This window comes from Methylobacterium sp. J-048, from assembly GCF_022829515.1.
Classification (GTDB): domain Bacteria; phylum Pseudomonadota; class Alphaproteobacteria; order Rhizobiales; family Beijerinckiaceae; genus Methylobacterium.
In genome coordinates this window covers 55,999-112,792 of the sequence record NZ_JAKSYL010000287.1, presented here as the reverse complement: position 1 = coordinate 112,792, position 56,794 = coordinate 55,999, and the positions used below count along the sequence as shown (strand labels likewise).

Here is a 56,794-nt window from a genome sequence, read left to right as displayed (position 1 = left end):
GTGCGCCCGGAGGATCGGCTCGATTCCGAGCTGCGCCACGACCATCCGGACCAAGCCGCCGCCCTGTTCACGGGTAAGGCCGAGCGCGACCCGGACCAGGGTACCGAAACCCAAAGCCAGGGCTTCGCCGCCCTGATGAGCCGCATCGACGGCCTCAACCGGACCTTGGACGAGGAGCGGCGCCTCGCCCAGGAGGCCGAGGCCCGGCGCCTGGCCGAGATCGAGACCCGGATCGAGCGCGCCCTGAAGGCGGCGCCGGTCCAGCAGGTGACCGAGCGCCTCGGCGATATCGAGCGCCGGATGTCGCAGCTCGGCGAGCAATTCGCCTCCGGGCGCCCCGCCGGCCGTCGTGGGCGCCCGGACGTGGTCGAGATCCGCAACGCCGTCCAGGATATCCGCCAGCGCCAGCGCGAATTGTCGGAGGGCGTCGGCGAGCGCGCGCTCACGAGCGGCCAGTCCGACGGTGGCGTCGTGGCCAGCATGCGCATGGACCTCGCCCGCCGCCTGGAGGCCCGGGTCGAGGAGATGGCGGGACCGTCCGCCGCCGTATCGGAGTTGCAGCGCGAGACGGTGCGGCTGCGCGAGGCGATCAACCAGCTGGCGACCAGCCGGGATGTCGGCGCCCTGGAGCAGGCGGTGACCTCGCTCGCCCACGGCATCGAGCGGGCGCAGGTTGGCACCGATCTCGCCGCCATCGCCGCCCCGATCGAGCAGGTCCGGGCGCAGGTCGAGCGCCTGGCCGAGGAGGTCGCCGAGAACGTCCATGCCCGCGTCGCCGACGACGTCCGCCGCCTAGCCGAGCGCCTCGACAGCGTCGCCGCCACCGGACAGGCCGATTCGGACGGCCACACCCTGGCCGGCCTGTTCGCCGAGCTCGAGGAGATTCGCCGCCTGATCGGCGCCCTGGCCGGTCCGGAGCGCATCCAGGGTCTGGCGAGCAGCCTCCAGGCCATGAGCGCCCAGATCGCGCAGCTGCAGCGGACCGGCACCGATGCGAGCCTGCGCCCGCTGCTCGAGGAGATCCGCAGCGACGTCCGCACCGGTGCGCCGACGGCCATCGCCGAGCAGATCCAGACGCTGGCCGACAAGGTCGATGGCCTCTACACCCGCGACCAGCGCTACGACCGCGCCGGCGGGCCGGATTCGGCTCCCTCCGGCGATATGGCCTCGATCCACGCGATGCTGCGCAGCCTTGCCGACAAGGTCGATCAGGTCGGCAGCCGCTCCGAGCACGAGGGCCTCGACGCCCTGGAGAAGCAGGTCGTCTCGCTGGCGGGCCGCCTCGATGCGCCCCGCGGCGGCGACCCGGCTCTGGCCGGCCTCGGGCGGACCATGGACGACCTGCTGCAGCAGGTCGCGGCCCTGCGCGAATCGGCGCCGAGCGAGGCCGCGGTCGAGCGTGCCGCGCGCAACGCCGTGGCCCAGACCCTGAAGGGATCGGCCATCCCCAGCCCGGATCTCGGAGAGATCGGGCTGCTGCGGGCGAGCCTCGCCGACATGCAGGCGCGCCAGATCGCGTCGGACCAGCGCCTCGGCGCCACCCTGGAGGGCGTGCAATCCGCCCTCGAACGCCTGGTCAACCGGCTCGGCCCGGCCGAATCAGCGACGGCACGGGCGCCGTCCCTCGACGAGCGCCTGATGACCTCGACGAGCGCCGAGATCCCGCTCGCCGCCGCGGGCGGCAGAGGCGCCGCGCACCGCGACACCGTATCCGACGCCTCGCGCCTGGCCGACGACCTGCTGGAGCCCGGCAGCGGACGGCCGGGACGTGAGCCGCGCGTCGCCACGGCCCGCCGTGCGACGCGGGACCGTTCGCCGGTCCCGGAGGCCGGCGAGACCGACATCAAGACCAGCTTCATCGCGGCGGCACGGCGTGCCGCCCAGGCCGCCCAGGCGGAACTCGCTGCGGAAGCGCCGGCCGAGCGTCGGGACCTGCGCGCCCAAAAGGGTGAGAGCGAGCCGGCGGCGTCCGGGGAAAGCCGGTTCGATCGCCTGCGGGCCGAGATCAACCGCCGCCGCCGGCCGCTGCTGCTCGGGCTCGCCGCCATCGTGCTGGCGCTCGGCGCGCTCCAGGCGATCAGCATGCGTGCGTCCGACGAGGCGCCGCGCGCGGTCCAGACCACCCAAGTGGCCCCGCCCCGCACCGAGCCTGCGCGCGAACCCCGCCAAGAGGCCGCCGCCGAGGCTCCGGCGCCCAAGGCGCCGATCGCCGATCCGCTGACCACGCAGGCCCTGCCGAGCCCCCCGCCCGCCGACTCACGCCCGGCGACCGCCAAGGCGGCGGTGCCGCAGGTCTCCGGCATGAACACGATGCAGGCCGAACTCGGGACCCTCCCGCCGATCCTGGCCAAGGTGAAACAGGCGGCTCTGGACGGCGATGGGGCGGCGATCTGGGATCTGGCGACCCGGGAAGCCGATGGCCGCGGCATGCCGCGCGACCTCGCCATGGCCGCGAAACTCTTCGAGAAACTGGCTGCCGCCGGCTACGCGCCGGCCCAGTACAAGCTCGCCGGCCATTACGAGAAGGGCTCGGGGGTTGTCCGCGACCTCGACAAGGCGAAGCTCTGGTACGGCCGCGCCGCCGAGCAGGGCCATGCCCGCTCGATGCACAACCTGGCGGTGCTCTATGCCGAGAATCCTGCCGCCAACGGCAAGCCGGATTTCGCTTCCGCGGCGTCGTGGTTCCGGCAGGGCGCCGAGTTCGGCGTCCGCGACAGCCAGTACAATCTGGCGGTTCTCTACGCCCGGGGCCTCGGCCTGACCCAGGATCTGGTGCAATCCTATGCCTGGTTCTCGGCCGCCGCGGGGCAGGGCGACGACGACGCGGCCAAGAAGCGCGACGACGTGGCGAACAAGCTGAGCGCCGCCGACCTCGCCAGCGCCAAGAGTCTCGCCGCGACGTTCAAGCCGCGCAAGATCGATCCGGCGGTCAACGAGCCCCCCGCCGCGAAGGACGGCATCACGGCACCGATGTCGCTGCTTGGCGCGCCCACCCCGAATCCGACCAGCTTCACCGCCCCCTCCCGCAAGTCGTAGGGTCGGGGACGCCAAGCGCTTCGGCCCGGAGGCCGGCCGGTTCCGTTCGGGACGATGCTGTGTTTTGCCGCCCCGATGCCAGCTTGACCGCTCTGCCGCGATGCGGGAACGCTTTCTCCGGGCGGTACCCGTCCACGTTGAAAGAGGCGTAGCCGCTGCCCCCGCGGCGGCTCGGAGATTGGATGGCGCACCGGAACTCGGTCCCGATCAGTGCGCTCGTGCTCGGCGTGGCCGGCCTCATCCCGTTCCTGGGCTTCGCAGCGCTGGCGGTCTCAGGCTCGGACGGTGGCTTGAGCAGCATCGGCCTGTCGCCGCGGACGATCCTGTCGGCCTATGGGGCGGTGATCGCGTCGTTTCTGGGCGGCATCCGCTGGGGCGCGGCCGCGGCCCGCAATTCCGGGAACGGCGATTACGTCATCGCGATCGTCCCGTCCCTGGTCGCCTGGGCGGCGATGGCTGCGCCCGCTCCCTGGGACCTGCGCATCCTCGGCACCCTGGTCCTGGCCTGGGGCCTGATCGATCAGGACCTGCCGCGCCGCGGCCTCGTACCGCTCTGGCTCGGCCGTCTGCGGCTGGTCCTGTCCGGCGTCGCCGGCGCCGCCCTGCTGGTTTCGGCCTGAACCGCACAGAGCCGCTGCAGTTTCCGGCCGGATCCGGCGGCCGATTTCTTTGCCCTGGTGTTGCGTTACGCGTCGCCTGTCCCGTTCGGGCTATGAGGGTCGCCCATTTTCGACGCAAGAGCGCAAAGGTCGGGGACCCGCGTGTCTCCCGCCCCCGCAGAAGCTACCGGACTCACACTTCTCTCGCCGAACGCCAAAATTCTGAAAGAAAGGCGCTTTTCCCCTCCCCCTTGCGGGGTGGGGGCAGGGGTGGGGGTGGTCCAGAAGGTACCGCTGCGCTCGATCCTGCACCACCCCCACCTCCAACTCCTCCCCGCAAGGGGGAGGAGAGCGCGTCTCGGCAAGGAATGCGTGAATATCGTAGGAATGAGGGGGAGGATTGGAGGGGGGTTCGAGTTTTCGAGGCAGCCTCCGAAACGCGGCGGCTTATTGTACCGGCACCAGGCGCATCAAAACTTCATCGACGTATCGACCAGCCATTTTCAGTGCTCGATGCTCCAGCCCATAGCTTTCAAAGCCAGCACTCTTGTAGAGACCCATCGCAGAGGCGTTGGATGCCCCGACCGCCAAGGTGATTTCCTCCACCAGAGTGGCGGCGTGCTCGATCACCCGGGCCACCAGCGCTGATCCGAGGCCCCTGCCGCGAGCTTCGGGTCGGACGTACATGCCCCACAGCACACCCTTGTGTCGGGTCTTGATCGCCTCCGGGATGTATAGCCCGGCGATACCGTCGAGAGCGTGCTGACCGTTTCGGCGTATGCCGAAGACGATGCCGCTTTCCATGCGGCGCCCACAATCTTCGAGACTATGGCGCACCTCCTCTTCGTAGGATGCGCCGAACGCTTCAGGATGCCTGCGCAGACCGTCCAGCCTGAGCTCGTGAAAATCGGCCGCGTCCGCAACGCCAAGGCGCAGGACAGCAAGAGGCGCGCCGGTCATGCCGCCAGTGTCCTCGCTCGCGCCGCCGCCAGCACCGCGTCGGCCGGGACGTTCACCCACGTGTCCCCATCGGGCGCCGGTCTCGCCCCAAGCCAATCCCCGACGATCCGGTAGCCAAGCGTGTAGCCGAGCCAGCGCGGGTAGAGCCCGCAACGCCCGAAGAACCAAGCGCCGTGATCGTAATCCGTGCCCGCGAGAGCGGCCGCATCCGGCCGGTTGGTTGCCAGCACGGCGTCGGAGACGGCGGATTCCCACGGCTCGGGCGGCGTGCCGAACAGGTGGCGCACGAATTTGCCGGCCAGGCCTTCGCTGACCAGGGCTTCGCCGAGCGTCGCGCCGTAGCCCGGGCCGGCCATGCGCAGACAATGATGAACCTCGTGCACCACCGTCCTGCGAATGTCCCCATTGCTTAGGGACGTCACGAAGTTCGAGTTGTCGGGATCGAGGGTGAGCGAGAGCAGGCTCGGCCGATAGGCGCGCCCCGCTGTGCCGGTCTCGGGGATTGTCTCGCCAGGGCGGCGGTCCACGAGGATGTCGAGGGATGGCAGCGGCAGCACACCTGCGACTGCGTCGCGGGCGAGCGCGATTTCCGCCGTAACGGCGTCCCGCCACGGGCGCAGATCGCCCGAGGCCTCAAGCCAATGCATGGTCCAGGACATCGTCAGAATTCGTCAGTCTTTGCTGTCCAACCGCAATGTATCGACAGGCAACCTCCGATCAAAGCCGAGCCAAAACCTTCGTCTGCGACTCCTGAAGACTCTTCCAAAGCGAAACGCCCTTCGACCAGGACGGCATGTCCTCGATGCGGATCGATGTGCCATCCTGGGCGTAGGCTTTTGCCTTATCGAGTTCGCCCCAGGCTTTGACGAAGTGGTTGACGACGAGGTCGTCGGTCTCGACGCTCGACGCAGCCCGTCCCTGGTGCCGCTCTTTCGCCAGGCCCTGATACTGGACCTGCGCCGCGGCGCGCTTCTGCGCCCAGTCCAGGGAGGCTTTTTCCTCCGGGCCGGCGCCGTCCAGCACGGTGATCGTCGCCTTGGCGGCCGCCGCCGCATCGGTGCCGCGGGGATTGGCGGTGCGGGACGCGCGCGCCGCGATGGACGCCACCTCGGATTTGGCCGCCTTCACCTCGATCGCGGAGAACAGGCCGCCGTGATTGGTGGCGATGGCGTAGAGCGCGCGGCGGTCCAGCGTCTGAATGCGGATGGTACCGTGCCAATCCTGGTCGGTGGTGGCGGCATCGGCCACCTTGCCGAGCTTCTGATAGCCGGCATCCAGAAACTTCCGGGCATCGACGGCGACCTGCGAGAAGGATTTCTTGTCCGCGTCCGTCGTGCTGGTCGCCTGCGTAGAGGTCGTCCGGGCGCGCCGGTCCAACGTTGAATGCGTGGAGGTTTTCGTCGTCTCCGCATGCGGATGATAGGAGCTGCCGACGTATTTCAGGAACGCTGAAAACACGATGATTCTCCTGTGAGCAATTTTTGACTAATAATAAGCCGAACCCAAGTATAATTCTAAATTTACTTGCGTAATGAGCTGCCGATTTAATAATTTTCAAAACAACATGCCGAGGTGGCCATCCGAAAATCTGTCATCATCGAGACATGACGTGGCGTCGGTGTCAAGAAAAACGCCCCGCCGTCATTGCGAGCTCGGCGAAGCAATTCAGGGAAACGCTCGGTTCGGGGATCGCGCGCCCGCCCGGGTTGCTTCGCTGCGCTTGCGATGACGGCGTGAGGCCCCCGCAAACGGCGCGGATGCTCAGGCCAGAGCGGACCGGCGCCCTCCCAAAAATCGCCACGGGCGGATCCGGTCGGCGATGCAGGCCAAGGTCGCCAGACCTAGGATCAGGCCAAGCGGGAAACCCGTGAGCCCCGCGCCCTCGCGCAGCAGCGCGAACAGGGGCGTCGCGAGCAGCAGCCCGCGCTCGTGGCGGCGCAGGCCGCCGGTGCGGCGGGCTTCGAGCACCAGCAGCAGCGTCGCCGGGACCAGGGGCACGAGGTCGTAGACCGGCAGGTAGGGCGACAGCAGCGGCGCGGCGGCGAGCAGGGCGGCGGCGCGCAGGGCGGGCTCGGCCGGCTTGGTCCAGGCGCGGAGGGCCAGCCCGAGCGCGAGGGCGGCCACCACCGCCTGGAGCGCCCAGGCGACAGCGATCGGGCCGCCAAGCAGGCGCACGGCCCCGAACGCGCTGGCGTTGAGCTCGAGCCCGGCCGCCGCCTTCTGCAGGATGATCCGGTTGGTCTCACCCAACGTCCCAAGGAAACCGAGCCAGGGCGCGGTGCCGAACAGGGCCAGCGAGGCGCCGCACAGGGCGAGCGCGGTCGCCAGGCAGGAGGCCAGGCAGGTTCGTCGACCGGTGATCAGCAGGAGCAGCGGCGCCAGGGCGGCGAAATGCGGCTTGTAGGCCAGCAGGCCGAAGCACAGCCCGGCGAGCCAGGGGCGGCGATCGACCAGCAGCGCCCCGACGGTCATGAGCGCGGCCGTGAACAGGCCGTTCTGCCCGTAGGACAGGTTGCAGAACACCAGCGGGTGGGCGAGCGCGATCCAGGCCGCGTCGCTCCGGCCGGATGCGAACCACATCGCCCCGGCGAAGACGCCCAGAGACAGGACGGTCCAGAGCCAGAAGGCCGGAAGCGGCTCCAGGGTCGCGAAGGCGGCTGCCGGCATCAGGAAGACCGGCGGGTAGTGCCAGGCGAAGCGGCACTCCGGCCCGAACGCGGCCTTCAGGTTCTCGAGATGGACCGGCAGGTCGTAGGGCTCGCCGCCCCTTCCTTCCAGCGCGGCCCGGCCGGCCACCCAGATCTGGCTGAAATCGTTGCCCAGCATGTCGCCATACCAGTTCCGGCGCGGCTCCGGGCCGGTGCCGAACACCACGAACACGATGGCCAGCGTCAACGGCACCAGCACCCAGGCGGCGCGCTTGCCGAAGGCGAACAGCCGGGCATCGCTGCCGGCGAGATCCTTCAGGTCGGCCCAGAGGGCGGTCCCGCGCGACACCGGCGCGGCGATCGTGAGGGGCGCGGACATGGCGGCTTTCGGCGGCGTTCGAGGAGTTCAGCCTAGGCGAGGCCGGTTCCGGCGTCGTTAACGACGGGGTTTGCCCAACGGCCCGGCTTGTGCGAGACGAGCGCGGCTGCGACATTCGCGCCGTCAACGGGGGCGGCGATGACGATGCGAGCGGACGAGGCCTCCCCCGCCCCGCGCGTCCTGATCTACAGCCACGACACGTTCGGGCTCGGCCACCTGCGGCGCTCGCGGGCGATCGCCAACGCCATCGTGGCCTGCAACCGCGGCGCCCGGGCGATGATCATCTCAGGCTCGCCGGTGGTCGACCGCTACGCCTTCGCGCCCGGGGTCTACACCGTGCGGCTGCCGCCGGTGACCAAGTTCGCCGACGGCAACTATGCCAGCTTGGACGGCACCACGCCGCTCGCCCGCACGGTGGAGCAGCGCGCGGCGATCATCGCCCGGACCGACACCAGCTTCGCCCCCGACCTGATCCTGGTCGACAAGGAGCCCGCGGGCTTCCACGGCGAGCTGATGCCGGTGCTGGAATCCGCCTCCGCCCGGGGTACGCGGCTGGTGCTCGGCCTGCGCGACGTGCTCGACGATGCCGACCGCCTCGTACCCGAATGGGAGCGCAAGGGCGCCGCCGAGATCATGGCGCGGTTCTACGACGAGATCTGGGTCTACGGCCTCAGCCGCATCCACGAGCCCCTGGCGGCCCTGCCGATGGAGCCCGAGATGGCCGCCCGGATCGCCGAGCGGCTGATCTACACCGGCTATCTGCGCCGGGAAGTGCCGGAGATGCGCGCCGGCCGCGAGGAGCCGGCCATCGCCCGGGGCCCGTTCGTGCTGGTCACGCCCGGCGGCGGCGGCGACGGCGCCGCGCTGATCGACTGGGTGATCGCCGCCTACGAGACCGATCCCGGCATCCCCCTGCCCTCCCTGATCGCCTTCGGACCGTTCCTCGACGACGCCACCCGGGACGGGTTCACGGCCCGGATCGACCGGCTCGGCGGAAAGATCGCGGCGATCACCTTCGACAGCCAGATCGAGTTCCTGATGCGCAAGGCCGCCGGGGTCGTGGCGATGGGCGGTTACAACACCTTCTGCGAGATCCTGTCGTTCGATCTGCGGGCGATCCTGGTGCCGCGCACCGAGCCGCGCCGGGAGCAGGCGATCCGGGCGCTGGCGGCCGAGCAGCTCGGCCTCGCCCGGGTTCTGCTGGAGGCCGACGGACGCGCGCCCGCCCGCATGGCTGCGGCTTTGCGCGCGCTGCCGGACCAGAGCGCGCCGTCGCGGGTGCTGGTCCCGGGCCTGCTCGACGGGCTCGACGCGGTCGCACGCCGGGTCCGGGCGCTGGCCGGCCCGGGGATTCTGGGCGCCCGGGCGCGGGCCTTCTCGTGACGGAGAAACGCATCGCGGTGGTGCTGAAGGGCTATCCGCGCCTGTCCGAGACCTTCATCGCCCAGGAGCTGCTGGCCCTGGAGCGGCGCGGCCTGCCCCTGGAGATCTGGTCCCTGCGCCGCCCCACCGACCGCGCCCGCCACCCGATGCACGCGGCGATCCAGGCGCCCGCCGCCTACCTGCCCGAATACCTGCACGACGCGCCCCTGCGGGTGCTGCGCGGCCTCGGCGCCGCCCTGACGCGGCCGCGCCTGCCGGCCCTGCTCGCCCTGTTCGTCCGCGATCTGTTTCGCGACCCCTCGGCCTCGCGCCTGCGCCGGCTGGGGCAGGCGCTGGTCCTCGCGCGAGAACTGCCGGCCGCGGTCAGCCATATCCACGTGCATTTCCTGCACACGCCGGCCAGCGTCGCCCGCTACGCCGCGCTGCTGACCGGGCGGCGCTGGAGCTTTTCCGCCCACGCCAAAGACATCTGGACGACGCCCGCCTGGGAACTCACGGAAAAACTGCGCGACGCGGCCTGGGGTGTGACCTGCACCCGCGACGGGCTCGCCCGCCTCGAAGCCCTGGCGCCGGGCCGGACGCGGCTCGCCTATCACGGCCTCGACCTCGCGCGCTTCCCCGCCCCGCCACCGATCCGCGAGCCCCGCGACGGGACCGATCCGGGCGCGCCGCTGCGGCTCGTCTGCGTCGGCCGGCTGGTCGCCAAGAAGGGCCATGACGACCTGATCGACGCCCTCGCCGCCCTGCCCCCCGGCCTGCACTGGCGCCTCGACCTGATCGGTGGCGGCGAGCTGCGCGGCGCCCTTGAAGCGCGAACCCGCGAGCGGGGTCTTTCGAAAAAGATCGCGTTCCGGGGCGCCCTAGCGCAGCCGGCGGTGGTCGCGGCGATGCGGGAGGCCGACCTGTTCGTGCTGCCGACCAAGCCCGCCCCGGGCGGCGATCGGGACGGGCTGCCCAACGTGCTGATGGAGGCCACGAGCCAGGCGCTGCCGATCCTGGCGACCGCCTTCGCGGGCACGCCGGAATTCATCACAGACGGCACTCACGGCACGCTGGTCGCCCCCGGCGATCCGGCAGCCCTCGCCGCCGCCCTCGCCCGCCTCGCCGCCGATCCGGCCCTGCGTCTGCGCCTCGGTGCTGCGGCGCGGGTGCGACTGGTGCAGGATTTCTCGGAAGCGTCGGCCGTTGACCTGATCGCCGAGGCCCTGTGTCTCTCGGCAGGTCTCGCCCGATCAGCAAAAAACGCGGAACCGGAGCTGGCCGCATGCGCGTCCTGATCGCGGTCACGCATCTCCTCGGCGCCGGCCATCTGACCCGGGCCGCCGCCCTGGGGCGGGCGTTTGCGGCGGCGGGCCACGAGGCCGTGCTGGTCTCGGGCGGCGTGCCGGCCCCGATGGTCCGCCCGGACGGCCTGCGTTGGGTGCAATTGCCGCCGCTCCACGTCGTCGGCACCGATTTCGCCCGCCCGCTGGGACCGGATGGATCCCCGGCCGATGCGGCTCTGTTCGCGCGCCGCCGCGCCCTGCTGCTGGATGCGCTGGCCGATGTCGCGCCCGACGCGGTGATCACCGAGCTGTTCCCGTTCGGCCGCCGGGCGCTGGCCGCCGAGTTCCTGGCCCTGGTGGAGGCTGCGCAGGAACGCCGGCCGCGCCCGCTGGTGCTGGCCTCGGTGCGCGACATCCTGGTTGCCTCCGCGAAGCCGGAACGGATCGCGCAGGCGCATGACCGGGTGGCGCGGCTCTACGATGCCGTGCTGGTCCACGGCGATCCGGCGCTGGTGCCGCTCGACGCCTCCTGGCCGCTCGATGCCGGGACCGCGCGAAAAATCCGGTACACCGGCTATGTTGACGAGGGCACCACATGCCCGCCGTCGGCGACGCGCGAAGGCGTCCTGGTCGCGGCCGGCTCCGGGCCGGCGGGGCTCGGCCTGCTGAGAGCCTCCGCGGAGGCCGCGCGGCTCCAGCCGGCGCTCGGATGGCGGATCCTGGCGGGACACGGCGTGCCGGAGGCCGAACTCGCCGCGCTCGGACGCGGCCTGACGGACGGCACGATCGGACGCGCCCGCCCCGATTATCGCGCCCTGCTCGCCGGGGCGGCCCTGTCGGTGAGCCAGTGCGGCTACAACACCGCCATCGATCTCCTCGCGACGGCCACGCCCGCCGTGCTGGTCCCGTTCGCGGCCGGCGGCGAGACCGAGCAGCGGCTGCGTGCGGGCTACCTCGCCGGACGCGGCCTCGCGCGGGTGCTGCCGGAGGCGGAACTGACTGCGGCATCACTCCTGCAAGCGGTGAACGCCCAATTGGGCGCAAAGCCGCCCGAGCCGCACGGGATCGATCTCGGCGGGGCGGCGCGGACGGTTGGGATCGTCGAGGATTTTTTGGTCGGTCGCAGCGTTCAGGTCTCCCCGGCGGGTCAGGCGTTGCCGGATGCAGGGTTGGTCCCCTCTCCCGTGCGGGAGAGGGACAGGGTGAGGGGTGCGACCTTTCCGGAAAGACTTGGTCCCTCACCCCAACTCTCTCCCGCACGGGAGAGGGGGCGTGTCGCGGGCGGCACGCAGTGGGCCGTGAACCTTGCAACCGTCGAGGATCAGAACACCCGCGTCCGACACGCGCCCCTCCCTCCCCCCTCTGCGGGGGAGGGGCAGCGCGACGCTGCGGGTTTCGGCTCCCGGCACACCCTGTCCGGACACGGCGCTCCCCTCTCCCCCCCTGCTGCGCAGGGTACCCTCCCCCGCAGAGGGGGGAGGGAGAGCGCGCGGTTGGGTTTCACCGCCCTGCGAGAAGCGCTGGATGAAGCGGCCGCCCGGGGCCAGCGCGTGCCGTTCTGGTGGCGGGACGATGATGCCGTGGCGGCCTCCCCTGCCCTCGACCGGCTGATCGAGCTGGCCGAGGCCCATGCCGTCCCGCTCCTGCTCGCCGCGATCCCGGCCCGGATCGAGCCGTCCCTCGGAGCCCGTCTGGCTTCGGCAAAACCCCTCAGCGTCGCCGTCCATGGCCTGGCCCATCACGACCACGCCCCTCCCGATGAGAAGCCCGCGGAGTTCGGCGTGCATCGCCCCCTCGACGCGCTGATGGCGGATGCCGCCGCCGGGTTGCGGATCGCCAGGGAGCGGCTGCCGGAAGCGGCGCTGCTGCCGGTCTTCGTGCCGCCGTGGAACCGGCTCGCGCCGGATCTCGCCGCCGCCCTGCCGGGCCTCGGCTATCGCGGGCTGTCTGCCGTGCCCGGGCCGGCGATCCCGGGGCTGGTTCGCGCGGACGCGACGCTGGATCCGATCGACTGGCGCGGCACCCGCTCGCTCCGCGACCCCGACGCGCTGCTGCAGGACCTCGCCGCCGGCATCGCGGAAAACCCGTCGCGCCCTGTCGGCCTGCTGACCCATCACCTCGCCCACGACGCGATGATCTGGGCCTTCGTCACCGACCTCCTAGCACGGCTCCGCCACCATCCGGCGGTGACATGTCTCGATCCGCAAAACCTATTTTCCGGCGACACGGTGGAAACCGGCGAAGTGGGATCTAATCTTTCGGGTTCACCGGCTGCGAGGACAGGTTGAGCCCGCTTCTGTCCATCCGCGACCTCGCGGTCGCGTTCCGCACGGAAACCGGACCGTTCGAGGCGCTGCACGGCCTGTCGCTGGACGTGATGCGCGGGGAGACCCTGGCGCTGGTCGGCGAATCCGGCTCGGGCAAGTCGGTCACCGCCCAGGCGATCATGGGCATCCTGCCGGGCTCCGCGTCGATCACACGCGGAAAAATCCTGTTCCGGGACGGGCCGGAAGAAACCGACATCGCCCGGCTGGACACCGAGGGCGCGGCGTTCCGGGCGATCCGCGGCCAGCGGATCGCCATGATCTTCCAGGAGCCGATGACCTGCCTGTCGCCGCTCCACACGGTCGGCGATCAGATCGGCGAGGCCCTGCGCATCCATACCGGCGCCGACCGCCGGGAGGCCGACGCCCGCACCCAGGAGGCCCTGGCCCGGGTCGGCTTCCCGGACCCGAAGCGCGCCCTGAAGACCTACCCGTTCGAATTGTCCGGCGGCCTGCGCCAGCGCGCCATGATCGCCATGGCGCTGATCCTGAAGCCGGCCCTGCTGGTCGCCGACGAGCCGACAACGGCTTTGGATGTTACCACCCAGGCCCAGATTCTCGCCCTGCTGGCTCGCCTCCAGGACGAGACCGGCATGGCGATCCTGCTGATCACCCACGATCTCGGAGTGGTCGCCAACATCGCCCACGATGTCGCCGTGCTCTACCGGGGGCGGCTGGTCGAGGCCGGCCCCCGCGACACCGTCATGCGCGCGCCCGGCCACGCCTATCTCCAGGCGCTGTTCCATGCGGTGCCGCGGTTCGACATGGCGCCCGGCGAGCGCCTGACCCCGATCCGCCCGGCCCGCGCCGAGATCCCGCCGGTCCAGCCGCAGGCGAAGACCGCTGGCCCTTTGCTCCGGGTCGAGAATGTCAGCAAGAGCTACACCCTGCGGGCCGGCCGGTTCTGGCAGAAGCCCCGGATGGTCCACGCCGTCTCCGACGTGTCGCTGAGCCTCGCGGCCGGAGAGACTCTGGGGCTGGTCGGCGAGTCCGGCTCCGGCAAGACCACGGTCTCGAAGATGATCATGCGGGCGCTGGACCCCGATGCCGGAAAGATCCTGTTCGACGACGGCAGCGGTCCGCGGGACGTCCATGGACTTTCGGGCGACGCCCTGTTCGCCTATCGGCGCACGGTCCAGTTCGTGTTCCAGGATCCATACGCATCCCTCGATCCGCGCATGACCGTGCGGCAGATCCTGTCCGAGCCGATGGAGATCCACGGCATTCCGGCCGTCGAGCGCAAAGCCCGCTGCCGGGAGCTGATGGCCATGGTCGGGCTGGAGGCGAGCGGCCTCGGCCGCTACCCGCACGCCTTCTCGGGCGGGCAGCGCCAGCGGATCGGCATCGCCCGGGCGCTGGCGCCGCGGCCGCGCCTGCTGGTGCTGGACGAGCCGGTCTCGGCGCTCGACGTCTCGGTCCAGGCGCAGATCCTGAACCTGCTCAAGGATTTGCAAGCCGCCCTCGGGCTGTCCTACCTGATCGTTTCCCACAACCTGGCAGTGATCGACTACATGGCGGATACGATCAGCGTGATGTGCCGGGGCCGGATCGTCGAGGAGGCGCCTCGCGCCGCCCTGTTCCGCCGCCCGGTCCATCCCTACACGCGGGCCCTGCTCGCCGCCGTGCCGGACCCGAGCCTCGACCACCCGCTCGATTTCGCCGCGATCACCGGCGACCAGAACGACCCGACACGCTGGGAGGCGCCCTACCGGCTCGGTCCCGACGAGGCCGGCGCCATGCGGGCGATCGAGGCGGGCCACCGGGTCCGGTTCGCAGCCGTGCAGGACGCGGAGGCCGCCTGATGCAGCCGCGCCCGCCCGTGATGCTGGAACGCCTTCGCCGGAAAGTGCTATCGCCCCTGTTCGACCGCCTCGGCTACGACCTGGTCCCGGCCGCCCCCGACTGGAGCCACCGCCCGACCTCGCCGCGGGAGGTCAATCATCTGCTCGAATCCGCCGCCGCGATCCTGGCGCGGGATTTTTCCGCGGCCGGTATCGTGTCGGACGAAGATCTTCTCGACAGTGTCCGGGAGTTCTGGGCGCTGATCCCCACCGCCCCGGTACGGCAGCGACGAGGCGGCAGCGGCTTCAACGGCGCGCTGCAGCTCTACGTCATGATGCGCGCGCTGAAGCCGGATTTCGTGATCGAATCCGGCGTGTTCCGCGGGCTCACCACCTGGGTCATCCGGATGGCGCGTCCCGGCGCAAAAATCTTCTGCCACGATCCGGACCTGTCCGGCCTGCAATACCGCGATCCTCAGGCGCGCTACAGCACCGCCGACTGGTCCGCGGCCGACTGGTCGGGGATCGATCCGGCCCAGACGGTGGCGTTCTTCGATGACCACGTCGCCCAGGGGCGCCGGGTGGTGGAGGCCCACGCCCGCGGCCTGACCCGCCTGCTGTTCGACGACGACGCCGCCGGCCACCGGATCCACGCCCATGGCGGCCCGGCGCACCCGACCATCGCAATGATCACCGGCCCCGAGCACAGCCCCGAGCCGATCCGCTGGACCCGCAACGGCCGCCATTTCGAGCAGCCGGCCGACGACGCGCTGGTGCGGCAGGCGGGCGGTCTGATCGCCCGGGCGCATGCGTTCGACGATCTCCACCGGGCCACGGGGTATTCGCCGGCGCGGCTGACCTATGTGGCGCTGCATCCGGCGGGGGGCGGATCGTGAGCGATTTCGAGACCCGCGACGGTCACGCTGCTTTGCTCTGCGAACGCTTGGACGCCTACGCGTCCGAACCTGCCGCGGGTCCCCTCTCCCGTGCGGGAGAGGGACAGGGTGAGGGATACGACATCTCCGGAAAGACCTGGTCCCTCACCCCAACCCTCTCCCGCACGGAAGAGGGGGTAGGTCGCGACTCGCACGAGCCGTTGTTCGACCAAGGAAAGGATGGGGGCCGGAGCGGCGTCTCCCGCCGCGCGCTGATCGCCGGCCTCGGCGCCGCCGCCCTGCTCGTCCGCCCGCGCAACGCGCTGGCCGACACGCCGCCGGCCGACGCCCCCGCCCCGCCCGAAAAACCCTTCGTGATCGACCTCGCCGCCCGCGGCCGCCGCACCGGCACCGCCGGCGGGACGATCCGGACGCTGATCGCCAAGGCCCGGGACGTCCGCTACCTCTCGGTCTACGGCTACACGCGGCTGGTCGGTTACGATGCCGACTTGAACCTGCGGCCGGACCTGCTCGAGCGCATCGATGTCGCCGGCGGGGTCTTCACCTTCACCCTGCGCCAGGGCCACCGCTGGTCGGATGGGCATCCGTTCACCAGCGAGGATTTTCGCTATTACTGGGAGGATGTCGCCAACGAGAAGGCCCTGAGCCCCGAAGGACCGCCGGCCTTTTTCTTGATCGAGGGCAAGCCACCACGCGTGGAATTTCCTGATGCGGTGACGATCCGCTACAGCTGGGACCGGCCGAACCCGATGTTTCTGCCGGCGCTCGCCGCGCCCCGCGACCCGCTGATCTACCGGCCGGCGCACTACCTCAAGACCGTCCATGCCCGCTATCTCGGCAAGGAGGCCGCCGACGCGAAGGCCAAGGCGCTGAAACTGCGCGGCTGGGCGGCCCTGCACAACCGGCTCGACGACAATTACGAATTGAACAACCCGGACTGCCCGACCCTGCAGGGCTGGGTGCCGCGCACCCGCTCGCCGGCGACGCGGTTCCGGTTCGAGCGCAACCACAGCTACCACCGGGTCGACACCGCCGGGACCCAGCTGCCCTACGTCGACACGATCGTGATGGATGTGGCGTCTCAAGGCTTGCTGGTCGCCAAGACCAATGCCGGCGAGGCCGACCTGATGTTCCGCGGCCTGTCGATGCCCGACATCCCGAGCCTCAAGGAGGGCGAGAAGGCCCATCGCTACCGCACCAATCTGTGGCCGGTGGCCCGCGGTTCCGAGATCGCCCTCTACCCGAACCTGACCACCCAGGATGCCGGCTGGCGGGCTCTCAACCGGGACGTGCGCTACCGCCGCGCCCTGTCGCTCGCCATCGACCGGCGCACGCTCAACAACACCCTGCTGTTCGGGCTGGGCACCGAGGGCAACGACACGATCGTGTCCGACAGCCCGCTGTTCTCGCCGGAGTTGCGCACGCTTAACGCCGGCTACGACCCGGCCGAGGCCTCGCGCCTGCTCGACGCCATCGGGTTGACCCGCCGCGACGGCTCCGGCATCCGCCTGATGCCGGACGGCCGCGCCATGGAGCTGGTGGTCGACAGCGACGGCGAGGCCGAGATGGTTCTCGACGCGCTGCTGCTCATCACGGAGTTCTGGCGCGAGGTCGGGATCCGCCTCGTCACCAAGCCGCAGGAGCGGACCAACCTGCACCGCCGCTCGATCGGCGGGATGACCGTGATGGTCGCCGCGCAAGGCCTCGACCTCGCGGTGCCGACCGCGATCATGCCGCCGACCGAGCTGAGCCCCGCCCAGCCCGAGCACTACGCCTGGCCGCTCTGGAGCGCCAACGTCGAGAGCCGCGGCAAGTCCGGCGAGGCCTGCGACATCCTGGAGGTGCAGCATCTCCTCGACCTCGACCGGGAATGGCGCCACACCGACGACGCCGAGCGGCAGGCCGCGATCTGGCGCGCGATGCTGATGAACCACGCGCAGAACACCTGGGTGATCGGCACGGTGGCGGGCGCGCTCCAGCCCGTGGTCGGCGCCGACCGCCTCGCCAACCTGCCCAAGCGCGCCCTGTATTCCTGGGATCCCACCGCGCTCATCGGCGTGCAGCGCCTCGACGAGGTGTTCTGGGACAACGCCGCCGATACCCACGCGGAGGCAAGGTGATCGTTCAGGTTCTCCGCCGCGTCGTCACCATGGCGCTGACGCTGCTCGTCATCTCGGCGCTGGTGTTCTTCATCATCAAGCTGCCGCCGGGCGATTATCTCACCAACCGGATTATGGAACTGCGCGCTAGCGGCGAGGCCGGTTCCGTGGCCAAGGCCGTGTTGCTTATCCGCCAGTACGGCCTCGACCGGCCGGTCTGGCAGCAATACCTGATGTGGGTCGGGCTGATGCCCGGCCCGGTCGGGGTCTCGGGGCTGCTCCAGGGCGACTGGGGCTGGTCGTTCGAGTACGACAAGCCGGTGGCCGACGTCGTCGGCGACGCCTTGTGGCTGACCTTGCTGATCAACCTGACCGCTGTGGTGTTCGTCCACGTGGTGGCGATCCCGGCGGCGATCTACTCCGCCACCCACCGGCACACATTCGGCGACGCGGTGGTGACCTTGCTGGGCTATGTCGGCTTGGCGGTGCCCGGCTTCCTGCTGGCGCTGATCCTGCTGTTCTACGCCAACCGCTGGTTCGACCTGTCGATCGGCGGCCTCTACGATTCGGCGCTCACCAACCAGCCCTGGGACTGGCCCAAGATCCGCTCGCTGCTGGCACATCTCGTGGTGCCGACCCTGGTGATCGGGCTCGGCGGCACTGCTGCGATGATCCGCCGAATGCGGGCGAACCTCCTCGACGAGCTGGCCAAGCCCTACACGGTCACCGCCCGCGCCAAGGGGCTGCCGCCGATGCGGGCGCTCCTGAAATACCCGTTCCGGATGTCGCTCAACCCGTTCGTGGCCGATATCGGCAACCTGCTGCCGCACCTGGTCTCGGGCTCGGTGCTGGTCTCGCTGGTGCTGAGCCTGCCGACCGTGGGGCCGCTGCTGCTCGACGCCCTGCGCAGCCAGGATCAGTTCATGGCCGGGTTCATCCTGATGTTCGTCGCAGGCCTCACGCTGGTCGGCATGCTGATCTCCGACCTGATCTTGGTCTGGCTCGATCCGCGCATCCGCATGGGCGCACGGTAATGGGCGCGCGGTGACGGTTCCCATGATGCCAGAGACGGCCCGAGGCCACTTCGTCGATCCGGCGCCGTTCGAGCCGCAGGCGCTGGACGAGAAGCCCGCCGGCAGTGCCTCGGCCTGGCGGCTGATTCTCCGAAAATTCCTGCGCCACCGGATCGCCGTGGCCTCGGCGCTGATCCTGCTGGCGCTCTACGCCACGGTGCCGTTCGTGGAGATGCTGGCGCCCTACGGCCAGGCGCGGCGCAACGGCGACTTCCTGCATGCGCCACCGCAGGGCGTGCACCTGTTCCACGACGGGCGCTTCCTCGGGCCGTTCGTCTATCCCAACCGGGCCCATCTCGACCTCGACACCTTCCGGCGCGACTACGTGGTCGATGCCGGCCTGCCGCAGCCCCTGCGTTTCCTGTGCCGCGGCGACGGCTACGACTGGCTCGGGCTGATCCACACCGAGCTGCACCTCGTCTGCCCGCCGAAGAATGGCACCCTGTTCCTGCTCGGCACCGACCGGCTCGGGCGCGACCTGTTCTCCCGCATGATCTACGGGGCGCGGATCTCCCTCACCATCGGTCTGGTCGGCGTGGCGATCTCGTTCACCCTGGGCATGCTGTTCGGCGGGATTGCCGGCTATTTCGGCGGGATTGTCGATGCCGGGGTGCAGCGCCTGATCGAGGTGGTGCGCTCCCTGCCCGAGCTGCCGCTCTGGCTCGCCCTGTCGGCAGCCTTGCCGGCCAACTGGAGCCCGCTGCTGGTCTTCCTCGGCATCACCGTGATCCTCGGCCTGCTCGACTGGCCGGGCCTCGCCCGGGCGGTGCGCGGCAAGCTGCTGGCGCTGCGGGAAGAGGATTTCGTCCAGGCCGCCGAGCTGATGGGCGCCTCGCCGGCCCGGGTAATCGGTCGCCACCTGATCCCCAACTTCATGAGCCACCTCATCGCCTCGGCGACCCTGTCGATCCCGACCATGATCCTCGGCGAGACCGCGCTCTCCTTCCTCGGCCTGGGCCTGCGCCCGCCGGTGACCAGCTGGGGCGTGCTGCTCAACGAGGCGCAGAATCTGGCGGCGGTGCAGCTCTATCCCTGGCTGCTGCTGCCGGTGCTGCCGGTGCTGGTGACGGTGCTCGCCTTCAACTTCATGGGCGACGGGCTCCGGGACGCGGCGGACCCGTATCATTGAGGAGGCCGTGGATTGGGTCTGGAACGCGGATTCCATCCACCCCCTCATCCTGAGGTGCCCGCGCCAGCGGGCCTCGAAGGAGCCCTCCAGGGATCTCAGTGATATCTGGAGGGCTCCTTCGAGGCTTGCGCTACGCGCAAGCACCTCAGGATGAGGTGGAGAATAGGATTGACCGAACCCATTCCGTACTCCGACCCGAATTGTCGTCCTGATTATTCCGGACCAACAAGCTAGAATCTGAAATACGACGGACGCCATCGCGAAAGGCTGAACTTGACCATCGCCGTCCGCTCAGAGCACGTTCATTTGCATAGTCTTAAAACCAATCTGACCCACTGAGAGTATCCGTGGCGTTTGTAGATGAAGGCATTAATAATCGAATTTTGACGCAGTTCGGCATATTTTAGGAGGATCATTTATGCGTATAGCAGCCTTCATTACCTTGATATTCATTTCAACAGCTGCTCCAGCTCTCGCGCAGGATTTCCAGAGGGAACGCGAACTCAACGTCCTGAAGGACATCGCGTCCAGCCAGCGGCAGCAGGTCGAGCTTGCCCGACAGCAGGCCCAGCGCGATGGCGAGCGGGCGTGGCGCGAGCGGAATGCCTACGTCAACGCGCAGCGGGACGCGCTGAGCGCCCGCCGCTTCGATCGGCACTGATCGACGACCGGTCCCCATCCGGGATTCCGCCTTACCCCGCCAACGGCAGCGGCGCGATCCGGGCCGGCGCGACGGCACTCTTGCGCTCCAGCAGACCGGGCGGCGGGACCGGCGCGTCGATCGTGCAGATCACGCCGGTTTCCTCGTAGGTCAACGCGACCTCGCCGGCCAGTTCCCGGGCGAGGCTGCGCTCGATCAGGCGCGAACCGAAGCCGGTGCGGGTCGGCTTCTTCACCGGCGGCCCCCCGCGCTCGGCCCAGCGCAGGTACAGGCGGATCTCGTCCTCGCGCCGCACCGTCCAGGAGATCTCGACCGTGCCGCCCTCGACCGAGAGCGCGCCGTACTTCACCGCGTTGGTGCCGAGTTCGTGCAGCGCCATGGCGATCGACAGGGCGAGCCGCGGCGGCAGGCGCAGGGCCGGCCCGATCACCGCAAAGCGCGAGGCATGGCCGTCGCCGGATTCGAGCGGCCGGATCGCGTCCGCCACCACGGCCGACAGTTCGGCGCCTTCCCAGCTCTCGCGGGTGAGCACGTCGTGGACCCGGGCGAGCGCCAGAAGCCGCGCCTCGAACGCCGCGCGGGCGGCGTCGGCCTCCGGACCGTCGAGGTTGCGCAGGGACTGGCCGGCGATCGACTGCACCGTGGCCAGCGTGTTCTTCACCCGGTGGTTGAGCTCGTGGATCAGGAGCAGCAGATGCTCCTCGGCGAACTTCGCGTCGGTGATGTCGATGTTGCAGCCGGTATAGCCGAGGAAGTTCTGGTCGTCGTCGAGGCGCGGTACGCCTTCGCAGCGGAGCCAGCGCACGGTCCCGGCGCGGTCGACCACCCGGACCTCGGTGCGGAACGGTGCCCGCACCTCGAAGGCTTCGGTGAACGCCCCACGGAAGCTCTCGAGATCATCGGGGTAGACGATCCGCTCCCAGCCCTCGACCGTGAGGTCCGCCGCGGCGATCCCGAACATGTGCTCGAAATGGAGGTTCGCGAAGCTGACCGCGCCGGTCTCGTCGGTCATCCAGATCAGCGCGGGCGCCGAATCGGCCATGTGGCGGAACCGGGCCTCGCTCTCGCTGAGCGCCGTAAGGCCGCGGCGGGTGTCGGCCAGCGCCCGGTCGCGCTCGGCCTCGCGGGTGCGCAGCCGCAGGGAAGCGTCCGACAGCACCGCGCCGAGCCGCTGGATCTCGTGGACCGGCGACGGCACCCGGGGGATCGCCTCGCCGCGCGAGAGCGCCGGGCCGGAGGCCGCCAGCAGCCGGAGCGGGCGCGAGACCCGGGACCACAGGTTGACCGCCAGCACCGACGAGGTCGCCAGCACCAGCAGGCCGAAGCCGGCGAACGCCCAGACCCACCGGCGCACCCGCGCATCGACCAGAGCCTGCGGGATGCTGGTGGCGACCATCCAGCCGGTGAGCCGCGAGCGCGCCTCGATCACCACCACGGGTTTGTGCTGGCGGTCCTGCCCCTCCCACACGCCCGGCGTCGCCGTCTGGACCTGGCGCAGGCTCGCGAGCCGGGGCTTGCCGACCACCGGATCCGGATCCGGCAGGCGGGCGAGGACGATTCCCGAGCGGTCCGAGATGCCGGTGGTCCAGCCGGGCACCACCTCGCGGGACAGGATGCCCTGGAGCCGGGACAGCGGCACGCTGAAGCTCAGGATGTAGCCGACTTCGCCGTCGACCATCACCGGCACGCCGACCGCGTAGGTGGCTTCGGCCGGGGTCGGGCCGGGGATGTAGCCGCTGACCATCGCGCGCTGCATGCCCTGCGTCAGGTCCGGATCGAACGGCAGCGGCATCATCGGCAGCGGCGCGGCGCGCGGCACGCCGGTATTCACGACCTCCTGCCCGTTGGGCCGCCGCAGCAGCACGTCGAGATCGATCGATTCGCGCACCAGGCGCGCCTGCGCGTCGAAGGCCTCGAAGTCGCCCTGGCGGATGCGCGGCGAGGTCGCGAGCGTCTGCAGCACCGAGACGAGGCCGGCGGTGTCGCGGTCGAGCGACAGACCGATGCCGCGCACGTTCTCGCGAGCGTCCTGCTCGAAGCGGGCGCGCTCGGCCGAGGCGTAGCGCATCAGTAAAATACTTGTGAACAGCAGTCCCGGGCCGATCAGCGCGATCACCAGGGCGATCAGGTAGACCTGAGTCGAGAAGCCGTTATGGCCGAACCGGTGAAGCCGGCGCGACAGCCATGACCGGCGCGCGGGAAGGACCGCCGGGAGGTTCACGCCCTCGGCCTCCTGCTCCGGGCTCAAGCGGCGCCCGTCCCCGGCACGCGGTGCCCCGCGGGCTCCTCGCCGTTCCCTCGTGTCATGTCCGGTCGATATGGCCGAGATCGCGCCCCGGGTCGAGGTGGTCGCGCACCCGCTGCTTGAGGGCCTTCACGTCCGGAAACCCGCCGTCGCGGACCCGTTCCCACAGCAGCACGCCCGCGATCTCGATCCGGAACGCGCCGCCGGTGGCGGGCACCAGGGCGACCTCGCCGAGGTCGTCCCGGAAGGTCGAGAGCAGCTCCTGCGCCATCCAGGCCGAGCGCAGCAGCCAGTTGCACTGGGTGCAGTAGGTGATCGCGACACGCGGACCTGCCGCGCGCCCCTCGCCCTCCCCCGTCACGTCGCTGTCGGGCCGGTCGCCCGCTTGCTTCTCGTGCATGCGGGCACAGCGCATTGCGGCGCCTTGCTTGTCAACCTCAACGCAGGGCGCTTGACGTTTCGGGTCGGCGCGCCCTAGAAGGCCCGGCATCCGGTCGCCGCCTGCTCCAGGCGTGTTCGACCGCGTTGGTTCCGCCCCTGGGGTTCGGCCCCGCGGCGGCACGGACGGTTAGCACAGCGGTAGTGCGTTCCCTTCACACGGGAAAGGTCGCAGGTTCGATCCCTGCACCGTCCACCATTCTCCTCCCTCCCCCCCGAAGGTCCGACCTGTCGGACACTTGCGTCGGTTTGCCACCCGAAACGCCCGTGCTAAGGCCGCTTCATCGGTGAACGCACAAGCTTCGACCCGGCATCAACCGGGCTCCGGCGGCACGAGCAGGGTAAGGGCGGGAACAGCCATGAAGGACATCCTCGACAAGCTCGCGGAACGGCGCGCGCAGGCTCGCCTGGGCGGCGGCGAGACGCGCGTCGAGGCCCAACACAAGCGCGGCAAACTCACGGCGCGCGAGCGGATCGAACTCCTCCTCGACCACGGGTCGTTCGAGGAATTCGACATGTTCGTGCAGCACCGCTCCACCGATTTCGGCATGGAGAAGCAGAAGATCCCCGGCGACGGCGTGGTCACCGGCTGGGGCACGATCAACGGCCGCACGGTGTTCCTGTTCTCGAAGGACTTCACGGTGTTCGGCGGCTCCCTGTCGGAGGCCCACGCTCAGAAGATCGTGAAGGTCCAGGACATGGCGCTGAAGATGCGCGCCCCGATCATCGGCATCTTCGATGCCGGCGGCGCGCGCATCCAGGAGGGCGTCGCGGCGCTCGGCGGCTACGGCGAGGTGTTCCGCCGCAACGTCATGGCCTCGGGCGTCATCCCGCAGATCTCGGTGATCATGGGGCCTTGCGCCGGCGGCGACGTCTACTCGCCGGCCATGACCGACTTCATCTTCATGGTCCGCGATACGAGCTACATGTTCGTCACCGGCCCGGACGTGGTGAAGACCGTGACCAACGAGGTGGTGACGGCAGAAGAACTCGGCGGCGCCAAGGTCCACACCACCAAGTCCTCCATCGCCGACGGCTCGTTCGAGAACGACGTCGAGGCGATCCTGCAGATCCGCCGCCTGCTCGACTTCCTGCCGGCCAACAACATCGAGGGCGTGCCGGAGATCGAGAGCTTCGACGATGTCGACCGGCTCGACATGTCGCTGGACACCCTGATCCCCGACAACCCGAATAAGCCCTACGACATGGGCGAGCTGATCCGCCGCATCGTCGATGAGGGCGACTTTTTTGAAATTCAAGCGGCCTACGCGCGCAACATCATGACCGGTTTCGGCCGGATCGAGGGCCGCACCGTCGGGTTCGTCGCCAACCAGCCGATGGTTCTGGCCGGGGTGCTGGATTCGGATGCCTCGCGCAAGGCGGCGCGGTTCGTGCGCTTCTGCGACGCCTTCGCGATCCCGATCGTCACCTTCGTGGACGTGCCGGGCTTCCTGCCGGGCACCGCGCAGGAATATGGCGGCCTGATCAAGCACGGCGCCAAGCTGCTGTTCGCCTATTCGCAGGCGACGGTGCCGCTGGTGACGATCATCACCCGCAAGGCCTTCGGCGGCGCCTACGACGTGATGGCCTCGAAGCACGTCGGCGCCGACCTGAACTACGCCTGGCCCACCGCGCAGATCGCCGTGATGGGCGCCAAGGGTGCGGTGGAGATCATCTTCCGCAGCGAACTCGGCGACCCGGACAAGATCGCGGCGCGCACCGGCGAGTACGAGGACCGCTTCCTGTCACCGTTCGTTGCGGCCGAGCGCGGCTACATCGACGAGGTGATCATGCCGCACTCGACCCGCCGGCGGATCGCCCGGGCGCTGGGCATGCTCCGCACCAAGGAGATGGAGCAGCCCTGGAAGAAACACGACAACATCCCGCTCTGAGCGGGAATCAGCTGCGGTCGCTGTGCTCGATCACCGCGCACAGCGTCAGCGGCCCCTTGTCGGGCGAGACCATCGCCGAGCAGGTGATCCGGGCGCCGCCGAGATCGACGTTGCTGTGGCGCAGCCGCACGGCGGCGGCCTGGGCCTTGCGCCCGGCCTCCGTGATGGTCGTGGCGTCGATGCCGGTGACCGCGTGACCGGCCCGGCCGAAGGTCTCGTAATACGCGTCCGGCGGGTTCGCGCCGCGATACTGCGCGCCGACCGAGGACAGGTTCGGGCTGCCGCAGGCCAGCGACAGGGTCATGTCGGGGCCGGCGGTGAAGCTGGCGTAATCGCTGCGCCGCTCCGTGGCCGTCGCAGCCGTCTCCGCCGTGACCTTGTCGATGAGTGTCTCGCAGGATTGCGCGCAGGCGGAACCTGGGCCGGCTGCGAGGACGGCTAGGGTGATGACCGGGAGAAGTGCACGCATCGTTTGAACATAGCGCGACGCCCGAAACCCGCGAGGGGCGCGGCGTTCGGGCGCGATACGCCGCTGCCGCCTATCAGCCGAACCCGCGGCGGCGATCCGTGACACCGTTCGGGTCTTGCGTAAGCAGCCGTCGCTTGAGGCGGCCGATCGCTTCACGTTGCAATTCGCTCGGTGCCGAATGGGCGCCGGCCACCTTGGTCAGCATGTCGATCAATTCGGCGCGCTCGGCAGCATTGAGTTGCCGACGCAGCAGGGGAATCAATGGGTCGGCCACCTGCGAGAACGGCAGGCGTGCCTGCGTGTAGCGCCAGGCGCGCTCGAACATCGCGGATATCGACGTGATCCCGAGGGGCGACTCCATGAATTCTAGGATGCGCGTCTTCTCGGTGGCGGTGACCGGGCTCCCGGTCCGCACGAGCTGGAGCATCAGGATGATCGCGGCCAACCGCACGTCGCGCACACGCTCGAGGGACGTGCCGAAGACATCCTCCAGGACGGATTTCGCCTGCCGCTGAAGACCCTTGGTGTCTTGGTCGATTGCGTTGAGGTGCTGGACCGTGCGGTGGGCCCGGATGATCCAGAAGATAATGGCGGCCAGGATGCCGTCGACGACGATCAGGATCGGCACCGTCGCCTCACCTTACGATTCGACACCGCGATAGCACCACGCCACGAAAGCGGGGTCAATTTGACGCAGGCGGTCGCGGCAGGCTCGGTACGATTGCCGGGTTCAGGCGGCGGTGGCGCTCGCGCTGCCCGTCCCGAGCTCCAGCAGAACGATCTCCGGCGGCACGCCGAAGCGCACCGGGATCCGGCTCATGCCGAAGCCGCCGGACACGATCAGATGGCGTCCGTCCTGGATGACGTGGCCGTAGGCGTAATCGTGGCCGCGCACTCGCCGGATCGCGGGCGAGTGGCCGAACAGCCGGATCTGACCACCATGGGTATGGCCGGCGAGCGTCAGCGAGACCCGGTCGGGCACGTCGGCGAAGATGTCGGGCTCGTGCGCCATCAGGATCACCGGCGCGTCGTCGGTGATCGTGCCGAGGGTAGCGGGCAGGTCGTCGAGGCCGACATCGAAGCTGTTGAAGTAGGGCTGCTGGTCGGCGAGGCCGGCGAGCCAGAACGGCCGCCCGTCCTTCACCAGCCGGACCGCCTCGTTCTCCATCACGGGGATGCCCCGCGCCTCAAGCAGGCGCTTGACCGCCGGCGAGCCGCGCCGGGACCGCTGAACGGCGTGATCGTCCCACCAATCGTGGTTGCCCAGGATCGCGTGGGTGCCGAGCGGCGCCTTCAGGCCCTCGACCATCCGGGCGAATTGTTCGAGCGGCAGCTTGCGCCAGGCGATCTTGCCGGCCGGGTAATCGCCGAGCATCAGCACGAGGTCGGGCTTCAATGCATTGGTGGCGTCGATGATCTCGGCCACCCGGTCGAACGGCATGTACGGTTCGCAGATGTGGAAATCCGCCAGCACCGCCACGCGCAGGCGCAGGGCCGGGTCCCAGCGCGGCAGGACCGGCGCGTAGTTGGTCACCACCAGCCGGTGCAGCGGCTCGACATCGACGGCGTAGACCCCCGTGGCAGCCACGAGGCCGGCACCGGCCCCAAGTCCGGTCAGGAACTGCCGTCGGCTCGGCACGATCAGCATGGGGTGTCCAAAGGCTCTCGCATTGATACGCGTGCCGCTAAGCGCGCAGTCCGGCGAAACCGGGGCGGTGCCCAGCCTGACACGAAGACGCTTCAGGAAGCCTGAATCCCGCATCCGGCGATGGCCTGCGGTGACGGGCAGGCTATAACGGGCGGATAACGCCGCAAGAAACGTCCGGACCCCAATGTTGAACCGCCCCCTGCGCATCGGCACCCGCGGCAGCCCGATGGCCCTCGCCCAGACCGGGATGGTGCGTGACAAGATCGTGGCGGCCAATCCGGGGCTCGCGACCGAGCTGGTGGTGGTCACCACGGTGGCCGACAAGATCCTCGACCGCCCGCTCTCGGAGATCGGCGGCAAGGGCCTGTTCACCAAGGAACTTGAGCAGGCATTGTTCGCCAACGAAGTGGATGTCGCGGTCCATTCCATGAAGGACGTGGAGACCTGGCTGCCGGACGGCCTGGTGATCGCCTGCATCCTGGAGCGCGACGACCCGCGCGACGCGTTCCTGTCCCCGCACGCGGACGGGCTGGCAGGCCTTCCGCAAGGCGCACGGGTCGGCACCTCCTCTCTGCGGCGGGGCGCGCAGGTGCTGATGACCCGGCCGGACCTGAAGGTCGTGCCCCTGCGCGGCAACGCCAACACCCGGATGCGCAAACTGGAATCCGGCGAATGCGACGCGACCCTGCTGGCGCTCGCCGGGCTGGAGCGCCTCGGCCTGCAGGACATGGCGCGCAGCATCCTGTCGGTGGACGAGATGCTGCCCGCGGTGGCGCAGGGCGCGCTCGGGATCGAGTGCCGGGCCGACGACGCGGCGGTCCGCGATCTGCTGGCGCCGATCGCCTGCGCCCGCACCACCACGGCGATCGCGGCCGAGCGCGCGCTGCTCGCCGAGCTCGACGGCTCCTGCCGGACGCCGATCGCCGCCCTGGCGCAGATCGACGGCGACATCCTCAAGCTCGACGGCCTGCTGTTCCTGCCCGATGGCAGCCGGCACTGGTCCGTCTCCCGGCAGGGCTCGGTGGCGGATGCGGAGCGGATCGGCCGCGAGGCCGGCGCCGTGCTGAAGGAGGCCGCGGGGGAAACCTACGCGCGCCACCTGCAATAGACGGCGCCTTCAGCGCAGCAACGGCACTCCCAATCTCCCCCCTCATCCTGAGGCGCCGAAGCGCAGCGAAGGCCTCGAAGGAGCCCTCCAGGGATCGCCGCGCTTTCTGGAGGGCTCCTTCGAGGCCCGCTGACGCGGGCACCTCAGGATGAGGGGGAGATTGAGATCGGCCGATCCAGCAAGGCGCTCATTCTCGATCGTCACCCCGTGCGCGGTCACGGCGAATGCTGCGGCGGACGGCGATGAGCTGCCAGATCCCCAATCCGAAGGCCAGGGCGAAGACCAGCCCGATATCGAAAGCCGCGAACAGGCTGTCGCTCACAGGAGAGCCTCACGACGGCGCGGAGGGGCCGAAGGCCTCGCGCTCGCGCATCCGCTCGATCAGTTCCAGCACGTGCACGACCCGGCCGCCGACGTCCCACCAGGGGCGCAACACGGAAAGCCGTCGGTCGGGCAAGGGCGGTTGACGCATCACCGCGTCGATCAGGAACGCAACTTCCGGCAGGGCCGGCGCCGCGAGGCCGGGCGCGGCCGGATCGGTGCGCAGGGCGCGGGCGATCAAAGCGAGCTTCCGGGCGGTCCCGACCCGGGCGCGGCTGCTGACGGAATCGTATCCCTGCCCCGCCACCACGCGGCCGATCTCCGCATAGATCAGCGCAGCCGCCCGGATCGCCGGGCGGCAGGGGGACGGCAGGGCCGCGATCCCGGCTTCGGCCCGCCGGTACAGCCCCTCGGCCTCGGCGAGCAGCCGGGCGACCACGCCGGCCAGCGCCGGGCTCGGCTGCGGATCGGCCAGGAACGCCTCCGGGTCGAGCCCGGCTTCGGCCATCCAGTCGAGCGGCAGGTAGAGCCGGCCCATCCTGGCATCCTCGCCGACATCGCGGGCGATGTTGGTGAGCTGCATCGCGGCGCCGAGATCGCAGGCGCGGGCGAGCGCATCGGGGGAGCGCGCGCCCATGATCAGCGCCATCATGGCTCCGACCGAGCCGGCCACCCGAGCCGCGTAGGCGTGCAGCGCGTCTAGGTCGGCGTAAAGCCGTCCCTCCGCGTCCCAGCAAAAACCCTCGATCAGGGCGTAGGGCAGCGCTTCGGGGATCGCGTAGGTGCCGACGATCTCCGAGAAGGCCCGGTCTGCGGGCGCGTCGGCGGGCGTGCCGGCATAGGCCAGCGCCACTCGGGTGCCGAGCCGGGCCACCGCGTCGCGCCGGTCGGATGGGTTCTCGGCCTCGTCGACCAGATCGTCCGAGAGGCGGCAGAAGGCGTAGAGGCCGTAGGCCGCTTCGCGCACCTCCCCGGGCAGCAGCTTTCCGGCGGCGAAAAAACTCTTCGAGCCGGCGCGGATCGCCAGCCGGCAGGCGGTGCGGTCGGCGGCCGCGGCGAATTCAGGCGGAAACACGGGCATCCGGAACCACCAGATCGAGGATACGGGCGGAGGAGAGCACGCCGGGCAGACCGGCCCCGGGATGCGTGCCGGCTCCCACGAGGTACAGGTTGCGCACGTCGCTCGACCGGTTGTGCGGGCGGAACCACGCGGATTGGGTCAGGACCGGTTCCAGGCCGAAGCCCGATCCCCGGTAGCTCTGGAAATCGTCCTGGAATTCCTGGGGCGTCGTCACCTTCGAGGTGACGATGGCCTCCGACAGGCCGGGCAGCACGCTCGATTCCAGCATCTCGGCGATCCGGCGCCGATACGGCTCGGCGAGCGCCCGCCAATCCTGACCGCCGGCCAGGTTCGGCACCGGGGCCAGCACGTAGAAGGCGTCGCAGCCCGGGGGCGCGAGGCTCGGGTCGGTGGCTGTCGGCCGATGCAGGTAAAGGCTCGCATCCTCGGCCAGAACCTTCTTGTCGAAGATGTCGGCGAGCAGCCCGCGATAGCGCGGCCCGAGCAGGATCATGTGGTGGGCGATGTCCGGATAGCGCCGCTTCGTACCGAAGTACCAGACGAACAGGCCCATGGAGGAGCGCGCGCGCCGCAGCCGCCCGGGACTCCAGCGCCGGGGCTTCGGCAGCAGCCGGGCATGCGTCACCGCCGAATCGGCGTTCGAGACCACGAGGTCGGCCGCGATCGTCTCGCCGCTCGCGAGCTCGACGCCGGTGGCGGTCCCGTCCTCGACGCGGATGCGGGCGACATCGACGCCGAGCCGGACCCGGCCGTTCTGGCTCCGGATCAGCCGGACCAGCCCGTCGACCAGCTTGCCTGTGCCGCCCATGGCAAAATGGACGCCCCAGCGACGCTCCAGATCGGCGATCAGGCAGTAGATCGCGCTCGCCCGAAACGGGTTGCCGCCGATCAGCAGCGGGTGGAAGCTGAACACCGTGCGCAGCCGCTCGTCGCGGATGAAGCGCGCCACCACGGCGTGGACCGAGCGGTGACCCGAGAGGCGCAGCAGGTCCGGGGCGATCTTCAGCATCGCGCCGACGCTGCCGAACGGGACATGGCCGAGTTGCTCGAAGCCGATCCGGCAGACGGCGCGGCTGTGGTCCATGAAGCGGTCGTAGCCGGCGACATCGCCGGGGGCGAAGCGCGCCACCTCGGCACGCATCCGCTCGGGATCTCCGCTGTACTCGAAGGTTTCGCCGTCGGCGAAGCGGATCCGGTAGAACGGATCGATCGACACCAAGGCCACGTCGTCGGAGAGCCGGCGGCCGGCGAGCTGCCACAGCTCCTCGAACAGCTGCGGCGCCGTGACGATGGTCGGCCCGGCATCGAAGGTGAAGCCGTCCTGCCGATGGACCCGGGCACGCCCGCCCGCCTGCTCCAGCCGCTCCAGCACGGTGACGCGGTAGCCCCGCGCCCCGAGCCGGACGGCAGCGGCCAAGCCGCCGAAGCCAGAGCCGACGACGACCGCGTGCGGTCGCCGATCCGTCGTCTGCCGCTCCGCCTGCTCGACCGCGAGTGTCAACATAACTTGACACTATGCCGGGGATTTTTTCATACGCAAGGCCGAAACGCGGGTCCGGCCTCGCTGACGCAGGTTGCCCTCAGAACTCACCGGCCAAGCCGGCGCGGACGCCGACATTGCTGTCGCCGGCATAGGCGACGCCGGCCGTGATGGCGATCGGCACGCAGCAGGTCGGCAGCCGGTGCGCTACCGCGATGCCGCCGGCCCATTCGCCGCGATAGGTCGCGCCGTTGGTGGCCCAGGTGGTCTTGCCGGGAGCCGACGGCATCGGCGCGGTCGCCATCGCGATCGCCATGGCGACGCCCTGGCGGGCTTCCTTGCGGGTCTGGACCGCGTAGCGCTGCATCGTGTCGGTCTTGGCCTCCAGGTTGTTGACCTGGGACTGGACCGAATCGATCCGGTTGCCGAGGCCGGCGATGGTCGAGGGTCCGTAGGCCGAGGCGGCGAGATTGCCGGCGGCGTCGGTGGTCACGAAATTCGTCGCGCCGCTCTGGGCCGCGGCGCTCGCCTGGGAGGCGATGCCGGCGAACGTGTAGGTGTTGGCGGCGTTGCCGATCGCCACCTGATTGGCCTGGGTCGTCTTGACGTTGGCGCCGATGGCGATCGTGTTGGCCTGGTTGGCGGCGGCGCCGTTGCCGAGCGCCACGCTGTTGTTGCCGGCCGCCGAGGCCGCCGCGCCGATCGCCGTGGATCCCGTCCCGGTTGCACCGGCGACGAAGCCGAGGGCGGTGCTGCCGTCTCCCGAAGCCGCCGAGGCCGTGCCCACCGCCGTGCTGCCCACCCCTAGGGCGCTCGCCGCATAGCCGAGCGCGACACTGCCGGTATTGGCCGCGCTGGCCCCGGTGCCGACGGCCGTGGAGGCGCTGCCGGCCGCGCTCGACCCGTAGCCGACCGCGAGCGCGTCGCCGCCCGTGGCGATCGGAGCTGCCTGGCCGCTGGTGTTGTTGGCCGCGACGCCGGTGGCGCTGGAGAGCGTGGAGAGCCGCAGGTCGGCGACGAAGGTCTGGCCCTGGGACTGAGTCACGTTGCCGGTCACGATGTAGAGGCCCTGGCCGGTGCCCCCGCCGCCACCGGTGCCGCCGCCTGTGCCGCCGCCACCAGTTCCGCCGCCTCCAGTGCCGCCGCCCCCAGTGCCGCCCCCCGTCCCGCCGGTTCCGCCCGCGGTGCCGAGGGTCAGACCGGTCCCGAGCAGGCCGTCACCCGGACCGGTGGTGCCGATGAGCAGGCCGGTCCCGAGCACGCCGCCGCTGGTGGTGCCGACATTGAGGCCCGTGCCGAGGATGCCCGTGCCGGGGTTGGTGGTGCCGGCGGTCACGCCGGTGCCCAGAAGGCCGCCGCTGGTGGTGCCGACATTGAGGCCGGTCCCCAACAGGCCGCTGCCCGGGCTGGTGGTGCCGACCGTGAGCCCGGTTCCCAGAATACCGCCGGAGGTTGTATCGAGGGTTCCACGCAGAAGCTGTGCCTGCGCCGGCGCGACGACCGGGATGGCGAGCAGCGTGCCGGCGAGCAACGGTCCGATACGGCCGGCCGACCGGCGCAGGACGGCATTCGATGTCCGCGGGCGCGCCGGGACGTCGGTCGAGTTACGCATCTAAGACTCCATTGCTGCGCGGCCCTGCAGATCCCGGCCCGGTCCTGAATTCCGGAGGGCGCTAGGCGGGTACAGGCACACCTTCTGGTAGAATGCTTAACACCAACTTTCAGTTGTATTTGTAATCGCTATTTCGCGCCGTACGCGACATCACCCGCTTCAGCATGGCGTGGGTTCCGATCGCCTCAGAAAACCCGCCTTTCCGCAGCGATATCCGCCCGAACCGGGGGCATCTGGGCCACGCGAGCGATGGCCGGAGAGAATGGACGCGTGATGGGCGGGCGGGACAGGACCATCTTCGTAGCGGGGCACCGCGGGATGGTGGGATCGGCGATCGTGCGCCGGTTGCGCGAACTGGGCTACGGGCGGATCCTGACAGCAGACCGTCGGGCGCTCGATCTGCTCGACCAGGCCGCGGTCCGTTCGTTCTTCGCCGCGAACCGAATCGACATGGTCTACCTGGCCGCCGCGAAAGTCGGCGGCATCCACGCCAACAATGCCTATCCGGCCGAGTTCATCCACGAGAACCTGCTGATCCAGGCGAACCTGATCCACGCCGCGCACGTGGCCGATGTCGACCGGCTGCTGTTCCTGGGATCCTCTTGCATCTACCCGAAGCACGCGGAGCAGCCGATGCGCGAGGACGCGCTGCTGACCGGGCTGCTGGAGCCGACCAACGAGCCCTACGCGGTCGCCAAGATCGCCGGGATCAAGATGTGCGAGAGCTACAACCGGCAATACGGGCGGCGCTACCGCAGCGTGATGCCGACCAACCTGTACGGGCCGAACGACAACTTCCACCCGCAGAACGCCCACGTCCTGCCGGCGCTGATGCGGCGCCTGCACGAGGCCAAGCAGGCGGGAAGCCTCGCCGTCACGGTCTGGGGCACCGGCCGGGCGATGCGCGAGTTCCTGCATGTCGACGACATGGCGCGCGCCAGCGTGTTCGTGATGGAGCTGGACGATGCGGTCTACGCGGCCAACACCCGTCCGGACCTGTCGCACATCAATGTCGGCACCGGCGAGGATTGCACGATCCGCGAGTTGGCCGAGGCGCTCGCCCGGGTGATCGGCTACGAGGGGCGGCTGGACTTCGACGCGACGAAGCCCGACGGCACGCCGCGCAAGCTGATGGACGTCTCGCGGCTCAGAGCGATGGGCTGGCAGCCAGAGATCGGCCTGGAGCAGGGGCTGAGCCAGACCTATGGATGGTTCCTGGAAAACCACGCCACCTTGCGCGGCTGAGAACGTCCACCGCACCCCATCCGACCGGGCAGGAGAACCAGCATGGCCCCGCGGGCCCCTGACGATGCCGAGCAGGCGCGACGGCGCAAGTTCCTGCGCGATTTCCACACCTTCGATTCGAATATCCGCTTTCCGGCCCCCTACACGCAGTTCGCCGGCAAGCCGCTGGCCCCGGCGCCGGGACAGGGTTGGCGCTACGACGCCCTCGGCTACCGGAACGACGCCCACCCGGAGGGGCGCCCCGCCGCCGAGACCCTGCGCGTCTTCGTGGTCGGCGACAGCACGCTGGTCGACGGCCAGGTCTTCGCCGACACGATCCCTGGGCGCCTGGAAACCGGGTTGAAGCGTCGCTACGGCGAAGGCGCGCGCGTCTACAATTTCGGTGCGACCTCGGCCTGCCTGAACCAGATGATCGCGCTGATCACAACCCGGCTGATGGACCTTCAGCCCGACGTGATCTTCGTGCTGGGCGGTGCCACGGACATCTTCCAGCCCTGGAGCTTCGACCCGCGCGCCGGCTATCCGTACAACCACTTCGCACAGGAAACCCTGTACGACTACTTCTTCAACACGACGAAGACGAACGAGGACGCCGAGGATCTGTCCTATGACAGCCTCCAGGCGCTGATCTTCGGGCGGCTCGACAACCTCCGGGCGCTGACGAACTGGCAGTCGGATATCTGGGAATGGGAGGTGGTGCGCCAGTTCGAGCTGGCGCTGAAGCGCCTCGCCCGCCTCTCCGGCGGCATCGGCGCGCCGGTGCGGTTCCTCCTGCAGCCGGCGATCGTGCGCAAGACCGAGCGGGTCGGCGACGAGCACAGCGCCGCCTCCGGCGAGTTCCTGGCCTATCTCGACCGGCAATACACGCGGATCGAGCAGGTGCTCGGCCGGCTCGACGCCGACGGCCTGACAAAGGGTCCGTTCACGGCCCGGGATTTGAGCCGACTCTTCGAGGCCGACACGCGCTTGCTGTTCACCGACATCGTGCACGTCACCTCGGAGGGCCGGCAGGTGATGGCCGACAGGCTGGCCGCGGAGGTCGCGGACGTGCTCGGCCTCCCAGCTGAGGGATAGCGCGTGGTCACGCCGATCGTCTTCATCGGGGACTCGATCACCGAGGCCTGGGGGTTCCACCGGCAAGCCACCTTCGCGGCCCACGACCTGATCCCGCGGGGCGGGTCCGGCCAGACGGCGCGCTGGATCACCATGCGGTTCCGCCGCGACCTGGAGGAGACCGGCGCGCAGGGCGTCCACCTCCTGTGCGGCGTCAACGATATCGGGCGCAACGAGGGGTTTTTCGTCCCGGCCGAGGACATCGCCCGGACGCTGGCCGGCATGCTCGACGAGGCCCGGGCGCTGGGCGTGACGGCCTGGGTCGGCTCGATCCTGCCCGCCGCCCGGATCCCCTGGAACCCGGCGGTTCCGGACGCCCCAGCGATGATCGCCGCCGTGAACGCCTGGCTGCGCGAGCATGCCCACGAGCACGGCGCGACTTTCATCGATTACCATGCCGTGCTGGCGGACGAATTCGGGGCGCTGCGCAGGGCCTACACCACCGACGGCCTGCATCTCAGCCCGGCCGGATACCAGGCGATCGAGCCGCTGATGCTGTCGGCTTTGGGACGGATGCCGGCGGGGGATACGCTTCAGGCGTCCGGCGGTGCGACGGGGCGGACATTCGGCAGACGGTGGCGTGCGGTGCTTGCCGCCGCGGTTACGGTCTTTATCGCCGGCTTGGTCCTCATGCTGGTTCTGCGCTGACGAGACAGTTGGCTCGGCGATAAGCCGCAGCCTTATCTCGACGCGTGAACATCCAACCCGTCATCCCGGGGCCGCAGAGCGGAGCCTGGGATCCAAAGCCGCCGACAGTTCGAGGTCCTGGGCCGGCGGCGGATCTGAATTGCCGCCTCCTGCGGCCCCTTCGGGTCCGGGCTCGCCTCCGGCGCCCCGGAATGACGGTGCGTTTTATATGACGGCCATTGCGTGCAGGATTACCCGGCCAAACAGGAAAATCACACCCGCCGCACCGCCCCATGCGCTGCGCTGGTGGTCAGCATCGCGTAGGCGCGGAGCGCCGCGCTGACCTTGCGCTTGCGCGGGCTCGCCGGCTGCCAGCCGGCAGCCTCCTGCTCGGTGCGGCGGCGCTCCAGCTCGGCAGGATCAACCGCGAGGTGGATGGAGCGAGCCGGGATGTCGATGGCGATGGTGTCGCCGTCGCGCACGAGGCCGATCAGGCCGCCCTCGGCCGCCTCCGGGGAGACGTGGCCGATCGACAGGCCGGAGGAGCCGCCGGAGAAGCGCCCGTCGGTGACCAGCGCGCAGGCTTTGCCGAGGCCCTTCGATTTCAGGTAGCTCGTGGGATAGAGCATCTCCTGCATGCCGGGGCCGCCGCGCGGACCCTCGTAGCGGATCAGCACCACATCGCCGGCCGTGACCTTGCCGTTGAGGATGCCGTCCACCGCGCCGTCCTGGCTCTCGAACACCCGGGCGCGCCCCTCGAAGGTCAGGATCGAGGCGTCGACGCCCGCGGTCTTCACGATGCAGCCCTGCTCGGCGAGGTTGCCGTAGAGCACGGCCAGGCCGCCATCCTGCGAATAGGCGTGGGCGGCCTCGCGGATCACGCCGCCTTTCCGGTCGAGGTCGAGGTCTTCGAAGCGGGATTCCTGGCTGAACGCCACCTGGGTCGGCACGCCGCCCGGCGCAGCGCGGTAGAAGTTCTGGACCGAGGCGGCGGGCTCACCGCGCACGTCCCAGCGTGCGAGCGCCGCGCCCAGGGTGCCGGCGGCGACGTTGCCGGTCTCGGTGTCGATCAGCCCGGCCCGGTCGAGCTCGCCCAGGATGGCCATGATCCCGCCGGCCCGGTGGACGTCCTCCATGTGGACGTTGGCCACCGCCGGGGCGACCTTGCACAGGACCGGCACCCGCCGGGACAGCCGGTCGATATCGGCCATGGTGAACGGCACCTCGCCCTCGTGGGCGGCGGCCAGCAGGTGCAGCACCGTGTTGGTCGAGCCGCCCATGGCGATGTCGAGCGTCATGGCGTTCTCGAACGCGGAAAAACTCGCCACGGCGCGCGGCAGCACGCTGGCGTCGTCCTGCTCGTAATGGCGGCGGGCGAGGTCGACGATCAGGTGACCGGCCTCGACGAACAGGCGCTTGCGGTCGGCATGGGTCGCCAGTACCGAGCCGTTGCCCGGCAGCGCCAGCCCCAACGCCTCGGTCAGGCAGTTCATCGAGTTCGCGGTGAACATGCCCGAGCACGAGCCGCAGGTCGGGCAGGCCGACCGCTCGATCACCTCGACATCGGCATCCGAGATCCGGTCGTCGGCAGCCGCGATCATGGCATCGACCAGATCGACCTTCTTGGCGATGCCGGGCAGCTGGACCTTGCCGGCCTCCATCGGGCCGCCCGAAACGAACACGGTCGGGATGTTGAGCCGCAGGCACGCCATCAGCATGCCGGGGGTGATCTTGTCGCAATTCGAGATGCACACCATCGCGTCGGCGCAGTGCGCGTTGACCATGTACTCGACGGAATCGGCGATCAGCTCCCGGGAGGGCAGCGAGTACAGCATGCCGTCATGGCCCATCGCGATGCCGTCATCGACCGCGATGGTGTTGAACTCCTTGGCGACGCCGCCGGCCTTCTCGATCTCCCGCGCCACCAGCTGGCCGAGATCCTTCAGGTGGACGTGGCCGGGCACGAACTGCGTGAACGAGTTCACCACCGCGATGATCGGCTTGCCGAAATCGCCGTCCTTCATGCCGGTGGCGCGCCAGAGGCCGCGGGCGCCGGCCATGTTGCGGCCATGGGTGGTGGTGCGGGAACGATAGGCAGGCATCGCGCGGTTCAATCGGTTCAGAAGCGAATCTTTCAAAGGTAGGGGCTTCTGCGCCCGCCGCCGCGCCGCTGCAAGCGTCGCCGGAGCGGGTGCGACCGTGGCATGCTCCTGGCAAATACCGGGATCGAACGGGGGCTGAGTCGCGCGATGGACCGAGTGGATTTCCTGCGGCGGGCCATCGACCAGGGCCAGGGCCGGACCGAGGCCGACCTCGTGCTCAAGGGCGGGCGCTTCCTCGACCTCGTCACCGGCGACCTCGTCGCCTCCGACATCGCCATCTGCGGCGACCGGATCGTCGGGACCTTCGGCCTCTATCGCGGCCGGCGCGAGGTGGACGTGTCCGGCAAGGTCGTCGTGCCGGGCTTCATCGACACGCATTTCCACGTCGAATCCTCTCTGATGCCGCCGCAGGAATTCGAGCGCTGCGTCCTGCCCCACGGCGTCACCACCGGCATCTGCGATCCGCACGAGATGGCGAACGTGCTCGGCACCGAGGCCTTCGCGTGGTTCCTGGCCTCGTCCGAGACCCTGGCGATGGACCTGCGGGTCCAGCTCTCCTCCTGCGTGCCGGCCACCGACCACCTCGAGACTTCGGGGGCGCGGATCGGCGCGGCGGACCTGCTGGCCTTCGCCGGCCATCCGAAGGTGATCGGGCTCGCCGAGTTCATGAACTTTCCGGGCGTGCTCGCCGGCGACCCGGGCGCTTTGGAAAAGCTCGCGGCGTTCCAGAGCCGGCATATCGACGGCCACGCGCCGCTGCTGCGCGGCGCCGCGCTCAACGGCTACATCGCCGCCGGCATCCGCACCGAGCACGAGGCGACCACGCCCGAGGAGGCGCTGGAAAAGCTCTCGAAGGGCATGACCGTGCTGATCCGCGAGGGCTCGGTCTCCAAGGATTTGCACGCCCTGGCGCCGATCCTGACCGAGCGCACGGCGCCGTTCCTGGCCTTCTGCACCGACGACCGGAACCCCCTCGACATCGCCGAGGAGGGGCATCTCGATTACGTCATCCGCACCGCCATCGCGCTGGGCGCGCCGCCGCTGGCGGCCTACCGGGCGGCGTCATGGTCGGCAGCCCGCGCCTTCGGGCTGCACGACCGCGGCCTCGTGGCGCCGGGCCAGCGCGCCGACCTCGTCGTGCTCGACGATCTTTTGGAGTGTCGCGTCGCGCAGGTGTTCAGCGCCGGGCGGCCGGTGGAGGATGCGTTGTTCGCGAACCGGCCCGCCATCCAGCCGATCGGCCGGGGCAGTGTGCGGGCGCGGCGGGTGACGGCGGCCGATTTCGCGGCCCCGGGTTCCGGGCCGTCGACGCCGGTGATCGGTGTGATGCCGGGCAAGATCATCACCCTCCGGCACGACCTGTCGCTGCCCTATGTCAACGGCGAGCGCCGGATCGACCTCGATCAGGACGTGATCAAGGTCGCGGTGGTCGAGCGTCACGGCAAGACGCCGCCGGGGGAACGGGGCATCGGCGTCGCCTTCGTGAAAGGGTTCGGGCTGAAGCGCGGCGCCATCGCCTCCTCGGTCGGGCATGACAGCCACAACGTCACCGTGGTCGGCGCCAACGACGCCGACATGGCCGTGGCGGTGAACCGGCTCGGCGAGATCGAGGGCGGCTTCGTCGTGGTCGAGGGCGGCCGGGTGCTGGCCGAGATCGCCCTGCCGGTCGCCGGGCTGATGAGCCTGATGCCGTTCGATTCGATCCGCGCGTCGCTCGTGAGCCTGCGGGCCGCGGCGCGGGGCCTCGGCGTCGTCCTGCCGGAGCCGTTCCTGCAGGTGGCGTTCCTGCCGCTGCCGGTGATCCCGCACCTCAAGATCACCGACAAGGGTCTGGTGGATGTCGACCGCTTCGCGCTCATCGACCCTTGAAAATCGATTGCGCGCAATCTATATCGGGGCTACACAGAGGGGGTGACGGCCCTAGATGCCGACTCTCTTCCTGTAACCGGAGATCGCACCATGTCCGTAGACGTGAAGTACCGCACCACCGCGACCGCCACCGGGGGCCGCGACGGCGCTGCCAAGACGGCCGACGGCAGCTTCGAGGTGAAGCTCGCGACCCCCAAGGAACTCGGCGGCGCCGGCGGCCCGGGCGCGAACCCCGAGCAGCTCTTCGCCTCCGGCTACTCGGCCTGCTTCTTGGGCGCCATGAAGGCGGTCGCCCCCTCGCTGCAGCTCAAGGTCCCGGCCGAGACCAGCGTTACCGCCAATGTCGGCATCGGCCCGCGCTCCGAGGGCGGCTTCGGCATCACCGCAGACCTCACGATCAGCCTGCCGGGCCTCGACCGCGCCGATGCGCAGAAGCTCGTGGACGCCGCCCACCAGGTTTGCCCGTACTCCAACGCCACCCGCGGCAACGTCGATGTCGGCCTGACGCTCGCCTGAGCCGAACCGTCACTCTATCCGTCTTCCTCAGCCGGAGGGGCCCGCGCGAGCGGGCCTCGACGAAGCCCTCCAGCAGTCGCAGCGATCCCTGGAACCCCCCTTCGCGGGCGCCGCTTAGGGGCGCCATCTCAGGATGAGGTCGCGGGTAGGATATCTGTAGGCTCGGCCGCGCCCTCCCCGTCATTGCGAGCGCAGCGAAGCAACCTAAGCACGCGCTCCCGTCTGAGACCGCGAGCTGCACTGGGTTGCTTCGCTGCGCTCGCGATGACGGCGCAGCTGGATTTCGAAACGTAAGCGCTTACGCGACCGCCTGCGCCCGCATGCAGACGTGGCCGGCCTCATCCAGGGTCACGCCTTCGAACCCCTCCCCTGTCCGTCGCCCACAGACCTGAAAACTCTGGTTGGCGGTCATCGGCGAAACGCCGCGATGCGTGAAGCTTCGCGGCACCCGTCCGAGCAGCGTCGCCGCGAGGTTCATCAGCAGCGTCGCCTGGATCGGCCCGTGGACCACGAGGTCGGCATAGCCCTCGACGTGCGTCGCGTAGGGCTGGTCGTAGTGGAAGCGGTGGCCGTTGAAGGTCATCGCCGAGTAGCGGAACAGCAGCGTCGGCGTCGCCGGCACGGCCCAGACCCGCTCGTAATTCGATGCGTCGTCGCGCTCGGCCGCGCCCCCCGCTCCGCTCTGCGCCCCGGCGGCCTCCCGGTAGACGATGTCCTGCCGCTCCCGGATCGCCACGCCGCGGGCGGTGGCGAGGGCGTGCGCGACCGTGACGAAGCACAGCCGGCCGCTGCGCCCCTCCTTGAAGGCCACGTCGCGCACCGTCTCGGTACGGGTCACCAGATCGCCCTCGCGCAGCTCCGAGAACGTCTCGACCTGCCCGCCAGCCCACATCCGCCGCGGCAGTGGCACAGGCGGCAGGAACCCGCCCTTGGCCGCGTGGCCGTCCGGCCCGAGGGCGTCGGCGGGCGGGGTCTCCGGGGCGAGGCACCAGTGCAGCGCCGGCGGGGCTGCGCCATCCGGCATCGGAGCCAGATGCGGCGTGAAGGTCGCGCGGAACTCGGCGAGCAGACGCGGCGTGACGAGGTCCGTGGTCTCGCGGGTGCGGCCGATCCAGGCGGTGAGGTCGGTCATGTCAGTACGACCGCGGCAGGCCGAGCACGTGCTCGGACAGGTAGGCCAGGATCAGATTCGTGGAGATCGGCGCCACTTGATAGAGGCGCGTCTCGCGGAACTTGCGCTCGATGTCGTATTCCTCGGCGAAGCCGAACCCGCCATGGGTCTGGATGCAGGCATTGGCGGCCTCGAACGAGGCGTCGGCGGCGAGCATCTTGGCCATGTTGGCCTCTGCGCCCGGATTGGTGCCGGCCTCGTAGAGGCTCAGCGCCTCGCGGACCATCAGCTCGGCGGCGCGCATGTTGGCATAGGCCTTCGCGATCGGGAACTGGACGCCCTGGTTGGCGCCGATCGGCCGGCCGAACACCGACCGGTCCGCGGCGTAGGTCTTCGCCCTGTCGATGAACCATTTGGCGTCGCCGACGCATTCCGCGGCGATCAGGATCCGCTCGGCATTCATGCCGGACAGGATGTAGCGGAAGCCGTTTCCTTCCTCGCCGATCAGGTTCTCCGCCGGCACCCGGAGGCTGTCGAAGAAAACCTCCGTGGTGGCGTGGTTCATCATTGTGCGGATCGGCCGGATGGTCAGGCCGTTGCCGATCGCCTCCCGCATGTCGACGAGCAGCACCGACAGGCCGTCGGTGCGCTTCGTGCCCTCGGTTCGCGGGGTGGTGCGGGCCAGGAGCAGCATCAGGTCCGAATGTTCGGCCCGGCTGGTCCAGATCTTCTGGCCGTTGACGACGTAGTGGTCGCCCTCGCGCCGGGCCGTGGTCTTCAGGCTGCCGGTGTCGGTGCCGGAACTCGGCTCGGTCACCCCGAAGGCCTGGAGCCGCAGGCGCCCCTCCGCGATGGCCGGGAGGTAGGCGGCCTTCTGCGCCTCGGAGCCGTGCCGGAGCAGCGTGCCCATCGTGTACATCTGCGCGTGGCAGGCGCCACCGTTGCAGCCCGCCCGCTGGACCTCCTCCAGGATCGCAGCGGCGGCCGAGAGCGGCAGGCCGGAGCCGCCATACTCTTCGGGGACCAGGACCGACAGGTAGCCGCTCTCGGTCAGCGCGGTCACGAATTCGGTCGGGTAGGCCATCTCCCGGTCGAGGGCCCGCCAATACGGCCCGGGAAACCCGGCGCAGAGCTTGGCGACCGCCTCGCGGATCTCGGTATAGGCTTCCATGGCGCGCCTCAGGCCGTGCGACCGCCATCGACCGGCAAGTCGACGCCGGTGATGAATTCGGCCTCGTCGGAGGCCAGGAACAGGGCCGCGGCGGCGATGTCCTCGGCGCGCGACATCCGCCCGAGCGGGATCGTCGCGATGAACTTGTCCCGGTTCTCCGGGGTGTCGGGCACGCCCATGAAATGCTCGAGCAGCGCCGTGGCGCCCATCACCGGGCACAGGGCGTTCACCCGGATCTTCCAGGGGGCCAGTTCCAGCGCCAGCGACTTCGAGGCGAGGCTCGCCGCCCCCTTGGACGCGTTGTACCAGGTCAGCCCCGGGCGCGGCCGGAGCGCCGCCGTCGAGCTGACATTGAGGATCACGCCGCCGCCCTGGTCGCGCATCAGCGGGGCGATTGTCCGGACGTAGTGGAAGATCGACTTCACGTTCACCCGGAAGACCCGGTCGAACTCGTCCTCGGTCACCTCCAGCAACGGCTTGTTGCGGTGGGTGGTGCCGGCGTTGTTCACCAGGATGTGCGGAATGCCGAACCGCGCCCGGGTCTCGGACACGCTGGCCTCGACATCGGCCGCCGCCCCGACATCCGCGGCGATCGCGATGGCATTCGCGCCGATCTCCCCGGCGACCCGCTCGGCCGCCGCCCGGTCGATATCCACGCAGGCGACCCGGGCGCCCTCGGCGGCGAAACGCTGGGCGATGCCCGCGCCGAAGCCGCTGCCGGCCCCTGTCACGACCGCGATTTTTCCGTTCAGTCTCATCGCTTCCTCCTGTTTTTGTTTTTCCAGGCTGTTCAACGTTCACGCATATCCAAGCCCCTCCCTCATCCTGAGGTGCGGACGCGCAGCGGCCGCCTCGAAGGAGACCTCCAGGGATCGCGGTGGCATCTGGAGGCCTTTTTCGAGGCTCGCGCTTCGCGCGAGCACCTCAAGATGAGGTCGCGGGTGAGGCTTTAGGCCAAACATGCGTTCAACCCCGCGCCCCAAACTCCCGCCGGATCCGCGCGCTGTGCTCGCCGATATCCGGCACCCGGCCAAGCGCGCGGACTTCGCCGTCGATCAGGACCGGCGGCGCGACGATGCGGGCCGTTCCGGCCGAGGTCTCGACCTCGGCGCGGACCAGGGCCGGATGGGTGGCGAGGTCGGCCAGCGTGTTGACGAACCCATAGGCGGTGCCGGCGGCCTTGAGCCGGGCGGCGGCCGCGTCGCGGCTCAGCCGCACCAGGGCGGCGCCGACGCGCAGATCCACGGCGGCGCGGTTCGCCACCCGGGCGTTGTTCGAGGCAAAGCCCTCGGCTCGGGCGAGATCCGGCTCGCCCAGAACCCGGTCGCAGAAGCTTGCCCATTCGCGCTCGTTCTGGATCGAGATCAGCACGAGGCTGTCGTCGGCGGTGGGGTAGGCGCCGTAGGGCGAGATCGAGGGATGGGCGAGGCCGACCCGCTGCGGCTCGCAGCCGGTGCCCTCGAAATAGAGCAGCGGCACGTTCATCCAGTCGGCCGCGCCGCTGAACAGGCTGACCTCCAGGGCGCAGCCTTCGCCCGAGATGGAGCGGGCGATCAGCGCCTCCAGCACTGCCGCATGGGCATCCATCCCGCAGGCGATGTCGCAGACCGAGACGCCGACCCGGCCCGGGCCGGCCGGGTGGCCGGTGATGCCGGCCATGCCGCTCTCGGCCTGCACCAGCAGGTCGTAGGCCTTCATGTCGCTGTAGGCGTGGCCGGCGCCGTAGCCTGAGATGTCGACGGTGATCAGCCGCGGATGGCGCACCCGCAAATCAGCCGAATCGAAGCCCGCCCGGGCGGCTGCTCCCGGGGCGAGGTTCTGCACGAACACGTCGGCCTCTTCGAGGATGGCGTGCAGCAGGCGGGCGTCGTCCGGATCCTTGATGTCGGCAACCAGGCTCTCCTTGCCGCGGTTCAGCCAGACGAAGTAGCTCGCCAGCCCGTTGACGGCGGAATCGTAGCCGCGGGCAAAATCCCCCTCCGGGCGCTCGATCTTGATCACCCGGGCTCCGGCATCGGCGAGCCGGGAGGTGCAGTACGGCGCGGCGACGGCCTGCTCCAGGGCGAGGACGGTCAGCCCGCGCAACGGCCGGTTCACGCTCATTCACCGCTCCCCGCATCCGGAACGCCCCGCTTCGCGAGGCCGAAGCGGAGTGAACTGGGTCGGCCGCGCGCCCCGCCAAGCGGGGGCGGCTGACATCCGGCGCGAAGCCGCAGCCCTATTCCGCGGCGCGCAGGGCCTGTTGCGCGTGGGCGGCCTCGCGGTCCTCGGCCAGCTGGTCGTCGACCGCCTCGGGCCTGTCCCGGAAGGAGAAGCGGTGCGCCAGCCGGTCGAGATAGATGTAGATGACCGGCGTCGTGAACAGCGTCAGAATCTGGCTCACGGCAAGGCCGCCAACCATGGCGTAGCCGAGGGGCTGCCGGATCTCGGAGCCGGTGCCGGTGGCGAGCATCAGCGGGATGCCGCCCAGCAATGCCGCCATGGTGGTCATCAGGATCGGGCGGAACCGCAGCAGGGCCGCCTTGCGGATCGCCTCCTCCGGGCTCAGCCCCTCCTCGCGCTCGGCCACGATGGCGAAGTCGATCAGCATGATGCCGTTCTTCTTCACGATGCCGATGAGGAGAATGATGCCGATCAGCGCGATCAGGCTGAAATCGTAGCCCGCCCACATCAGCACGGCCAACGCACCGACGCCGGCCGAGGGCAGGGTCGAAAGGATCGTGATCGGGTGGATGAAGCTCTCGTAGAGGATGCCGAGGATCAGGTAGACCACGAACAGGGCCGCCAGGATCAGCAGCGGCACCGTCGAGAGCGATTGCTGGAACGCCTGCGCGGTGCCCTGGAATCCGGTGACCACGGTCGGCGGAACCGCGAGGTCCTTCATCGCCTGGCCGATCGCGTCGGTGGCCTGCCCCAGCGCGACGTTGGGGCCGAGGTTGAAGCTGATCGTCACCGCGGGGAACTGGCCCTGGTGGTTGACCGCGAGCGCCGCCACCGGGTCGGTGGTCCAGCGGGCGAAGGCCGCGAGCGGCACCTGCCCGCCGCCGATCGGCGCCTTGATGTAGATCTTGTCGAGGCTCTCGACGCTGCCCTGCAGGGCCGGGAGCACCTCCAGGATCACGTGGTAGCTGTTGAGCTGCGTGAAATACTGGGCGATCTGCCGCTGGCCGAAGGCGTCGTAGAGGGTGTCGTCGATCAGCTGGGGGGTAATGCCGTAGCGGGAGGCGGCGTCGCGGTCGATCGCCAGCGTCAGGGTGGTGCCGCGGTTCTGCTGGTCGGTCGCGACGTCGCGCAGTTCCGGCAGCGTCTTCATCTTGTCGAGGATGCGGGGCGCCCAGGCGTTCAGCTCGGCGAGATCCGGGTCCTGGAGCGTGTATTCGAACTGCGTCCGGGAGGTCCGGCCGCCGGTGCGCACGTCCTGGGTGGCCTGGATGTAGCTGCGGATCCCCTCGACCCGCTCCAGCTTGGGCCGCAGCCGGCCGATGATCTGGAAGGCGTCGGCCTCGCGCTCCTCGCGGGGCTTGAGCGTGATGTACATCCGCCCCGAATTGAGCGCCTGGCCGTTGCCGCCGAGCGACATGCCCACCGTCGCCACGTCCGGATCGGCCTGGACGATGGCGCCGACCTTCTCCTGCAGGGTCTTCATTGCCGAGAACGAGATGTCCTGCCCCGCCTCGGTGACGCCGATCATGAAGCCGGTGTCCTGCTGCGGGAAGAACCCCTTCGGGATGACGATGAACAGGTGGATGGTCAGCGCCAGGGTCGCGAAGAAGGTCAGCAGCGTGATGAAGCGGAAGCGCAGGGCGAGGTCGAGCCCCTTCGCGTAGGACGACAGCAGTCCGTCGAACACCGCCTCGCTCGCCCGGTACAGGCGGCCGTGGTGGCCGGTACCGTGGGGCTTGAGGAGGCGGGCCGCCATCATCGGCGTCAGCGTGAGAGACACGAAGGCCGAGACCGCGATGGTCATCGAAAGGACCACGGCGAATTCCCGGAACAGGCGGCCGATGATGCCGCCCATCAGCAGCAGCGGGATCAGCACGGCGATCAGCGACACCGAGATCGACACGATGGTGAAGCCGATCTCGCCCGCGCCCTTGAACGCGGCCTCCATGGGCCGCATCCCCTCCTCGACGTAGCGGCTGATGTTCTCCAGCACGACGATGGCGTCGTCGACCACGAAGCCCACCGAGATGGTCAGCGCCATCAGCGACAGGTTGTCGAGGGTATAGCCGGCGAGCCACATCAGCGCGCAGGCGCCGAGCAGGGCGAGCGGAACGGTCACGCTCGGGATCACGGTCGCCCAGAAGCTGCGCAGGAATACGAAGATCACCGCGACCACCAGGACGATGGTGATCAGCAGCGTGAACTGCACGTCCTCCACGGAGGCGCGGATCGTCTGCGTCCGGTCGCTGAGGATGCCGATCTTGATGCCGGCCGGGAGGGTCGCGGTCAGGCGCGGCAACTGCGCCTTGATGCTGTCCACCGTGTCGATGACGTTGGCGCCGGGCTGCTTGAACACCACCAGGAACACGCCGCGCTGGCCGTTGGTCCAGCCGGCCTGCTTGGTGTCCTCGGGCCCGGCGACCGCGGTGCCGATGTCGCGCACCCGCAGGGGCGCGCCGTCGCGATAGGCGACGATCACGTCGTTCCAGTTCTGCGCCGTGGTGAGCTGATCGTTGGCGAAGATCGTGTAGCTGTGGCTCGCGCCGTCGATGCTGCCCTTCGGGTTGTTCACCGTAGTCAGCGACAGGGGCGTGCGGATATCCTCCAGCGACAGGCCCTTGGCGACGAGCTTGGCCGGATCGACCTGGATCCGCACCGCGGGCTTCTGCTGGCCGCCGATGAACACCTGCGCGACGCCCGAGATCTGGCTGATCCGCTGGGCGAGCTGCACGTCCACCGCGTCGTCCACGTCGATCAGCGGCAAGCTGTCGGAGGTGGCCGAGAGCAGCAGGATCGGGGAATCGGCCGGGTTGACCTTCCGGTAGGTCGGCGGGGTCGGCAGATTCTTCGGCAGCTGGCCGCTCGCCGCGTTGATCGCCGCCTGGATGTCGCTGGCCGCGCCGTCGATGTTTCGGTTGAGGTCGAACTGGACCGTGACCGTCGAGATCCCGAGCGAGCTCGTCGAGGTCATCTGGGCGACGCCCGGGATCTGCGAGAATTGCCGCTCCAGGGGCTGGGCCACCGAGGAGGCCATGGTCTCCGGGCTGGCGCCGGGCAATTGCGCGGTGACCTGGATCGTCGGAAAATCCACCTGCGGCAGCGGCGCGACGCCAAGCAGCGGATAGGTGACCATCCCGAGAAACAGGATGCCGACCATGATCAGCGTGGTCGCCACCGGGAAGCGGATGAACGGCGCCGAGATGCCAGCCTTCATTGCAGCCTCTCTCGCAGACCCTCACGCGGCATCGCGGCCGCCCCGTCGATGCGGAGTCCCATCACGGATCGGCCTTGGCCGACCGGTTGGACGCCGTCGTTTCCGCCTGAGCCGTGTGGGCCGCGTGCGGATCGGCCACGAGGCTGCCGTCCTGGACCTTGTACTGCCCGGCGGTGATCACACGCTCGCCGGGCTTCAGGTCACCGGCCAGCACCTGTGTCCGGCCCGAATCCGAGCGCCCGGCCTTCAGCACCCGCTGATGGGCGTGGCCGGATTCGTCGATCACGAAAGCGAACAGGCCGTCGGGCCCGTGCTGGACGGCATCGTCCGGCACCGTCGTGGCCGCCGTCACCGTGCCGACCCGCATCTTCGTCGAGACCGACAGGCCGGGCCACAGGGCGTGGTTCTGGTTCTGGAACACCGCCTTCAGGCGGATCGTGCCGGTGGCGGTATCGACCTGATTGTTGAACAGGGCGAGCTTGCCGTCCGCCAGCTTGGTCAGCCCGTCCGTGGTCCAGGCCGCCACCGGCACGTCGCCGGTCCGCAGGGCGGCGCCGATCGCCGGCAGCTGATCCTCGGGCGCCGTGAACACCACGAAGATCGGCTCGACCTGTGTGATGGTGACGATCGCCGACTGACCCGCGGCGGTGACGATGTTGCCGATATCGACCTGGCGGAAGCCGGTGACGCCATCGATCGGCGCCCGGATCGTGGCGTAGCTCAGCTGCGTGGTGGCGTTGTCGATGGACGCCTGATCGGAGGCGACCTGCGCGGTCAGCTGCGCGACCATGGCCGTCTGCGTCTCGGTCTGCTGGCGCGACGCGTAGGCCCCGAGACCGGTGTAGCGGACGAGGTCCGCCTTGGCGTTGTTGAGGTTGGCGGTATCCTGATCCTTCTTGGCCTTCGCCTGGTCCAGGGTCGCCTGGTAGGGGCGCGGATCGACCTGGACCAGGATGTCGCCCTTGCGGACATTCTGGCCCTCGCGGAACGCGATCTGGTGGATCTCGCCGTCGACCCGGGTCCGCACCTGGACGGTATTATAGGCCTGGACGGTGCCCAGCCCGTTCAGCAGCAGCGCGAACGGCCCCTGCTCGACGGTCCCGAGGGTGACCGGCACGGGCACCGGCGCGGCCGCCTTCGCCTTGGCCACCGGCCGCTCGGTCGTGCGCACGTAGCCGTAGGCCCCGCCGCCTAAAACGGCGAGGACCACGATCATCGTCACCAAACCGCGGGACCGCCGCGGCTTCTGCTTCACCGTCATCGACCGCGGGCCCCCTCCGCCGTGGAATGCGACAGCCTCGTCCGATCGGGTCGCGTCGCGATGGCTGTCATCGTGGCTCAGCATGCCTGACTGGCCCTTGCGTGATCGAGCCGCGAAGCGTCCCAAGATCGGTCACCGTCACGCCGAAAAATATTGCATTCCCTAGCATACAATCGGCGCGGCAACATTAGGGCGCAGTGCCGACTTCGAACGCGAGCCCACACCCCCTGCCCGCGATGACCGCCGATTGCGCCCATGGCAATCGCGTCGCACATGAGCGAGAGAGCCGGTGCGACGACGCGCCGGCGCGCGCATGGGCGGATGCCGCGGCGTCCGGCCGCGTAGTCAGGACACCGGGACGCCGCATGGCCGAGACTCTGGAACTGGACGGCCTGAACGAGTTGCGGGCCGCACTCGTGGAGGAGCGGCAGACCATCGTCGCGTCGGTGCGCAAGCTGCGCGATGCGCGACGGCAGAAAGGCACCTTCGTGCTCGGCGACGGCGCAGCCGCGGGGTCGCGGCTGGTGGCGGTGCAGCACCAGATCGACGTCGTCGATTCCATCATCACCACGCTGACGAAGGGTTGAGAGCACTCCGCCAGCGACGTGAACTGGGCGGCCGAGCGGAACGGACAGGTGCCACGTCTCCGTGTCCGTTATGTTTCTCACGTTTGCTCAAGCTTGCGGGCAGCTTTTGCCCCCACTCGGTGCGGGCCCGGTTCGCCAGACACATCGGGAAGCGGCGCGAACACGGTTTCGGCGTGACGATGCAGGCCGGTTGTACAGGCCGTGCCCGTGTTTGAGGCTGGACCGCCGAAGCGCAGTGCTGATACCGGACCGCAGCGCAAGGCGCGGGATGCCACGACATGAACGCCTTCGATCGACGCGAGACCGAAACCGACGCAGCTTTCCCGCCGCAGGACATTCCCGAGCCGGCGGCTCTCTGGGCGGCCATTCGCGCGGACTTGCGAGCGCGCGACGAGCGCACAGCCCGCTTGCGCGCCATGCGCCTCATTGCCGGGGACGACGAGGCGGCCTGACGGTTCGCCCGGAATCAGGATTCGCCGGTCTCGCCTGAGCCCAAAAGACGCGAGGCCAGGGCGAAGCCGACCGCCATGGCCATCGCCTCGGCCTGTTCGATCAGGGCCGGGTCGCCGCTATCCCGGGCGCCCTGGAGCAGCCCGACCGCGTGCTGTCCGAGCCTGACATCGATATCGTGGCGGGAAGATCGGTGCGCGTCGCGTTCGTGCGAGCCAAGATCATTCATTGTTGACGTGCCGAGGGATTCGAGGGTGCCGGCGCGAACGGCGGGGAGACCGCGCCCGAGGGTTGGGTGTTCACGGACGCCCGCGAAGACGCGCATGATCGCGCTCTCGGAGCGGGGGATGGTGCATCGATCCCTGCAACCTGCCTAGAGCCGTTGATTCGTCACGCTCGCTGCCGAATCGGCAACCACTTCGGTGGCGAGCGCTCTGGCCGGATCCGAGACGCGGCGCTTCCCGATCGGCTTGCCGGCGATGTCGGACCGACTTGCGCCACCCTTGACCCCACGGCGCGCATGATCCTTGCTCCCGTCGCCGCGACGACGAGGTATCCCGTGCTGCTGACGCCCCGCGAGAAGGACAAGCTGCTCATCGCCATGGCGGCGCAGGTGGCGCGCAACCGCCTGGCGCGCGGGGTCAAGCTGAACCACCCCGAGGCCGTAGCGCTGATCACCGACTTCGTGGTCGAGGGCGCCCGCGACGGGCGCAGCGTCGCCGAGCTGATGCAGGCGGGGGCGAACGTGCTCACCGCCGACCAGGTGATGACTGGCATCGCCGAGATGATCCACGACATCCAGGTCGAGGCGACGTTTCCTGACGGGACCAAGCTCGTGACGGTGCATCACCCGATCCGGGGGGCGGTCTCGACCGACGTGCCGGGTACCGTCACCACCCTACCCGGCGAGATCGTGTTCAACGCCGGCGCCGAGCGCATTGTGATCGAGGTCGCCAATGCCGGCGACCGGCCGATCCAGGTCGGCTCGCACTACCACTTCTTCGAGGTGAATCCCGGTCTCGTCTTCGAGCGCGAGAGGGCGCGCGGCCGGCGCCTCGACATCGCACCCGGCACCGCCGTGCGCTTCGAGCCGGGCTCGACCCGGGAGGTGGTGCTGGTGCCGCTGTCGGGCGGACGCACCGTCTATGGGTTCCGCGGCGACGTGATGGGCAAGCTGTGACCATGGCCAACACGCCGAAGCCCGCCACCCTCCCCCGGGCCGCCTATGCCGACATGTTCGGGCCGACCACCGGCGACCGGATCCGGCTGGCCGATACGTCCCTCGAGATCACGGTGGAGCGCGACTTCACCACGTACGGCGAGGAGGTGAAGTTCGGCGGCGGCAAGGTCATCCGTGACGGGATGGGCCAGAGCCAAGTCACCAACGCCGCTGGCGCCGTCGACACGGTGATCACCAACGCGGTGGTGCTCGACCATTGGGGCGTCGTGAAGTGCGATGTCGGCATCGTGCGCGGCCGGATCTTCAAGCTCGGCAAGGCCGGCAACCCCGACGTGCAGCCCGGGATCGACATCGTCGTCGGCCCCGGCACCGAGGTGATCGCCGGGGAGGGAAAAATCCTCACGGCCGGCGGCTTCGACAGCCACATCCACTTCATCTGCCCGCAGCAGATCGAGGAGGCCTTGTGCTCGGGGGTAACCACGATGCTGGGCGGCGGCACCGGGCCGGCGCACGGCACCTTCGCCACCACCTGCACCCCCGGTCCCTGGCACATCGCCCGGATGATCGAGGCGGCCGACGCCTTCCCGATGAACCTGGCGTTTGCCGGCAAGGGCAACGCCTCGCGCCCGGAGAGCCTGGTCGAGATGGTGCGAGCCGGGGCCTGCGCGCTGAAGCTCCACGAGGATTGGGGCACGACGCCGGCGGCGATCGACACCTGCCTGTCGGTGGCGGACGCCCACGACATCCAGGTCATGATCCACACCGACACGCTCAACGAGTCGGGGTTTGTCGAGGACACGATCGCGGCTTTCAAGGGCCGGACGATCCACGCCTTCCACACCGAGGGTGCGGGCGGCGGCCACGCGCCGGACATCATCAAGGTCGCCGGGCTGCCGAACGTGCTCCCGTCCTCGACCAACCCGACGCGGCCCTACACCAAGAACACCATCGACGAGCATCTCGACATGCTCATGGTCTGCCATCACCTCGACCCGTCGATCCCCGAGGATCTCGCCTTCGCGGAGAGCCGGATCCGGCGCGAGACGATCGCGGCCGAGGACATCCTGCACGATATCGGCGCGCTCTCGATGATGTCGTCGGACAGCCAGGCCATGGGCCGGGTCGGCGAGGTCGTGATCCGCACCTGGCAGACCGCCGACAAGATGAAGCGCCAGCGCGGCGCCCTCGCGGGCGACACTTCCGGCACCGACAACCTGCGCGCCCGGCGCTACGTCGCCAAGTACACGATCAACCCGGCCATCGCGCACGGCGTGTCGAAGCATATCGGCTCGGTGGAGCCCGGCAAGCTCGCCGACCTCGTGCTCTGGACTCCGGCGTTCTTCGGGGTGAAGCCCGATCTCGTGCTGAAGGGCGGGAGCATCGCGGCCGCCCCGATGGGCGACCCGAACGCCTCGATCCCGACGCCCCAGCCGGTGCATTACCGCCCGATGTTCGGCGCCTACGGCCGCGTGCCTTACGCGACGGCTCTGACCTTCGTCTCCCGGGCGGCGGTGGAGGACGGGTTGCGGGAACGGCTCGGCGTGCAGAAGCAGCTGGTTGCCGTGGAGAATGTCCGCGGCGGCATCTCGAAGAAGGACATGGTGCTCAACGACGCGACGCCAGTGATCGAGGTCGATCCCGAGACCTACGACGTCCGGGCCGACGGCGAACTCCTGGTCTGCGAGCCGGCCGAGGTGCTGCCGATGGCGCAGCGCTATTTTCTGTTCTGAGCTATCGTGTGGCGGACGGACAGGAGGCCAGAGATGGCGAAGGCCGCGCTGAAAACGCCAGAATCAGATCTCTATGGCACCGATCTCTACCTCTGGTCCGAACAGCAATCCGCTCTGCTCCGGGCTGGCCGATGGTCGGAGATCGACGAGCTAAACGTTGCCGAAGAGATCGAGAGCTTGGGCGGGTCGCAAAAATCCGAGATCCGCAGCCGCCTTGCCGTCCTGATTCTTCACCTGCTGAAATGGGAGTTTCAGCCGGAGAAGCGGAAATACGGCTGGCGTACCACCATCGTGGAGCAGCGGATCCGGATAGATGGCCTATTGGATACGAGCCCGAGCTTGCGATCCTGGCCCGATCATGTGCTGCAAAGTGCTTATCGCCTCGCCGCGCTCGGCGCGTCCAGTGAAACACGTCTTCCGGAGAAGACATTTCCAAAGACGTGTCCGTATACCGTGAAACAGATCCTCGATCTTGCGTTCTATCCCGGGCCACCCGAAGAGGATGTTGTGTGACGACGAGGAGCCCCACCGACATCACGCGACGATCATGATCCGCGCCACCCGCATCCTCCGCCGCGAGCACCTGTCCGGCGGCGAGATCGTCGACCGGGTCGTGCTCGATTCCGGCGAGCGCTATCGCCGCCGCGTCGCCATGCGGGGGGCCGGGGGCTTGGGGTTTCTGCTCGATCTGCCGGAGGCGGCCGTGCTGGAGGACGGCGACGCCCTGGTGCTGGAGGATGGCCGCCTGGTCTGGGTCGAGGCCGCACCCGAGCGGCTGCTGGAGATCCGCGCCGCGAACGACCACGCCCTCAAGCGGCTGATCTGGCATATCGGCAACCGGCATATCCCGGCCGAGATCGGCACGGAGACGGTCTGGATCGCCGACGACCATGTGCTCGCCGACATGGTCCGGGGCCTGGGGGGCACCGCCGAGCCGGTCGAGCGTCCGTTCCGGCCGGAGGGTGGGGCCTATTCCGGCGGCCATGCCCACGGACATGATCACCCGCATGGCCGCCGCCATCACCACCACGCCGATGGGTGAGAGCCTGGACGCGTTGCGGCTGATGGCGTGGTTGTCGCCGGGCTATCCGGTGGGCGCCTACGCCTATTCACACGGGCTGGAATGGGCCGCCGAGACCGGCGACGTGCGTGATGAGGCGAGCCTCACCGCCTGGCTCGCCGATGTCTGCGAGCACGGTGCTCTGCGCAACGATCTGATCCTGGCGGCGCAGGCCCATCGGGCGGTGACCTCGGCCGAACCGGGGAGGATCGTCGCGATCAACGACCTCGCCTTGGCGCTTGCGCCGTCGCGCGAATTGCATTTGGAGACCAGCCAGCAGGGCCGCAGCTTCCTCGACGCCACGCTCGGCGCCTGGCCCTGCGAAGCGCTGACGGCCTTGGCCGGTCCGCTCCCGGGGCCGGTCGCGTATCCTGTGGCGGTCGGTGCGGCAGCGGGGGCGCACGGCATGGCGCGCCGGCCCCTGATTGCCGCCTATGGCCTCGCCTTCGTCCAGACCCTCGTCTCGGCGGCGTTGCGGGCGGCCCCGGTCGGGCAGGCCGCCGGCACGCGGGTGATCGCGGCCCTGGCGCCTCGTATCGTGCTGCTCGCGGAGGATGCGTGCGACGCGGATCTCGACGCGATCGGCTCCGCCACGTTCCGCCTCGATCTCGGCTCGTTCCGGCACGAGACCCAGTATTCCCGCATCTTCCGATCCTGAGGGCCCAGCATGACCTCCTCGAACGGCCCGCTCCGCGTCGGCATCGGCGGCCCCGTGGGCTCCGGCAAGACCGCCCTCATGGAGCAGCTCTGCAAGCGTTTTCGCGAGCGCTATGAGATCTGCGCGATCACCAACGACATCTACACCAAGGAGGATGCGCGGATCCTGACGGTGGCCGGCGCCCTGCCGGAGGAGCGCATCCTGGGGGTCGAGACCGGCGGCTGCCCGCATACGGCGATCCGCGAGGATGCCTCGATCAACCTCGCCGCGGTGGCCGAGATGAGCCGGCGCTTCCCGAAGCTCGATCTGGTGCTGATCGAATCCGGCGGCGACAACCTGGCGGCGACGTTCTCGCCGGAGCTCGCCGACATCACGCTCTACGTGATCGACGTGGCGGGCGGCGAGAAGATCCCGCGTAAGGGCGGCCCCGGCATCACCCGGTCGGATCTGCTCATCGTCAACAAGACCGATCTCGCGCCACTGGTCGGCGCCGATCTCGCGGTGATGGAAGCCGACACCAAGCGGATGCGCGGCGCGCGGCCCTACGTGTTCGCGTCCCTGCGGGGCGGCGACGGCGCCGACGCCGTCGCGCGCTTCATCGAGGAGGCCGGCGGCCTCGGCCGCTGAGCGTCCCCCGATCAGGCTGATCAGCGGCCGGCCTCCGCCGAGCGCGACCGGGGCGACGCCTTCGGCGGCAAGCCCATCAGCGCGTCGAGCCGGCTCATCCGGGCGTCGAAATCCTTCAGCGCCGATTCGCGCGCCTTGATGGCGGGATTGGGCAGAGGCTTTGCGTGGACACGGGCCGAACGGGCTTCCGCGGCTGGTACGACGAGGAGCGTAGCAAGAGGTAGCAATGTCAGAGCACGAATCATGACGATGGTCCCTCATAGACTCGCTGCTTGACGCAGCAGGCTCACGGAAATGGTACGATCGCCCGAAGCGTGGCTGCGTGCGCGAGCGCACGTCTCGCGCGACGCGTCTCGGAGCACGGCCGGATGAAAATCGCGTCAGGCGCGCGAACGCCTAACGGTGAGCCATGACGCCAGCAGCACGAAGGCGCTGACCAGCACGACGAGGAGCGTCGAGGCGGCGTTGATCTCCGGATTCACCCCGAGCCGGACCTGGCCGTAGAGGCGCATCGGCAGGGTGGTCGAGCCCGGGCCCGAGACGAAGCTCGCGATCACGAGGTCGTCGAGCGACAGGGTGAAAGCCAGGAGCGCGCCGGCCAGCACAGCGGGAGCCAGCAGCGGCAGCGTGATGGTGAGGAACACCCGCACCGGCCCCGCGCCGAGATCGGCCGCCGCCTCCTCGAGGCCGCGGTCGAGCCCGCGCAGGCGCGCCGCCACGACCACGGCGACGAAGCCGGTGCAGAAGGTCGCGTGCGCGATCACGAGGGTTACGAGGCCCCGGTCGATCCCGATGCCGATGAACATCAGGAGGAGCGACAGGCCGATCATCACCTCCGGCATCACCATCGGCCCGAAGATCAGGCCGGTGAACAGCGCCCGTCCGCGGAAGCGGCCGTGGCGCTCCAGGGCCAGAGCCGCGAGGGTCCCGAGGATCGTGGCGATCAGGCTCGCCAGCAGCGCAACCTGAAGAGAGACCCAAGCCGCCGCCATCAGCGGCGCATCGGCCAGCAGCGTGCCGTACCACCGGGTCGAGAATCCGCCCCAGACGGTGACCAGACTCGAGGCGTTGAACGAGTAGGCGATCAGCACCAGGATCGGCGCGTAGAGGAAGCCCAGCCCCATGACGAGGGCGGTGCGGGTCACCCAGGTCATGGGCGCCCCTCCTCGCCGGCGCGCAGGCTGTCGCGAAACAGCACCACCGGGCCGATGATGATCGCCAGGATCAGCACCGCCACCGCGGAGGCGAGCGGCCAGTCGCGGTTCGAGAAGAACTCGCTCCAGAGCACCCGGCCGAGCATCAGGGTCTCGGAGCCGCCCAGCAGGTCCGGGATCACGAACTCGCCGACCATCGGGATGAAGCACAGCCCGGCGCCGGCCGCGATCCCGGGCAGGCTGAGCGGCAGCGTCACGGTCCAGAACACCCGGGTCGGCGAGGCGCCGAGGTCCGCCGCGGCCTCGCGCAGGGCCGGGTCGAGGCGATTCATCACCGCGTAGAGCGGCAGGACCATGAACGGCAGGTAGGCGTAGACCAAGCCGATGATCACCGCGGCATCGGTGTTCAGGATGATCAGCGGCTCGGTG

Annotated in this window: 50 protein-coding genes and 1 tRNA gene (2 of these 51 running past the window's edge); 27 read left to right on the top strand and 24 right to left on the bottom strand. The window is 69.6% G+C overall.

The features are described 5' to 3' along the window. A protein-coding gene (locus MKL09_RS28390; RefSeq protein ID WP_244025312.1) for a tetratricopeptide repeat protein crosses the window boundary here: on the top strand, window positions 1–3,036 show its 3' portion. The gene continues 180 nt to the left of window position 1, outside the view; 3,036 of the gene's 3,216 nt are visible here — the last part of the coding sequence; its start codon lies beyond the left edge, outside the window; it ends in the stop codon at window positions 3,034–3,036. Between the two features lie 182 nt (window positions 3,037–3,218). Next, window positions 3,219–3,656, top strand: coding sequence for a DUF3429 domain-containing protein (locus MKL09_RS28385; protein ID WP_244025311.1), 438 nt, complete (start codon window positions 3,219–3,221; stop codon window positions 3,654–3,656). Between the two features lie 426 nt (window positions 3,657–4,082). On the opposite strand, the gene MKL09_RS28380 is transcribed toward MKL09_RS28385, so the two are convergent. From MKL09_RS28380 to MKL09_RS28365, 4 genes are all read right to left on the bottom strand, one after another. Continuing rightward, window positions 4,083–4,595, bottom strand: a complete 513-nt coding sequence (locus MKL09_RS28380) for a GNAT family N-acetyltransferase (protein WP_244025310.1) — start codon at window positions 4,593–4,595, stop codon at window positions 4,083–4,085. Further along, the gene (locus tag MKL09_RS28375) at window positions 4,592–5,254 is read right to left on the bottom strand and encodes a DUF2268 domain-containing putative Zn-dependent protease (RefSeq protein ID WP_244025309.1); all 663 of its coding nucleotides are present in this window, start codon (window positions 5,252–5,254) and stop codon (window positions 4,592–4,594) included. Before MKL09_RS28375 ends, MKL09_RS28380 begins: the two co-directional genes overlap by 4 nt. A gap of 58 nt (window positions 5,255–5,312) precedes the next feature. Continuing rightward, window positions 5,313–6,053 carry a hypothetical protein gene (locus MKL09_RS28370; protein WP_244025308.1) on the bottom strand — a complete coding sequence of 247 codons (741 nt, stop codon included), beginning with the start codon at window positions 6,051–6,053 and terminating at the stop codon, window positions 5,313–5,315. Between the two features lie 303 nt (window positions 6,054–6,356). Continuing rightward, entirely contained in the window at window positions 6,357–7,622 is a 1,266-nt protein-coding gene (locus MKL09_RS28365; RefSeq protein ID WP_244025307.1) for a glycosyltransferase family 87 protein, read from the bottom strand. Between the two features lie 144 nt (window positions 7,623–7,766). Here MKL09_RS28365 and MKL09_RS28360 point away from each other — a divergent pair, with 144 nt between their 5' ends. From MKL09_RS28360 to MKL09_RS28320, 9 genes are all read left to right on the top strand, one after another. Then, window positions 7,767–9,005, top strand: a complete 1,239-nt coding sequence (locus MKL09_RS28360; RefSeq protein ID WP_313901216.1) for a glycosyltransferase — start codon at window positions 7,767–7,769, stop codon at window positions 9,003–9,005. Next, window positions 9,002–10,282, top strand: a complete 1,281-nt coding sequence (locus MKL09_RS28355; RefSeq protein WP_244025305.1) for a glycosyltransferase — start codon at window positions 9,002–9,004, stop codon at window positions 10,280–10,282. Before MKL09_RS28360 ends, MKL09_RS28355 begins: the two co-directional genes overlap by 4 nt. Then, a complete protein-coding gene (locus MKL09_RS28350; protein WP_244025304.1) occupies window positions 10,270–12,558 on the top strand; it encodes a glycosyltransferase in 2,289 nt (762 codons plus the stop codon). Before MKL09_RS28355 ends, MKL09_RS28350 begins: the two co-directional genes overlap by 13 nt. After that, window positions 12,555–14,396, top strand: coding sequence for an ABC transporter ATP-binding protein (locus tag MKL09_RS28345; RefSeq protein WP_244025303.1), 1,842 nt, complete (start codon window positions 12,555–12,557; stop codon window positions 14,394–14,396). The genes MKL09_RS28350 and MKL09_RS28345 overlap by 4 nt, the downstream gene beginning before the upstream one ends. Then, complete coding sequence (locus MKL09_RS28340; RefSeq protein WP_244025302.1) at window positions 14,396–15,271, top strand: hypothetical protein; 876 nt, start codon at window positions 14,396–14,398, stop codon at window positions 15,269–15,271. The genes MKL09_RS28345 and MKL09_RS28340 overlap by 1 nt, the downstream gene beginning before the upstream one ends. Window positions 15,272–15,471: 200 nt before the next feature. Then, window positions 15,472–17,391, top strand: a complete 1,920-nt coding sequence (locus MKL09_RS28335) for an ABC transporter substrate-binding protein (RefSeq protein WP_244025301.1) — start codon at window positions 15,472–15,474, stop codon at window positions 17,389–17,391. Beyond that, the gene (locus MKL09_RS28330; RefSeq protein ID WP_244025300.1) at window positions 17,388–18,404 is read left to right on the top strand and encodes an ABC transporter permease; all 1,017 of its coding nucleotides are present in this window, start codon (window positions 17,388–17,390) and stop codon (window positions 18,402–18,404) included. The genes MKL09_RS28335 and MKL09_RS28330 overlap by 4 nt, the downstream gene beginning before the upstream one ends. Before the next feature lie 22 nt (window positions 18,405–18,426). After that, window positions 18,427–19,572, top strand: a complete 1,146-nt coding sequence (locus MKL09_RS28325) for an ABC transporter permease (protein ID WP_409567002.1) — start codon at window positions 18,427–18,429, stop codon at window positions 19,570–19,572. 418 nt (window positions 19,573–19,990) lie between these two features. Then, window positions 19,991–20,233, top strand: coding sequence for a hypothetical protein (locus MKL09_RS28320; RefSeq protein WP_244025299.1), 243 nt, complete (start codon window positions 19,991–19,993; stop codon window positions 20,231–20,233). 31 nt (window positions 20,234–20,264) lie between these two features. Here MKL09_RS28320 and MKL09_RS28315 read toward each other — a convergent pair whose 3' ends face one another. Together MKL09_RS28315 and MKL09_RS28310 are read right to left on the bottom strand one after the other, a co-directional pair. Further along, window positions 20,265–22,454: a sensor histidine kinase gene (locus MKL09_RS28315; protein WP_409567006.1), complete on the bottom strand. Its 2,190-nt coding sequence runs from the start codon at window positions 22,452–22,454 to the stop codon at window positions 20,265–20,267. Between the two features lie 82 nt (window positions 22,455–22,536). Continuing rightward, on the bottom strand, window positions 22,537–22,878 hold the full coding sequence (locus MKL09_RS28310) for a SelT/SelW/SelH family protein (protein WP_244025297.1): 342 nt from the start codon (window positions 22,876–22,878) through the stop codon (window positions 22,537–22,539). 162 nt (window positions 22,879–23,040) lie between these two features. On the opposite strand from MKL09_RS28310, the gene MKL09_RS28305 reads away from it, so the two are divergent. Then, window positions 23,041–23,115, top strand: a tRNA-Val gene (locus MKL09_RS28305). 160 nt (window positions 23,116–23,275) lie between these two features. Further along, window positions 23,276–24,808, top strand: a complete 1,533-nt coding sequence (locus MKL09_RS28300) for an acyl-CoA carboxylase subunit beta (protein ID WP_244025296.1) — start codon at window positions 23,276–23,278, stop codon at window positions 24,806–24,808. Window positions 24,809–24,815: 7 nt separating this feature from the next. On the opposite strand, the gene MKL09_RS28295 is transcribed toward MKL09_RS28300, so the two are convergent. From MKL09_RS28295 to MKL09_RS28285, 3 genes are all read right to left on the bottom strand, one after another. After that, window positions 24,816–25,277 (bottom strand): ABC transporter ATPase, encoded by a 462-nt coding sequence (locus MKL09_RS28295; protein ID WP_244025295.1) that lies wholly within the window; start codon window positions 25,275–25,277, stop codon window positions 24,816–24,818. Between the two features lie 73 nt (window positions 25,278–25,350). Then, on the bottom strand, window positions 25,351–25,905 hold the full coding sequence (locus tag MKL09_RS28290) for a TerB family tellurite resistance protein (protein WP_244025294.1): 555 nt from the start codon (window positions 25,903–25,905) through the stop codon (window positions 25,351–25,353). A 102-nt stretch (window positions 25,906–26,007) separates the two neighbouring features. Continuing rightward, on the bottom strand, window positions 26,008–26,925 hold the full coding sequence (locus tag MKL09_RS28285) for a metallophosphoesterase (RefSeq protein WP_244025293.1): 918 nt from the start codon (window positions 26,923–26,925) through the stop codon (window positions 26,008–26,010). Window positions 26,926–27,109: 184 nt separating this feature from the next. Here MKL09_RS28285 and hemC point away from each other — a divergent pair, with 184 nt between their 5' ends. Continuing rightward, window positions 27,110–28,033 (top strand): hydroxymethylbilane synthase, encoded by a 924-nt coding sequence (gene hemC, locus MKL09_RS28280; protein WP_244025292.1) that lies wholly within the window; start codon window positions 27,110–27,112, stop codon window positions 28,031–28,033. 187 nt (window positions 28,034–28,220) lie between these two features. Here hemC and MKL09_RS32145 read toward each other — a convergent pair whose 3' ends face one another. The 4 genes from MKL09_RS32145 to MKL09_RS28265 form a co-directional block, all read right to left on the bottom strand. Beyond that, window positions 28,221–28,355, bottom strand: coding sequence for a hypothetical protein (locus MKL09_RS32145; RefSeq protein WP_279606187.1), 135 nt, complete (start codon window positions 28,353–28,355; stop codon window positions 28,221–28,223). Between the two features lie 9 nt (window positions 28,356–28,364). Continuing rightward, the gene (locus MKL09_RS28275) at window positions 28,365–29,435 is read right to left on the bottom strand and encodes a phytoene/squalene synthase family protein (protein WP_244025291.1); all 1,071 of its coding nucleotides are present in this window, start codon (window positions 29,433–29,435) and stop codon (window positions 28,365–28,367) included. After that, the gene (locus MKL09_RS28270; protein ID WP_244025290.1) at window positions 29,416–30,939 is read right to left on the bottom strand and encodes a phytoene desaturase; all 1,524 of its coding nucleotides are present in this window, start codon (window positions 30,937–30,939) and stop codon (window positions 29,416–29,418) included. The genes MKL09_RS28275 and MKL09_RS28270 overlap by 20 nt, the downstream gene beginning before the upstream one ends. A gap of 76 nt (window positions 30,940–31,015) precedes the next feature. Next, entirely contained in the window at window positions 31,016–32,527 is a 1,512-nt protein-coding gene (locus MKL09_RS28265) for a hypothetical protein (RefSeq protein WP_244025289.1), read from the bottom strand. Between the two features lie 273 nt (window positions 32,528–32,800). Between MKL09_RS28265 and MKL09_RS28260 the strand changes: the two genes are divergently transcribed. The 3 genes from MKL09_RS28260 to MKL09_RS28250 are packed head-to-tail and all read left to right on the top strand — an operon-like array spanning window position 32,801 to window position 35,533. Beyond that, a complete protein-coding gene (locus MKL09_RS28260; protein WP_244025475.1) occupies window positions 32,801–33,772 on the top strand; it encodes a GDP-L-fucose synthase family protein in 972 nt (323 codons plus the stop codon). A 42-nt stretch (window positions 33,773–33,814) separates the two neighbouring features. Next, window positions 33,815–34,846 (top strand): SGNH/GDSL hydrolase family protein, encoded by a 1,032-nt coding sequence (locus MKL09_RS28255; protein WP_244025288.1) that lies wholly within the window; start codon window positions 33,815–33,817, stop codon window positions 34,844–34,846. A gap of 3 nt (window positions 34,847–34,849) precedes the next feature. Then, window positions 34,850–35,533: a GDSL-type esterase/lipase family protein gene (locus MKL09_RS28250; protein ID WP_244025287.1), complete on the top strand. Its 684-nt coding sequence runs from the start codon at window positions 34,850–34,852 to the stop codon at window positions 35,531–35,533. A gap of 251 nt (window positions 35,534–35,784) precedes the next feature. Here MKL09_RS28250 and ilvD read toward each other — a convergent pair whose 3' ends face one another. Then, complete coding sequence (ilvD, locus tag MKL09_RS28245) at window positions 35,785–37,614, bottom strand: dihydroxy-acid dehydratase (RefSeq protein WP_244025286.1); 1,830 nt, start codon at window positions 37,612–37,614, stop codon at window positions 35,785–35,787. A 147-nt stretch (window positions 37,615–37,761) separates the two neighbouring features. Here ilvD and ade point away from each other — a divergent pair, with 147 nt between their 5' ends. Together ade and MKL09_RS28235 are read left to right on the top strand one after the other, a co-directional pair. Then, entirely contained in the window at window positions 37,762–39,483 is a 1,722-nt protein-coding gene (ade, locus tag MKL09_RS28240) for an adenine deaminase (RefSeq protein ID WP_244025285.1), read from the top strand. Between the two features lie 90 nt (window positions 39,484–39,573). After that, window positions 39,574–39,999 carry an organic hydroperoxide resistance protein gene (locus MKL09_RS28235; RefSeq protein ID WP_244025284.1) on the top strand — a complete coding sequence of 142 codons (426 nt, stop codon included), beginning with the start codon at window positions 39,574–39,576 and terminating at the stop codon, window positions 39,997–39,999. Window positions 40,000–40,297: 298 nt separating this feature from the next. Here the strand turns inward: MKL09_RS28235 and MKL09_RS28230 are convergent, their stop codons facing one another. The 6 genes from MKL09_RS28230 to MKL09_RS28205 form a co-directional block, all read right to left on the bottom strand. Next, window positions 40,298–41,131 carry a MaoC family dehydratase N-terminal domain-containing protein gene (locus MKL09_RS28230; RefSeq protein WP_244025283.1) on the bottom strand — a complete coding sequence of 278 codons (834 nt, stop codon included), beginning with the start codon at window positions 41,129–41,131 and terminating at the stop codon, window positions 40,298–40,300. 1 nt (window position 41,132) lies between these two features. Beyond that, window positions 41,133–42,281: an acyl-CoA dehydrogenase family protein gene (locus tag MKL09_RS28225; RefSeq protein ID WP_244025282.1), complete on the bottom strand. Its 1,149-nt coding sequence runs from the start codon at window positions 42,279–42,281 to the stop codon at window positions 41,133–41,135. Window positions 42,282–42,289: 8 nt separating this feature from the next. Next, entirely contained in the window at window positions 42,290–43,039 is a 750-nt protein-coding gene (locus MKL09_RS28220) for a glucose 1-dehydrogenase (RefSeq protein ID WP_244025281.1), read from the bottom strand. A gap of 208 nt (window positions 43,040–43,247) precedes the next feature. Then, window positions 43,248–44,384, bottom strand: a complete 1,137-nt coding sequence (locus tag MKL09_RS28215) for a CaiB/BaiF CoA transferase family protein (protein WP_244025280.1) — start codon at window positions 44,382–44,384, stop codon at window positions 43,248–43,250. Window positions 44,385–44,499: 115 nt separating this feature from the next. Then, window positions 44,500–47,658, bottom strand: coding sequence for an efflux RND transporter permease subunit (locus MKL09_RS28210; protein ID WP_244025279.1), 3,159 nt, complete (start codon window positions 47,656–47,658; stop codon window positions 44,500–44,502). A 61-nt stretch (window positions 47,659–47,719) separates the two neighbouring features. After that, on the bottom strand, window positions 47,720–48,919 hold the full coding sequence (locus tag MKL09_RS28205) for an efflux RND transporter periplasmic adaptor subunit (RefSeq protein WP_244025278.1): 1,200 nt from the start codon (window positions 48,917–48,919) through the stop codon (window positions 47,720–47,722). 365 nt (window positions 48,920–49,284) lie between these two features. Between MKL09_RS28205 and MKL09_RS28200 the strand changes: the two genes are divergently transcribed. Both MKL09_RS28200 and MKL09_RS28195 read left to right on the top strand, forming a co-directional pair. Next, a complete protein-coding gene (locus MKL09_RS28200; protein WP_244025277.1) occupies window positions 49,285–49,506 on the top strand; it encodes an HOOK family protein in 222 nt (73 codons plus the stop codon). 278 nt (window positions 49,507–49,784) lie between these two features. Further along, a complete protein-coding gene (locus MKL09_RS28195) occupies window positions 49,785–49,958 on the top strand; it encodes a hypothetical protein (protein ID WP_244025276.1) in 174 nt (57 codons plus the stop codon). A gap of 14 nt (window positions 49,959–49,972) precedes the next feature. Here the strand turns inward: MKL09_RS28195 and MKL09_RS28190 are convergent, their stop codons facing one another. Beyond that, on the bottom strand, window positions 49,973–50,281 hold the full coding sequence (locus MKL09_RS28190; RefSeq protein WP_244025275.1) for a hypothetical protein: 309 nt from the start codon (window positions 50,279–50,281) through the stop codon (window positions 49,973–49,975). Window positions 50,282–50,515: 234 nt separating this feature from the next. On the opposite strand from MKL09_RS28190, the gene MKL09_RS28185 reads away from it, so the two are divergent. The 6 genes from MKL09_RS28185 to ureG are packed head-to-tail and all read left to right on the top strand — an operon-like array spanning window position 50,516 to window position 55,211. Next, a complete protein-coding gene (locus MKL09_RS28185; RefSeq protein ID WP_244025274.1) occupies window positions 50,516–51,136 on the top strand; it encodes an urease subunit gamma in 621 nt (206 codons plus the stop codon). 2 nt (window positions 51,137–51,138) lie between these two features. Beyond that, window positions 51,139–52,866 carry an urease subunit alpha gene (ureC, locus tag MKL09_RS28180; RefSeq protein WP_244025273.1) on the top strand — a complete coding sequence of 576 codons (1,728 nt, stop codon included), beginning with the start codon at window positions 51,139–51,141 and terminating at the stop codon, window positions 52,864–52,866. A 33-nt stretch (window positions 52,867–52,899) separates the two neighbouring features. Then, window positions 52,900–53,379 carry a DUF29 domain-containing protein gene (locus tag MKL09_RS28175; RefSeq protein WP_244025272.1) on the top strand — a complete coding sequence of 160 codons (480 nt, stop codon included), beginning with the start codon at window positions 52,900–52,902 and terminating at the stop codon, window positions 53,377–53,379. 34 nt (window positions 53,380–53,413) lie between these two features. Beyond that, window positions 53,414–53,908, top strand: coding sequence for an urease accessory protein UreE (locus tag MKL09_RS28170; RefSeq protein ID WP_244025271.1), 495 nt, complete (start codon window positions 53,414–53,416; stop codon window positions 53,906–53,908). Continuing rightward, window positions 53,874–54,584: an urease accessory protein UreF gene (locus MKL09_RS28165; RefSeq protein WP_244025270.1), complete on the top strand. Its 711-nt coding sequence runs from the start codon at window positions 53,874–53,876 to the stop codon at window positions 54,582–54,584. The genes MKL09_RS28170 and MKL09_RS28165 overlap by 35 nt, the downstream gene beginning before the upstream one ends. A 9-nt stretch (window positions 54,585–54,593) precedes the next feature. Further along, window positions 54,594–55,211: an urease accessory protein UreG gene (gene ureG, locus MKL09_RS28160; protein WP_244025269.1), complete on the top strand. Its 618-nt coding sequence runs from the start codon at window positions 54,594–54,596 to the stop codon at window positions 55,209–55,211. A 20-nt stretch (window positions 55,212–55,231) separates the two neighbouring features. Here the strand turns inward: ureG and MKL09_RS28155 are convergent, their stop codons facing one another. The 3 genes from MKL09_RS28155 to MKL09_RS28145 all read right to left on the bottom strand — a co-directional run. After that, window positions 55,232–55,456 carry a hypothetical protein gene (locus tag MKL09_RS28155; RefSeq protein WP_244025268.1) on the bottom strand — a complete coding sequence of 75 codons (225 nt, stop codon included), beginning with the start codon at window positions 55,454–55,456 and terminating at the stop codon, window positions 55,232–55,234. Window positions 55,457–55,591: 135 nt separating this feature from the next. Then, the gene (locus MKL09_RS28150) at window positions 55,592–56,365 is read right to left on the bottom strand and encodes an ABC transporter permease (protein WP_244025267.1); all 774 of its coding nucleotides are present in this window, start codon (window positions 56,363–56,365) and stop codon (window positions 55,592–55,594) included. Beyond that, window positions 56,362–56,794: the 3' end of an ABC transporter permease gene (locus MKL09_RS28145; RefSeq protein ID WP_244025266.1), read on the bottom strand. 485 nt of this gene lie beyond the right edge of the window; only the last 433 of its 918 coding nucleotides appear in the window; its start codon lies off the right edge, out of view — the gene reads right to left on this strand; the stop codon is at window positions 56,362–56,364. The genes MKL09_RS28150 and MKL09_RS28145 overlap by 4 nt, the downstream gene beginning before the upstream one ends.

Excerpts from the sequence above, each read along its gene's own strand:
- MKL09_RS28285 (WP_244025293.1), bottom strand. The coding sequence starts at position 26,925 with ATGCTGATCGTGCCGAGCCGACGGCAGTTCCTGACCGGACTTGGGGCC.
- MKL09_RS28265 (WP_244025289.1), bottom strand. The coding sequence starts at position 32,527 with ATGCGTAACTCGACCGACGTCCCGGCGCGCCCGCGGACATCGAATGCC.
- MKL09_RS28150 (WP_244025267.1), bottom strand. The coding sequence starts at position 56,365 with ATGACCTGGGTGACCCGCACCGCCCTCGTCATGGGGCTGGGCTTCCTC.
- hemC (WP_244025292.1), top strand. The coding sequence starts at position 27,110 with ATGTTGAACCGCCCCCTGCGCATCGGCACCCGCGGCAGCCCGATGGCC.
- MKL09_RS28310 (WP_244025297.1), bottom strand. The coding sequence starts at position 22,878 with ATGCACGAGAAGCAAGCGGGCGACCGGCCCGACAGCGACGTGACGGGG.
- MKL09_RS28320 (WP_244025299.1), top strand. The coding sequence starts at position 19,991 with ATGCGTATAGCAGCCTTCATTACCTTGATATTCATTTCAACAGCTGCT.
- MKL09_RS28375 (WP_244025309.1), bottom strand. The coding sequence starts at position 5,254 with ATGTCCTGGACCATGCATTGGCTTGAGGCCTCGGGCGATCTGCGCCCG.
- MKL09_RS28210 (WP_244025279.1), bottom strand. The coding sequence starts at position 47,658 with ATGAAGGCTGGCATCTCGGCGCCGTTCATCCGCTTCCCGGTGGCGACC.
- MKL09_RS28190 (WP_244025275.1), bottom strand. The coding sequence starts at position 50,281 with ATGCGCGTCTTCGCGGGCGTCCGTGAACACCCAACCCTCGGGCGCGGT.
- MKL09_RS28255 (WP_244025288.1), top strand. The coding sequence starts at position 33,815 with ATGGCCCCGCGGGCCCCTGACGATGCCGAGCAGGCGCGACGGCGCAAG.
- MKL09_RS28340 (WP_244025302.1), top strand. The coding sequence starts at position 14,396 with ATGCAGCCGCGCCCGCCCGTGATGCTGGAACGCCTTCGCCGGAAAGTG.
- MKL09_RS28175 (WP_244025272.1), top strand. The coding sequence starts at position 52,900 with ATGGCGAAGGCCGCGCTGAAAACGCCAGAATCAGATCTCTATGGCACC.
- MKL09_RS28205 (WP_244025278.1), bottom strand. The coding sequence starts at position 48,919 with ATGACGGTGAAGCAGAAGCCGCGGCGGTCCCGCGGTTTGGTGACGATG.
- ade (WP_244025285.1), top strand. The coding sequence starts at position 37,762 with ATGGACCGAGTGGATTTCCTGCGGCGGGCCATCGACCAGGGCCAGGGC.
- MKL09_RS28325 (WP_409567002.1), top strand. The coding sequence starts at position 18,427 with ATGATGCCAGAGACGGCCCGAGGCCACTTCGTCGATCCGGCGCCGTTC.
- MKL09_RS28220 (WP_244025281.1), bottom strand. The coding sequence starts at position 43,039 with ATGAGACTGAACGGAAAAATCGCGGTCGTGACAGGGGCCGGCAGCGGC.
- MKL09_RS28350 (WP_244025304.1), top strand. The coding sequence starts at position 10,270 with ATGCGCGTCCTGATCGCGGTCACGCATCTCCTCGGCGCCGGCCATCTG.
- MKL09_RS28300 (WP_244025296.1), top strand. The coding sequence starts at position 23,276 with ATGAAGGACATCCTCGACAAGCTCGCGGAACGGCGCGCGCAGGCTCGC.
- MKL09_RS28225 (WP_244025282.1), bottom strand. The coding sequence starts at position 42,281 with ATGGAAGCCTATACCGAGATCCGCGAGGCGGTCGCCAAGCTCTGCGCC.
- MKL09_RS28200 (WP_244025277.1), top strand. The coding sequence starts at position 49,285 with ATGGCCGAGACTCTGGAACTGGACGGCCTGAACGAGTTGCGGGCCGCA.
- MKL09_RS28230 (WP_244025283.1), bottom strand. The coding sequence starts at position 41,131 with ATGACCGACCTCACCGCCTGGATCGGCCGCACCCGCGAGACCACGGAC.
- MKL09_RS28195 (WP_244025276.1), top strand. The coding sequence starts at position 49,785 with ATGAACGCCTTCGATCGACGCGAGACCGAAACCGACGCAGCTTTCCCG.
- ilvD (WP_244025286.1), bottom strand. The coding sequence starts at position 37,614 with ATGCCTGCCTATCGTTCCCGCACCACCACCCATGGCCGCAACATGGCC.
- MKL09_RS28295 (WP_244025295.1), bottom strand. The coding sequence starts at position 25,277 with ATGCGTGCACTTCTCCCGGTCATCACCCTAGCCGTCCTCGCAGCCGGC.
- ureG (WP_244025269.1), top strand. The coding sequence starts at position 54,594 with ATGACCTCCTCGAACGGCCCGCTCCGCGTCGGCATCGGCGGCCCCGTG.
- MKL09_RS28170 (WP_244025271.1), top strand. The coding sequence starts at position 53,414 with ATGATCCGCGCCACCCGCATCCTCCGCCGCGAGCACCTGTCCGGCGGC.
- MKL09_RS28385 (WP_244025311.1), top strand. The coding sequence starts at position 3,219 with ATGGCGCACCGGAACTCGGTCCCGATCAGTGCGCTCGTGCTCGGCGTG.
- MKL09_RS28365 (WP_244025307.1), bottom strand. The coding sequence starts at position 7,622 with ATGTCCGCGCCCCTCACGATCGCCGCGCCGGTGTCGCGCGGGACCGCC.
- MKL09_RS28380 (WP_244025310.1), bottom strand. The coding sequence starts at position 4,595 with ATGACCGGCGCGCCTCTTGCTGTCCTGCGCCTTGGCGTTGCGGACGCG.
- MKL09_RS28270 (WP_244025290.1), bottom strand. The coding sequence starts at position 30,939 with ATGTTGACACTCGCGGTCGAGCAGGCGGAGCGGCAGACGACGGATCGG.
- ureC (WP_244025273.1), top strand. The coding sequence starts at position 51,139 with ATGGCCAACACGCCGAAGCCCGCCACCCTCCCCCGGGCCGCCTATGCC.
- MKL09_RS28260 (WP_244025475.1), top strand. The coding sequence starts at position 32,801 with ATGGGCGGGCGGGACAGGACCATCTTCGTAGCGGGGCACCGCGGGATG.
- MKL09_RS28215 (WP_244025280.1), bottom strand. The coding sequence starts at position 44,384 with ATGAGCGTGAACCGGCCGTTGCGCGGGCTGACCGTCCTCGCCCTGGAG.
- MKL09_RS28360 (WP_313901216.1), top strand. The coding sequence starts at position 7,767 with ATGCGAGCGGACGAGGCCTCCCCCGCCCCGCGCGTCCTGATCTACAGC.
- MKL09_RS28275 (WP_244025291.1), bottom strand. The coding sequence starts at position 29,435 with ATGCCCGTGTTTCCGCCTGAATTCGCCGCGGCCGCCGACCGCACCGCC.
- MKL09_RS28235 (WP_244025284.1), top strand. The coding sequence starts at position 39,574 with ATGTCCGTAGACGTGAAGTACCGCACCACCGCGACCGCCACCGGGGGC.
- MKL09_RS28165 (WP_244025270.1), top strand. The coding sequence starts at position 53,874 with ATGGCCGCCGCCATCACCACCACGCCGATGGGTGAGAGCCTGGACGCG.
- MKL09_RS28155 (WP_244025268.1), bottom strand. The coding sequence starts at position 55,456 with ATGATTCGTGCTCTGACATTGCTACCTCTTGCTACGCTCCTCGTCGTA.